At 71.9% G+C, this 56,314-nt stretch carries 46 protein-coding genes (1 of these 46 cut by a window edge); 23 read left to right on the plus strand and 23 right to left on the minus strand.

The features are described 5' to 3' along the window. Positions 1-445 precede the first annotated feature (445 nt). From ACIHCM_RS01530 to ACIHCM_RS01540, 3 genes are all read left to right on the plus strand, one after another. Positions 446-1,069: a winged helix-turn-helix domain-containing protein gene (locus ACIHCM_RS01530; protein WP_399887613.1), complete on the plus strand. Its 624-nt coding sequence runs from the start codon at positions 446-448 to the stop codon at positions 1,067-1,069. 79 nt (positions 1,070-1,148) lie between these two features. Then, positions 1,149-2,177, plus strand: a complete 1,029-nt coding sequence (locus tag ACIHCM_RS01535) for an NAD-dependent epimerase/dehydratase family protein (protein ID WP_399887615.1) — start codon at positions 1,149-1,151, stop codon at positions 2,175-2,177. Between the two features lie 203 nt (positions 2,178-2,380). Next, entirely contained in the window at positions 2,381-3,952 is a 1,572-nt protein-coding gene (locus ACIHCM_RS01540; protein WP_399887617.1) for a DUF1996 domain-containing protein, read from the plus strand. 83 nt (positions 3,953-4,035) lie between these two features. Here the strand turns inward: ACIHCM_RS01540 and ACIHCM_RS01545 are convergent, their stop codons facing one another. Beyond that, entirely contained in the window at positions 4,036-4,500 is a 465-nt protein-coding gene (locus tag ACIHCM_RS01545) for a hypothetical protein (RefSeq protein ID WP_399887619.1), read from the minus strand. A 174-nt stretch (positions 4,501-4,674) separates the two neighbouring features. On the opposite strand from ACIHCM_RS01545, the gene ACIHCM_RS01550 reads away from it, so the two are divergent. From ACIHCM_RS01550 to ACIHCM_RS01565, 4 genes are all read left to right on the plus strand, one after another. Then, positions 4,675-6,594, plus strand: coding sequence for a hypothetical protein (locus ACIHCM_RS01550; RefSeq protein ID WP_399887621.1), 1,920 nt, complete (start codon positions 4,675-4,677; stop codon positions 6,592-6,594). Positions 6,595-6,663: 69 nt separating this feature from the next. After that, the gene (locus ACIHCM_RS01555) at positions 6,664-7,578 is read left to right on the plus strand and encodes a metal-dependent hydrolase (RefSeq protein WP_399887623.1); all 915 of its coding nucleotides are present in this window, start codon (positions 6,664-6,666) and stop codon (positions 7,576-7,578) included. Then, positions 7,578-8,618: a PDR/VanB family oxidoreductase gene (locus ACIHCM_RS01560; RefSeq protein WP_399887625.1), complete on the plus strand. Its 1,041-nt coding sequence runs from the start codon at positions 7,578-7,580 to the stop codon at positions 8,616-8,618. Before ACIHCM_RS01555 ends, ACIHCM_RS01560 begins: the two co-directional genes overlap by 1 nt. Before the next feature lie 66 nt (positions 8,619-8,684). Then, positions 8,685-9,374: a TetR/AcrR family transcriptional regulator gene (locus ACIHCM_RS01565; protein WP_399887627.1), complete on the plus strand. Its 690-nt coding sequence runs from the start codon at positions 8,685-8,687 to the stop codon at positions 9,372-9,374. A 19-nt stretch (positions 9,375-9,393) separates the two neighbouring features. Here ACIHCM_RS01565 and ACIHCM_RS01570 read toward each other — a convergent pair whose 3' ends face one another. The 11 genes from ACIHCM_RS01570 to ACIHCM_RS01620 all read right to left on the minus strand — a co-directional run bounded on the left by ACIHCM_RS01570 (position 9,394) and on the right by ACIHCM_RS01620 (position 25,372). Beyond that, the gene (locus tag ACIHCM_RS01570; RefSeq protein ID WP_399887629.1) at positions 9,394-9,750 is read right to left on the minus strand and encodes a 5-carboxymethyl-2-hydroxymuconate Delta-isomerase; all 357 of its coding nucleotides are present in this window, start codon (positions 9,748-9,750) and stop codon (positions 9,394-9,396) included. Between the two features lie 58 nt (positions 9,751-9,808). After that, positions 9,809-15,208, minus strand: a complete 5,400-nt coding sequence (gene pulA / locus ACIHCM_RS01575; RefSeq protein ID WP_399887631.1) for a pullulanase-type alpha-1,6-glucosidase — start codon at positions 15,206-15,208, stop codon at positions 9,809-9,811. Between the two features lie 305 nt (positions 15,209-15,513). Next, positions 15,514-16,086, minus strand: coding sequence for a GNAT family N-acetyltransferase (locus tag ACIHCM_RS01580; RefSeq protein ID WP_399887633.1), 573 nt, complete (start codon positions 16,084-16,086; stop codon positions 15,514-15,516). A gap of 33 nt (positions 16,087-16,119) precedes the next feature. Beyond that, a complete protein-coding gene (locus ACIHCM_RS01585) occupies positions 16,120-17,280 on the minus strand; it encodes an oxygenase MpaB family protein (protein WP_399888682.1) in 1,161 nt (386 codons plus the stop codon). Positions 17,281-17,303: 23 nt separating this feature from the next. Then, on the minus strand, positions 17,304-18,359 hold the full coding sequence (locus ACIHCM_RS01590; protein ID WP_399887635.1) for a polyprenyl synthetase family protein: 1,056 nt from the start codon (positions 18,357-18,359) through the stop codon (positions 17,304-17,306). Further along, positions 18,349-18,627: a polyprenyl synthetase gene (locus ACIHCM_RS01595; protein ID WP_399887637.1), complete on the minus strand. Its 279-nt coding sequence runs from the start codon at positions 18,625-18,627 to the stop codon at positions 18,349-18,351. Before ACIHCM_RS01595 ends, ACIHCM_RS01590 begins: the two co-directional genes overlap by 11 nt. 130 nt (positions 18,628-18,757) lie before the next feature. Beyond that, a complete protein-coding gene (locus ACIHCM_RS01600; protein ID WP_399887639.1) occupies positions 18,758-20,143 on the minus strand; it encodes an alpha-amylase family protein in 1,386 nt (461 codons plus the stop codon). A 135-nt stretch (positions 20,144-20,278) separates the two neighbouring features. Then, a complete protein-coding gene (locus ACIHCM_RS01605; protein ID WP_399887641.1) occupies positions 20,279-21,958 on the minus strand; it encodes a glycoside hydrolase family 13 protein in 1,680 nt (559 codons plus the stop codon). A 163-nt stretch (positions 21,959-22,121) separates the two neighbouring features. Then, complete coding sequence (locus tag ACIHCM_RS01610; protein WP_399887643.1) at positions 22,122-23,030, minus strand: sugar ABC transporter permease; 909 nt, start codon at positions 23,028-23,030, stop codon at positions 22,122-22,124. A gap of 13 nt (positions 23,031-23,043) precedes the next feature. After that, entirely contained in the window at positions 23,044-23,994 is a 951-nt protein-coding gene (locus ACIHCM_RS01615; protein WP_399887645.1) for a carbohydrate ABC transporter permease, read from the minus strand. A gap of 109 nt (positions 23,995-24,103) precedes the next feature. Beyond that, complete coding sequence (locus ACIHCM_RS01620; RefSeq protein ID WP_399887647.1) at positions 24,104-25,372, minus strand: extracellular solute-binding protein; 1,269 nt, start codon at positions 25,370-25,372, stop codon at positions 24,104-24,106. A gap of 380 nt (positions 25,373-25,752) precedes the next feature. On the opposite strand from ACIHCM_RS01620, the gene ACIHCM_RS01625 reads away from it, so the two are divergent. Further along, positions 25,753-26,787, plus strand: coding sequence for a LacI family DNA-binding transcriptional regulator (locus tag ACIHCM_RS01625; RefSeq protein ID WP_399887649.1), 1,035 nt, complete (start codon positions 25,753-25,755; stop codon positions 26,785-26,787). 131 nt (positions 26,788-26,918) lie between these two features. Beyond that, positions 26,919-27,770 (plus strand): phosphatase PAP2 family protein, encoded by an 852-nt coding sequence (locus ACIHCM_RS01630; RefSeq protein WP_399887652.1) that lies wholly within the window; start codon positions 26,919-26,921, stop codon positions 27,768-27,770. Between the two features lie 49 nt (positions 27,771-27,819). On the opposite strand, the gene ACIHCM_RS01635 is transcribed toward ACIHCM_RS01630, so the two are convergent. Beyond that, positions 27,820-30,813 carry a bifunctional [glutamine synthetase] adenylyltransferase/[glutamine synthetase]-adenylyl-L-tyrosine phosphorylase gene (locus tag ACIHCM_RS01635; protein ID WP_399887654.1) on the minus strand — a complete coding sequence of 998 codons (2,994 nt, stop codon included), beginning with the start codon at positions 30,811-30,813 and terminating at the stop codon, positions 27,820-27,822. A gap of 131 nt (positions 30,814-30,944) precedes the next feature. On the opposite strand from ACIHCM_RS01635, the gene ACIHCM_RS01640 reads away from it, so the two are divergent. After that, on the plus strand, positions 30,945-31,469 hold the full coding sequence (locus ACIHCM_RS01640) for a pyridoxamine 5'-phosphate oxidase family protein (RefSeq protein ID WP_399887656.1): 525 nt from the start codon (positions 30,945-30,947) through the stop codon (positions 31,467-31,469). After that, a complete protein-coding gene (locus ACIHCM_RS01645; RefSeq protein WP_399887658.1) occupies positions 31,469-31,918 on the plus strand; it encodes a VOC family protein in 450 nt (149 codons plus the stop codon). The genes ACIHCM_RS01640 and ACIHCM_RS01645 overlap by 1 nt, the downstream gene beginning before the upstream one ends. 76 nt (positions 31,919-31,994) lie before the next feature. Here the strand turns inward: ACIHCM_RS01645 and panB are convergent, their stop codons facing one another. Then, the gene (panB, locus tag ACIHCM_RS01650; protein ID WP_399887660.1) at positions 31,995-32,870 is read right to left on the minus strand and encodes a 3-methyl-2-oxobutanoate hydroxymethyltransferase; all 876 of its coding nucleotides are present in this window, start codon (positions 32,868-32,870) and stop codon (positions 31,995-31,997) included. Between the two features lie 205 nt (positions 32,871-33,075). On the opposite strand from panB, the gene ACIHCM_RS01655 reads away from it, so the two are divergent. The 4 genes from ACIHCM_RS01655 to ACIHCM_RS01670 all read left to right on the plus strand — a co-directional run bounded on the left by ACIHCM_RS01655 (position 33,076) and on the right by ACIHCM_RS01670 (position 38,209). Next, entirely contained in the window at positions 33,076-34,677 is a 1,602-nt protein-coding gene (locus ACIHCM_RS01655) for an MFS transporter (protein ID WP_399887662.1), read from the plus strand. Positions 34,678-34,991: 314 nt separating this feature from the next. After that, positions 34,992-35,624 carry a TetR/AcrR family transcriptional regulator gene (locus ACIHCM_RS01660; protein ID WP_399887664.1) on the plus strand — a complete coding sequence of 211 codons (633 nt, stop codon included), beginning with the start codon at positions 34,992-34,994 and terminating at the stop codon, positions 35,622-35,624. A 184-nt stretch (positions 35,625-35,808) separates the two neighbouring features. Further along, on the plus strand, positions 35,809-36,861 hold the full coding sequence (locus ACIHCM_RS01665; protein WP_399887666.1) for an endonuclease/exonuclease/phosphatase family protein: 1,053 nt from the start codon (positions 35,809-35,811) through the stop codon (positions 36,859-36,861). A 133-nt stretch (positions 36,862-36,994) separates the two neighbouring features. Then, positions 36,995-38,209 carry an MFS transporter gene (locus ACIHCM_RS01670; RefSeq protein WP_399887668.1) on the plus strand — a complete coding sequence of 405 codons (1,215 nt, stop codon included), beginning with the start codon at positions 36,995-36,997 and terminating at the stop codon, positions 38,207-38,209. Positions 38,210-38,383: 174 nt separating this feature from the next. On the opposite strand, the gene ACIHCM_RS01675 is transcribed toward ACIHCM_RS01670, so the two are convergent. From ACIHCM_RS01675 to ACIHCM_RS01685, 3 genes are all read right to left on the minus strand, one after another. Further along, a complete protein-coding gene (locus ACIHCM_RS01675; RefSeq protein ID WP_399887670.1) occupies positions 38,384-40,132 on the minus strand; it encodes an NAD+ synthase in 1,749 nt (582 codons plus the stop codon). 108 nt (positions 40,133-40,240) lie between these two features. Further along, positions 40,241-40,867 (minus strand): DUF305 domain-containing protein, encoded by a 627-nt coding sequence (locus ACIHCM_RS01680; protein WP_399887672.1) that lies wholly within the window; start codon positions 40,865-40,867, stop codon positions 40,241-40,243. Positions 40,868-40,889: 22 nt separating this feature from the next. Then, entirely contained in the window at positions 40,890-41,555 is a 666-nt protein-coding gene (locus ACIHCM_RS01685; RefSeq protein ID WP_399887674.1) for a DUF3105 domain-containing protein, read from the minus strand. Positions 41,556-41,849: 294 nt separating this feature from the next. Here ACIHCM_RS01685 and ACIHCM_RS01690 point away from each other — a divergent pair, with 294 nt between their 5' ends. The 3 genes from ACIHCM_RS01690 to ACIHCM_RS01700 all read left to right on the plus strand — a co-directional run bounded on the left by ACIHCM_RS01690 (position 41,850) and on the right by ACIHCM_RS01700 (position 45,192). Next, positions 41,850-43,211 carry a glutamine synthetase family protein gene (locus ACIHCM_RS01690; protein ID WP_399887676.1) on the plus strand — a complete coding sequence of 454 codons (1,362 nt, stop codon included), beginning with the start codon at positions 41,850-41,852 and terminating at the stop codon, positions 43,209-43,211. 119 nt (positions 43,212-43,330) lie between these two features. Next, positions 43,331-44,350 carry an ATP-binding cassette domain-containing protein gene (locus tag ACIHCM_RS01695; protein WP_399887678.1) on the plus strand — a complete coding sequence of 340 codons (1,020 nt, stop codon included), beginning with the start codon at positions 43,331-43,333 and terminating at the stop codon, positions 44,348-44,350. Next, on the plus strand, positions 44,347-45,192 hold the full coding sequence (locus tag ACIHCM_RS01700) for an ABC transporter permease (RefSeq protein ID WP_399887680.1): 846 nt from the start codon (positions 44,347-44,349) through the stop codon (positions 45,190-45,192). Before ACIHCM_RS01695 ends, ACIHCM_RS01700 begins: the two co-directional genes overlap by 4 nt. A 6-nt stretch (positions 45,193-45,198) precedes the next feature. Here the strand turns inward: ACIHCM_RS01700 and ACIHCM_RS01705 are convergent, their stop codons facing one another. Then, a complete protein-coding gene (locus ACIHCM_RS01705) occupies positions 45,199-48,606 on the minus strand; it encodes an AfsR/SARP family transcriptional regulator (RefSeq protein WP_399888685.1) in 3,408 nt (1,135 codons plus the stop codon). Positions 48,607-48,771: 165 nt separating this feature from the next. On the opposite strand from ACIHCM_RS01705, the gene ACIHCM_RS01710 reads away from it, so the two are divergent. Next, positions 48,772-49,572, plus strand: a complete 801-nt coding sequence (locus ACIHCM_RS01710) for a site-2 protease family protein (protein ID WP_399887682.1) — start codon at positions 48,772-48,774, stop codon at positions 49,570-49,572. Here ACIHCM_RS01710 and ACIHCM_RS01715 read toward each other — a convergent pair. The 3 genes from ACIHCM_RS01715 to ACIHCM_RS01725 all read right to left on the minus strand — a co-directional run bounded on the left by ACIHCM_RS01715 (position 49,562) and on the right by ACIHCM_RS01725 (position 51,659). Further along, positions 49,562-49,750 carry a hypothetical protein gene (locus tag ACIHCM_RS01715; RefSeq protein ID WP_399888688.1) on the minus strand — a complete coding sequence of 63 codons (189 nt, stop codon included), beginning with the start codon at positions 49,748-49,750 and terminating at the stop codon, positions 49,562-49,564. The genes ACIHCM_RS01710 and ACIHCM_RS01715 overlap by 11 nt on opposite strands. 74 nt (positions 49,751-49,824) lie before the next feature. Next, positions 49,825-50,547, minus strand: coding sequence for an NADPH-dependent F420 reductase (npdG, locus tag ACIHCM_RS01720; protein ID WP_399887684.1), 723 nt, complete (start codon positions 50,545-50,547; stop codon positions 49,825-49,827). A 38-nt stretch (positions 50,548-50,585) separates the two neighbouring features. After that, a complete protein-coding gene (locus ACIHCM_RS01725; RefSeq protein ID WP_399887686.1) occupies positions 50,586-51,659 on the minus strand; it encodes an exo-alpha-sialidase in 1,074 nt (357 codons plus the stop codon). Between the two features lie 225 nt (positions 51,660-51,884). On the opposite strand from ACIHCM_RS01725, the gene ACIHCM_RS01730 reads away from it, so the two are divergent. Continuing rightward, positions 51,885-52,487 carry a hypothetical protein gene (locus ACIHCM_RS01730; RefSeq protein ID WP_399887688.1) on the plus strand — a complete coding sequence of 201 codons (603 nt, stop codon included), beginning with the start codon at positions 51,885-51,887 and terminating at the stop codon, positions 52,485-52,487. A gap of 282 nt (positions 52,488-52,769) precedes the next feature. Beyond that, positions 52,770-54,077 carry an MFS transporter gene (locus ACIHCM_RS01735; protein ID WP_399887690.1) on the plus strand — a complete coding sequence of 436 codons (1,308 nt, stop codon included), beginning with the start codon at positions 52,770-52,772 and terminating at the stop codon, positions 54,075-54,077. Here ACIHCM_RS01735 and ACIHCM_RS01740 read toward each other — a convergent pair whose 3' ends face one another. Then, entirely contained in the window at positions 54,078-54,311 is a 234-nt protein-coding gene (locus ACIHCM_RS01740) for a hypothetical protein (RefSeq protein ID WP_399887692.1), read from the minus strand. It abuts the gene before it with no gap. Positions 54,312-54,370: 59 nt separating this feature from the next. Here ACIHCM_RS01740 and map point away from each other — a divergent pair, with 59 nt between their 5' ends. Then, positions 54,371-55,228: a type I methionyl aminopeptidase gene (map, locus tag ACIHCM_RS01745; RefSeq protein WP_399887694.1), complete on the plus strand. Its 858-nt coding sequence runs from the start codon at positions 54,371-54,373 to the stop codon at positions 55,226-55,228. A 152-nt stretch (positions 55,229-55,380) separates the two neighbouring features. Then, positions 55,381-56,028 carry a heme oxygenase (biliverdin-producing) gene (locus tag ACIHCM_RS01750; RefSeq protein ID WP_399887696.1) on the plus strand — a complete coding sequence of 216 codons (648 nt, stop codon included), beginning with the start codon at positions 55,381-55,383 and terminating at the stop codon, positions 56,026-56,028. Between the two features lie 100 nt (positions 56,029-56,128). Here the strand turns inward: ACIHCM_RS01750 and ACIHCM_RS01755 are convergent, their stop codons facing one another. Further along, positions 56,129-56,314 carry the 3' portion of a hypothetical protein gene (locus ACIHCM_RS01755; protein WP_399887698.1) on the minus strand. It continues 18 nt past the right edge of the window, so 186 of the gene's 204 nt are visible here — the last part of the coding sequence; its start codon lies beyond the right edge, outside the window; its stop codon occupies positions 56,129-56,131.

The following is a 56,314-nucleotide window of genomic DNA, read 5'->3' on the forward strand; positions in this document are numbered from 1 at the left end:
GTTCTCAGCCCCCCCGGCCGGCTGCCTGGCGGCGGGGCCGCCCCCCCCCCCCCGCGCGCCCCCCCGCCCCCCCCCCGGGGGCGGGGGGGCCCCCCCCCCCCGCGCCCCCCCCCCCCCCCCTCTGCGTTGTCGGTGGTGCCGTCGGGAGGGATGAGGGCGTTGCGGCATCGGGTTTCGGCCAAGGAGGGGTCCGAGAGGTGAGAGGAGGGCCGGGTTCCCGGCGGGGTTCTGCTTCAATGGGGCCATGGTCGGCTTCCAGAAGTTCTCCGCGACGGGTCGCCATGACCTCGAGCCCTTCTGGCCCTCCCGTCAGCACGACGACTTCGACCGTGTGTGTTGCCGCGCGACGACCGCGCCGGCCCGCTGACGCCGCACACACCGGCCTCCGGCCAGCGCGACACGAGTACCTCCCGACGGACCTCTCGCGCGAAAGAGCTGACCTCTCATGGCGAACCCTGGTTCCCTGTCCCGTTCCGCCTCCCGCCCTCTCTCCCCCGCACCCGCCCCCGGCGGCTCCCGGCACCGGCTGCGGGCCGTCGACCCGGAAGAGGTGAGGGGGGTGCCGAGCCTCCTCCCGCCGGGCGCCACCTGGCTGCCGGCTCCGCAGGAGGCCCTGCCCTCCCTCCCGGGCCGGCCGCCGATGGTCGGGTACCTGGTGCTCGTCCCGGCCGACCAGCAGCCGCCCTTCCTGCCGGTGGCGGCGACCGGCGCCCCGGCGACGGCGGACGACCTCGCCGCCACCGGCACGGGCCCCACCGGCACGGACGCCACCGCCGACCCCCTCATCCGTGTCGACCCCCAGCGCCGCACCGCAGAGGTCGCCGGGCGTGAACTCGACCTCACCTACCTGGAGTTCGAGCTGCTCGCCCACCTGGTCGCGCACCCGCACCGGGTGCACACCCGCGACCAGCTGGTGACCACGGTGTGGGGCTACGGGCACGTGGGCGACGGCCGCACGGTCGACGTCCACATCGCCCGCCTCCGCCGCAAGCTGGGCGCGGAACACCGGCAGGCGATCCTCACGGTCCGCCGGGTGGGCTACAAGTACGCGCCACCGGCCGGGGACTGACGCCGGGCCACCACCGTCCGCGTCTGCCCTCGGCAGATCCCGCTTCCCCCGTGCCCCTGCGCCGGGCAGAGTCACTCCCATGAGACTGCTGATGCTGGGTGGCACGGAGTTCGCGGGCCGGGCGGTCGTCGAGGCCGCCCTCGGGCGGGGCTGGGACGTCACCGTCTTCCACCGGGGGGCGCACGCGGCCCCTCCCGGCGTCCGCGAGGTGCTGGGCGACCGCACCGCGCCGGACGGACCCGACGGCCCCGGCGGGCTCGGCGCACTGGCGGCCGGTGACTGGGACGCCGTCGTCGACACGTGGTCGGCGGCGCCCCGCGCGGTGCGGGACACGGCGCGGCTGTTGCGGGGCCGCGCCGGACGGTATGTGTACGTGTCGAGCTGCTCGGTGTACGCCTGGGCCCCACCCGCCGGTTACACCGAGGACGCGCCGCTGGTCGAGGGCGCCGAGCCGGGCGCGGACCACACCGAGTACGCCCGCGACAAACGGGGCGGCGAGCTGGCCGTCGTCGAGTCCTTCGGGTCGGAGCGCTCGCTGCTGGTGCGCGCCGGGCTGCTGCTCGGGCCGTACGAGAACGTCGGCCGCCTGCCGTGGTGGCTGACCCGGATCGCCCGTGGCGGCCCGGTACTGGCGCCGGGCCCGCGCGAGCTGCCGGTGCAGTTCGTCGACGTCCGCGATCTGGCGGAGTGGATCCTGGACGCGGTGGAGCGGGAGCGTTGCGGACCGTTCAATCTGACCGGTCCTCGCGGGCACACCACCATGGGCGAATTGCTGGAGGCGTGCGTGCGGGTCACCGGCGCCACGGCCGAGCTGCGCTGGACCGAGCCCGAGGCGGTGCTGGGGGCGGGGATCGAGCCGTGGAGCCGGCTGCCGGTGTGGGTGCCGCCGGGCAGCGAGCTGCACGACGCCCTGCACGGCGCTGACGTCTCCCGCGCGCTGGCCGCGGGGCTGCGCTGCCGGCCGGCCGGCGAGACGGTGGCCGCCACCTGGCGCTGGCTGCGGGAGATCGGCGGGACGGCGCCGCAGCGGCCCGACCGGCCACCGGTGGGCCTGGATCCGGAGGTGGAGGCGAAGGTGCTCGCGGGCGGCGGAGTCCACGGCCGGTGAAAACGGACGCTCTCGTTCACTCGCCGTCGGCGATCAGCAACTCCCGGTACCCCAGGGGCTGTTGGTTTTACAGAGTCCTCACGGACTTCTCAACGATTTCCGGGACGGCTGAACACCCGAGGGACGCGCTCCGTATCTGAGGGAGCCGCTTCACTCCTGTCGGGCGCCTCGATGCTGCCCCGCAAGGAAGTCAGAGGAGTTCCATGGGACGCAACACACGAAAACGCCGTACGCCGCTGGCCACCAAGGCCATTGCCGCATCGGCGGCCCTAGCGCTCGGTGGGGGCGGGCTTGTCTGGGCCAACTTCTATGCCTCGGCGCACGAGGACAACGACTGGTCGAACCGGACGAAGTCGACATCGGCCCAGGTGGCCACGATCGACTGTCCCGACGTCGGCCAGGAGATCTCCGAGGTGCCGGACCAGGCCCGTGGGGAGGTGGACGGCGAACTGGCGACGCTCGACCAGCAGATCACCGAGGCCTACCAGCGGCTCGCGACCACGCGGGACGCCCAGGCGAGGGACGGCAGTTACGTCCAGAACGCCATCCTCGGCCCGCTCAAGGACCGCCGGAAGGTGATCATCGACCGTATCCAGCTGGAGATCAACCGGGCCGGCGGCAGCGCCTCCGAGCAGCTCGACAACCTGTCCCCCTGCACCGGCAAGCCCGTCGAGCAGCCGCAGACCAACGACGGCGGGAACGGCCAGAACGGTGACGGCCAGAACGGTGACGGGCAGGACCAGGGCGACGGCCAGAACGGTGACGGCCAGGACAACGGTGACGGCCAGAACGGCGACGGGCAGGACCAGGGCGACGGCCAGAACGTGGGCGACAACGGCAACGGGGCCGCGGGCCCGGTGGCCGCGGACTTCGTCGACATCACGACCGTCCAGCCCAACGTGCCCCCGGCGAACGGCAACGGCCTGAAGGCGAACGGGAACTCCGGTTCCCGGGGCAGCTTCACCACGTCCTGCGGTGTCAACGAGAACGACCTGTTCAACAGCGACAACCTGATCGTCGCCCCCGGCGTCGACAACGGCGCGCACCACACGCACGACTACGTCGGCAACCAGGACAACGACGCCTTCTCCAGCGACGAGGACCTGGCCAACGCGGAGACCTCCTGCCAGAACCAGGGTGACAAGTCCACGTACTACTGGCCGGTGCTCCGGCTCCAGGACGGCACCCAGGAGTTCGACGCGGGCGACCTGGGCGGCGGCGCCGAGGGCAACGTCGGGCAGATCCTCAAGGCGCAGCAGGCCGAGATCAAGTTCGTCGGCAACAAGGCGGGCAAGGTCGTCGCGATGCCGAAGTTCCTGCGGGTCATCACCGGCGACGCCAAGGCGTTCACCAACGGCGACGCGAACGCCAACGCCTCGCTGAGCTGCACCGGCTTCGAGGACCGGCAGCTGACCGACAAGTACCCGATCTGCCCCGAGGGCAGCCAGCTGGTACGGACGGCCAACTTCCAGAGCTGCTGGGACGGCCAGAACATCGACAGCGCCAACCACCGCGACCACGTCGACTTCGTCCAGGCGGACGGCACCTGCGCCAACGGTTTCGTGGCGATCCCCCAGCTGCAGATCCGGCTGGTGTACGACGTGCCGGCCCCGGTCATCGAGAACGGGCAGCTCCAGAGCCCGTTCGCGGTGGACGGCTTCCCGGAGCAGCTCCACAAGCCGATCACGGACCACAACGACTTCATCAACGTCATGGACGAGAGCCTGATGAACAAGGTCGTGAAGTGCATCAACCGGGGCAAGAACTGCCAGTGACCCACGGGCGGGCCGACTGACCCACGGGAAAGCCGGCGGCGGGGAGACCCGCCGCCGGCTTTCGGTTTTCCCGAACCGGCGAGTCAGCTGTCGTGGTGACCGGAGTGCGAGGAGCCGCCGGGGTGCGAGGTGCCCTGTTCCCCCTGCTTCCCGCCGTGACCGGAGTGGTCGGTCCCGACCTCCACATCCCCGCCGAGCCGGCCGCGCAGCTCCGTCAGCACGTTCTCGTGCCCGACGGCGACCCACTTGCGGCCGACGAGGTAGTAGCCGCCGTAGTCCTTGGCCGTGTTGATCCACTCCCGCTGACCGCGGTCGGTGGCGAAGGTGGCGAGGATGTACTTCTCCTTGCCCTGCTCGCAGATGGCCTGCCGGATCTCGTCCTCGTCGGTCTGCATGTCGGGCTCGCACTTCACCTCGGCGGCGAGGTGCTCCAGGCTGCCGGTCGCCGTCTCCGGCACGGCCGCCTGGTCGCCGTCGGAGCCGCAGCCCGCCAGCGCCAGCACCGCCACGGCACCGCTCAGGGCGAGCATCGGTCGGGTCAGCCTCATCTGTTCCTCCGGTCGGTCATGGAGCGGACGCACCTGCGCCTCAGTTCGATACGGCTCCGGCGGACGCCGTGCTCAATGCCGCCCGCTGCGCCTGTTCGCCGGCCCTTCGTCAACCCCCGGAGGCCACTCACCCGTGTGCGGTGACCAACCGCCCATTCGCTCGTTCTGCTGAACGTGCAGTCACAGGATGTCGCCCCGCGCCCCACGTCTTCCGCTTCCGCCCCGGTCGTCGACGTCGAGCAGGCCGAGGCCGCGCTCGTCGAGCACTATCCGCGGCTGGTCCGCCTCGCCTACCTGGTCCTGCCGCCCGCCCTGGGCCGCAACCGCCGGGTGCTGACGGCGCACGCCCTCACCCAGCGCGCGCTGCCCCGCGGCCGCGCCGCGGCGTCCGTCATCCCGGCCCAGTCCACCGGCCGCGACGGCGATCCCGGCTACGCCTTCGTCCGCCTCCAGGTGCTGCGTACGGCACTGGAGGCGGGCCTGCCGCTGCGGCGCAAGGCCTGGCCGAAGCGCTCCCAGCTGCCGCCGCTGCTCCCCCAGGTGTGGGGCCTGCGGCTGTTCCCGCGCTCCGGCGGCGCCGACGAACTCGCTCTGGACCAGCAGCTGTCCGCGCTCTCCGCGCCCGCCCGCGCCGCCTTCGTCCTGCGGGGACTGGAGCGGCTGCCCGACAGCGACGTCCACCATGTCCTGCGCACCGCCGGCGTCGCCGACCCGGACGCCGCGCTCCACGAGGCCGACGGCGTCCCCGCGCGGTACCCGCTGCTCGACTCCCCCGAGTTCGACCCCTGTTCGTTGCAGGCCAGGCCCACCGATCTGATGCGCCGCCGCCAGCACCTGAAGGCCGCGCTCGCCGCCGCCGCGGCCGCCGCCGTGTGCGGGGCGCTGATCGCCCTCCCCGGCGACGGCTGGGGTCCCGACGGCGCCGCGGCACCGCCCTACGCGCAGAACCCGGCGGCCCAGGCCGCCCTCGACCCGGGCAGGCTGGTGAAGGTCTCCCCCGTCGCCTGGCAGTCCGCCACGCGCACCGACTTCTCGGTCTGGCCCGCACGCGGCGACCTCACCACCGATCGCGCGCTGCTGCGCCGCGCCCTCGCCGTCTGGGCACGCCCGGGCGAGGCGGTCCAGGTCTCGGCGACCCCCGGCACCCCGTCCGGCGGCCCGGCCGGCCCGCCGCAGCTGCTGTACGCCGGACAGGTCGACAACGCGCGCGTGGTGATCTTCTACGACGGTCTGCGCATCGCCCGCTACGCCGAGCCGAAGGACGGCACGGCGGGCGCAGCCCTCGACTTCGCCCGTGCCGACGGCGCGAGCCGGATCGAGTCGAACGCGGTGGTGCTGAACCGGACCGACGGCAACGTCCGCTACCTGACGGCGCCGTGGGTGAAGAAGGCGGCCGAGCGGGACCTGCTGAAGCCCGGCTCCGGCGCCATGGATCTCGCCCTGACGGACGGCATCACCGCACCGCTGGCCAGCCCCGCCACCCAGACCGGCGCCTGCACGTCCTGGAACGTCCTGCAGATCACCGACGACGCCGGTACGCGGCTGATGACGGACCTCGGCGAGCTGGTCCCGGCCCGTCTCACCACGGGACGGCCGGGCGCGGCGCACGACGCGGCGGGGTCGGAGGCGCTGCGCACCTGGGCGCCGTTCGGCTGCTCGCTGGGTGACCTGCGCGGGCACGGCGTGCGGTCGGTGAACGCCTGGCAGTACGCGGAGCAGCCGTTGCCCGACGCGAGCGGCACGGCGGCGTGGGTGTGCACGCGCGGGGAGACCTGGCGGGGCGGCGGCGAGCGGGTGCAGGCGCAGTTCCACACGCCGGGCGGGAAGTACGGGGCGGTCGCGGCGAAGGCCGAGAACGTGGCGGCGTGCGGGGCTCGCGATCCTCAGGTGCTGGCCGGGGTCCTGTGGAAGTCCGCCGCGGGGTCCTGGTACCTGCTGGCGGCGGGCAGCCGGGACACCGCGTCGATCAGTGCCACGGGCGGTGTGCGCCAGACCGCCCAGGGCAATCTCCTGGCCGCGAAGGCGAAGCAGGGCGCGCAGGCCGGGCTGAGGGCGACCCTCACGGACGGGCGGACGATCGACGGCCTGCGGTAGCTGACACCGGCGTCAACAAGTCGCCGCACATGGGTTCCGCGACGACTTACCCGTCAGTACATTGACGCCATGTCTCATAAGCAGGCCCGGGCGCCCCGCCCCGTGGAGTCCGAGCGGATCCCGCTCAAGGCGCGGAACGTGTCCTTCTCCTGGGAGGACACGCCGCTGCACTGGGTGCCGGGTGATCCCTTCACCACGCACACCATCAACGTGCTGCATCTGCTGCTGCCCGCCGGTGAGCGGTGGTTCGTGCACGTGTACAAGCAGGTGCTGCCGTACATAGGCGACGACCGGCTGCGCGAGGACGTGATCGGCTTCATCGGGCAGGAGGCGATGCACTCCCAGGCCCACGACGAGGTGCTGCCGCATCTGAAGGAGCAGGGACTCGACCCGACGCCGTACACCGCGCAGGTGGACTGGCTGTTCGAGAAGCTGCTCGGCGACCGGACGCTGCCGCCGGGCCGTGCGCGCCGGTGGTGGCTGATGGAGCGGGTCGCGCTGATCGCGGCGATAGAGCACTACACCGCCTTCCTCGGCGACTGGGTGCTGAACGCCGAAGAGCTGGACCGGCGCGGCGCCGACCCGACCATGCTGGACCTGCTGCGCTGGCACGGCGCCGAGGAGGTGGAGCACCGGTCCGTCGCCTTCGACCTCTTCCTGCACGTCGACGGCGGCTACGGACGCCGCGTCCGCACCTGGGCGACCGCCTTCTCGGCGCTGGTGTTCCTGTGGCAGCGCGGGGCGCGTTTCTTCATGGAGAACGACCCGACGCTGCTCGACGGCAGGGCCACGGTCAAGGACTTCTACGTGCGCGGCAGGCGGGGTGTGCTGCCGGCGACCGGTGACATGGTGCGGTCGATACCGCGCTATCTCAGCCGCGCGTACCACCCGTCGCAGGAGGGCTCCACCGAGCAGGCGGTCGCCTATCTCGCCTCCTCACCCGCCGCTCGCGCCGCCCTCGCCGGCGGGAAGGGGGAAGCGTGATGGCGAAGCTGCGTACCGCGGTGGTCGTCGCGGGAGCCGCGCTGCTGGCCCGGCGGGCGATGCGGCGCCGGATCCGGGTCTCGCCGCTGTGGCCGATGCCCGCCCTGGACGAGCCGGTCTCCGGCCGGCCACGCTCGCGGGCGCTCCGGCTCCGGGTCACCTCGCGGGAGACGGTCGCCGAGGGGGTCGTGCAACTGCGCCTCGAAGGGCACGACCTGCCCCGCTGGGAGCCCGGGGCGCATCTGGACCTGGTGCTGCCCTCGGGGCTGGTGCGGCAGTACTCGCTGTGCGGGGACCCGGACGACACGTCGTCGTACACCGTCGCCACCCGGCTGGTGCCGGACGGGCGGGGCGGCTCGTGGGAGGTGCACGAGCGGGTGCGGGAGGGCATGGAGGTCGAGGTGCGGGGACCCCGGAACCGTTTCCCGCTCGTCGCGGCCGGCTCCTACGTGTTCGTCGCCGGGGGCATCGGGATCACGCCGATCCTGCCGATGCTGCGGGCGCTGCCGGAGGGGGTGGAGTGGCGGCTGCTGTACGGCGGACGGACGCGGGCGTCGATGCCTTTCCTGGAGGAGGTCGAGAAGCTCGGCCGGGAGCGGGTGACCGTGGTGGCCGAGGACGAGGCCGGACTGCCGGATCTGGACGCGCTGTTCGCGGGGGCCCGGGAGGACGCCGTCGTGTACTGCTGTGGGCCCGAGGGCCTGATGGCGGCGGTCGGGGAACGTGTCCCCGGAGTCCGTCTGGAACGGTTCGCACCGAGGAGGCCGGCCGGTGGAGACGGCGCCTTCGAGGTCGAACTCCGGCGCAGCGGGCGGACGCTGACCGTCCCGGCCGGCAGCAGCGCGCTCTCCGCGGTGCGCGCCGAGCTGCCGAACACGGCGTACTCCTGCGAGCAGGGCTTCTGCGGGACCTGCCGGCAGCGGGTGCTGGAGGGCGAGGTCGACCACCGGGACGAGTTGCTGACCGACGAGGAGCGGGGCGACTCGATGCTGATCTGTGTCTCGCGGGCGCGAAGTGAAAGACTTGTGCTGGATATGTGAATGGCTCCACAGCACCCGGATCGGTCCTGTCCGTTCGAGGCTGGATCCGATCGGTAAGGTGTTCGTATGTCTACCGGGGTTCGCCGCAGAATGGGTGTCGAGGAGCGGCGGCAGCAGTTGATCGGCGTGGCCCTCGAACTGTTCAGCCGCCGCTCTCCCGACGAGGTCTCCATCGACGAGATAGCCGCCGCCGCGGGCATCTCACGCCCGCTCGTCTATCACTACTTCCCGGGCAAACTCAGCCTGTACGAAGCCGCGTTGCAGCGGGCGGCGGACGATCTGGCGGGCCGGTTCGTCGAACCGCACGAGGGTCCCCTCGGGGCCCGGCTGCGGCGGGTGATGCACCGCTTCTTCGACTTCGTGGACGACCACGGCCCCGGTTTCTCGGCGTTGATGCGGGGCGGTCCGGCGGTCGGCTCGTCGCGGACCAACGCGCTCATCGACGCGGTACGGCAGGCCGCGTACGACCAGATCATGTCGCATCTCGGCATCGCGGACCCGCCCGCGCGGCTGGAACTGGTCGTTCGCTCCTGGATCTCGCTGGCCGAGTCCACGGCGCTGATCTGGCTGGACGGCCGGCGCATCCCGCGCGACGAGCTGGAGGCCCAGCTCGTCAACGACTTCGCCGCGCTGGCGGCGGTGAGCGCGACGTACGACGAGGAGACGGCCACGCTGATCCGCCGGGTGCTGAAGGACGAACCGATGGACGGCCCCTTCACCGACCTGGCGGCCCGCCTGATCGCGCTGGCGTCCTAGGGCCCAGGTCCGCTCCTGCTCAGCCGTCGAGCTTGCGGTACGACGGGTCGAGGTCGCGCACCTCGGCGGAGGCGTGCAGGGCGAGGCCCCCGGCCGGCTTCACGTGCTTGCGCAGGAGTTCGAGTACGGCCTCCGTCAGCCGGGCCTTGGTGTCCTCGCCGCGGCCGGCCAGCAGTCCGAGCGTGACGTGCACGACCGCGTGCCCCTCGGTCTCGTCCCCGACCGCGGTGTCCTCGGCGCGGCGGAACTGCGTCTTGCAGGCCGGCGGCTTCGCGGCCGCGATCTCCACGACCGCGGTGTGCAGCGCCCGCGCGAACGCGGGCCGGTCGAAGTCGTCCGCCAGCGTCGCGGAGTAGTCGACGGTGATCTGCGGCATGGGTGCTCCTGTGCTCCTGCTGTGCGGGGGACAGGAGCACCCTAACCGCAGCTCCCGGTCAGCCCGCCCGGGTGAACACGGCGACCGTCCGCCCCGGTACGGCGAACGTGCCGCTGCCGGCCTCGTACGACGCCCCCGTGACCACCGCGTCGGCGCCCCTCGCCTGCACCGGGTGCAGCCGGTAGCCGCCCCCGGCGAGCGCGGCGACCCGCTGCTCCTGGCGCTCCGGCGTCGCGTTGAACACGACGACCAGGTCACCGAGGCGCATGGTGATCACGCCGGGCGTCTCGCCGGTGCCGGACAGCGGGAAGGAGAGCTGCTCCTGGACCTGCCCGGCCGTGCCGAGGGAGAAGGCCTTCTCGGTCGTACGGATCTTCAGCAGATCCCGGTAGGCCGCCGACGCCCCCTCGATCTGGGCGCACCCGACGCCGACCGAGCCCAGCAGCGGCTTGGCGTACGGCCACTTCGGGCGGTTGTCGGCGGCCGGCGGCAGCCCGCGTCCGAAGCCGTTGCCGTCGGCGCAGTTCCAGTGGACGGCGTTGAACCAGTCACCGCTGTCGTAGGAGTTGCGGTCCAGCGACTTGGAGCGCAGCAGATCGGTGCCGGCCTGGGACAGCGACGGTCCCTGCGAGAGGGTGGCCGTGGCCATCGCGAGCACCTGCATGCGGGCCCGGTCGGCCGCGCTCGTGCCGGCCGGCAGCTTGAAGGCGAGGGCGTCGAACAGGGTCTCGTTGTCGTGGGCGTCCGCGTAGGCGAGGGCGTCGCCGGGGACGGCCGCGTATCCGGCCGGCTGACCGTTGTAGTCGACCTCGGAGCCCTTGACCTGCTTGCCGCTGGTGTCGGTGAAGCGGTAGCCGGCGAGGTTTCCGGAGAGTCCCACCTTGATGAGGTCCTGGTAGTGCAGCAGGCGGGCCTTCTGCTCGGCCGGGGTGCCGTTTGCCGCCGAAGAGTTGGGCTCGGTCCACAGGCCCGACGCGAAGCCCTGGACGCCGGGGTCCTCGTCGAAGGGACCGCCGCCGCGCACGGCGTCACGGGCCCGGTCGGAGAACGTGGCGATCCCGGTGCCGGCCATGTTCTTCTGTGTGGCCTGCTCGAAGCGGGCGTCGTCGGCGATCTCGCCGAAGTTCCAGCCCTCGCCGTAGAGAATGATCTCCTTGCCGTTCACGCCGTCCCGCTCGAGGGTGAGCGCGTCGAGGGCCTTGCGGACGGCGAGGATGTTGGCCTTCGGGTGGTGGCCCATGAGGTCGAAGCGGAAGCCGTCCACCTTGTACTGCGTGGCCCAGGTGACGATCGAGTCGACGACGAGCTTGCCCATCATGGCGTTCTCGGGCGCGGTGTTGGCGCAGCAGGTGCTGTTCGCCACCGAGCCGTCCGCGAGCAGCCGCTGGTAGTAGCCGGGCACGATCCGGTCGAGGACCGACGTGCGGGCCTGGCCACTGGCCGCGGTGTGGTTGTAGACGACGTCCATGACGACCCGCAGACCGTCCTCGTTGAGCGCCTTGACCATCCGGCGGAACTCCACCGTGCGGGCCGTGCCGTCCGGGTCGGTGGCGTAGGAACCCTCCGGGACGGTGTAGTGGTACGGGTCGTAGCCCCAGTTGTAGGCGTCACGGGCGGCGATCGCCGCGACGCACTCCTGCTGGCGCTCCGAGTCCGCCGGGAAGGAGGCGAGGTCGCAGTCGGCCTGCGCCTGGTCCTCGCGGCGTTCGGGGATGGTGGCGATGTCGAAGGCCGGCAGCAGATGCACGTACGAGGTGCCCGACTCGGCGAGCTTGCGCAGATGCCTGCTGCCGTCGCTCGCCTTGTCGGTGAAGGCGAGATAGGTGCCGGGATGCCGGGCGGTGCGGTCCTCGACGGAGAAGTCCCGGATGTGCAGCTCCTGGATCTGCGCGTCCCTCAGCGGCACGGCCCGGGGCTTGCGCAGTGACGTCCAGCCGGCGGGGGCGAGGGCGCGGTCGCCGAGGTCGGCGAGCAGGCTGCGCTCGGAGTCGGCGGTGAGGGCCGGCGAGTAGGGATCGGTGACCTTGTTGGTGACGACTTCGCGGACGCCGGGGGCCCAGACCTTCACGACGTACCGGTAGGGCTTGTCCTTCCAGGACGCGGGGCCGGTGACCGACCAGACGCCGGTGGTGTGGTCGCGCCGCATCGCCCTGAGGGAGCCGTCCAGTTCCAGGGAGACGCTCTGGGCCGTGGGCGCCCAGACGGACAGCGTCGGCCGGCCCTTGTGGAACGCCGGGCCGAGCTTCGCCTTCGTCGCGTCGTACAGGTCGTCGAGCACGCCGGCGATCTGGACGCCGGTGGCGGCGAGCACGGCGCCGTTCGCGGCGCGCTGGGAGGCGACGAGCTGGCCGCGCAGGGCCTCACGGACCCGGTCACGGTCCCGCGGGTCGACGGACCAGGCCGTGTAGTCCTTCAGGTGGGGGAACCTGGCCTTCTGGGCTTCGGTCAGGGCGCTCCTGGTCAGGCGCAGCCACTTGGCGTCGCCGGTGAGCGTGCCGTTCCCGGCCTTGATCGCGCCGTCACGCGAGTACAGCAGCTGGGTGGACGCGGCCGCGTCGGAACCGTTCCAGGCCACCGTGTTCCGGTCGAGCCAGATCGCCTTGGAGGTCGTCAGGTCGAGCGCTGCCGCGCTGCCCGCCGGCTGCGGGAGCAGGTACTTCTCCTGGCCGTTCAAGAGCCACACCTCGTGGCCGTTCGCCTTGAGGTCGAGGCTCTGGTCGGTGGCCAGATCCTTCTCGTCGCCCTTGTGGATGATGTAGCTGAGGCTGGTGGCACCCTCGGTGAGCGGTACCTCGAAGACCGCGCCATAGGAGTCAGTCTTCACCGGCATCAGGGGCTTCGACCAGTCGGTGGGCTGCGCGGCGCCCGTCCAGACGTGCATCCCCCAGCCGTCGTAGCTGCCGTCGGCGCGGTGGTAGTGGAGCACCGCCTTGGACTTGTCCTGCGCCGGGTACTCCGGGCGTTCCGTGCGGACGGTCTCCTTGCCCTGCTCGATCCAGACCTCGCCGGTCCTGCTCAGGTCGATCGTGCGGTCGGCGGCGACATCCTTGTTGCCGTCCTTGTCGATGACGAGGAAACCGACGTTCGACGCGCCGGGCTTGAGCTTGACGTAGGCGAAGGCGCCGTAGGCGTCGCGGCCGGTGAAGGGGTGGCTGTCGGGCCAGGTGGTCGACTCGCCGTCGGCGAGGTCGCCCCAGGCGTACAGGCCCCAGTCGGCGTAGTTCCCGTCCGGGCGGTTGTAGTGGACGATCGCGTAGTCGCGGGAGGTGGCGGTGGGGGGCTGCTCGACGGGCGGGGTGCCGGTGGTGGAGGCCGCCAGGGCGCTCGCGGTGCGGCCGCCGGAGTCGACGACGACCGCCTTGTAGCGCAGGGCGGTGCCGGGCTCCACGTCCTTGCCGACGGTGTGCGTGACCTTGTAGGGGGCGTGGTCGGCGGAGCCGAGGGTGCGCCACTTGCCGGTGCCGGTCCGGGCGGCGAAGACCACGCGGTTGCGGGCGCCGCCGTCGACATCGGCGGTGATTTCGACCGTGCCGGTGGCGCCGGGGGCCGGGGCGTCGAGGGTGATCGTCGGCTCGGTGGCGGGCGCGGCGGGTGCACCGGCCGCCTTCAGGACGATCGCCGAACCGGCCGGGACGGTGACGGTGAGTTTCCCGTCGGCGGCTGTCCGCGCCGCGGTCCTGGTGCCGTGGAGGGCGCGGAACGTGGTGGCCGGGGTGTCGGTCGGGAAGGTGGCCGTCTTCGCCTCGTCGGCGTTGTTGAAGGCGACGACGTACTCCGTGCCGCGCTTCGCGTCCGTGCGGGAGACGGCGTAGACGCCGGGGCCGTCGGCCGCGTACCGCTCGGTCTGGACTCCGTCGGCGAGGGCGGGATGGGCCTTGCGCAGCTTGGCGAGAGCACTGATCTGGCGGTAGAGCGGTGCTCCGGCGTCGTAGGCGTCGACGGCGTGCGTGCGGTCGGTGCCGAGCTGGTCGTCGTCGAGGTAGTCGGCGGCGGTGGAGGCGAACATCGTCTGGCGGGCGTCCTTGTCGCCGCCCGCGCCGGTGAAGCCCTGCTCGTCGCCGTAGTAGATCACCGGGTTGCCACGGCTGAGGAACATCAGCTCGTTGGCGAGCCCGGCCTTCCTGACCAGCTCGGCGTCGCTCGCACCGGGGTTGTCCTGCTTCAGGAAGGTCCCGATGCGGCCCATGTCGTGGTTGCCGAGGAAGGTGACCTGCTCGTACGCGTTGGCCGTGCCGGTCGTGTACTTGTAGTCGTCGCCGAAGACCGAGGCGAGCCGCTCGGCGCTGCCGCCCTGGGAGGCGTAGGCGCGGGCGGCGTCCTGGAAGGGGAAGTCGAGCGTGGCGTCGAGACGGCCCTGGGTGACGTACGGGGACGTGACGGACGTGTCCGCCGAGTACACCTCGCCGAACATGAAGAAGTCGTCCCGGCCCCGCTTCGCCGCGTAGGAGTCGAGGGCGGTGGCCCACTGGGTCCAGAACTCCATGTTGACGTGCTTGACGGTGTCGATCCGGAAACCGTCGATGCCGAAGTCCCTGACCCACCGCTGGTAGATCTTCTCCATGCCCTCGACGACCTCGGGACGCTCGGTCCACAGGTCGTCCAGACCCACGAAGTCCCCGTACGTGGCGGACTCGCCGGCCCAGGTGGAGTCGCCGCGGTTGTGGTACATCGCCGGGTCGTTGAGCCAGGAGGGGACCTTGAGGTTCCGCTTGGCTTCGGGCACGACGGGCGTGCGCGGGAAGGAGCCCTTGCCGACCTCGGGGAAGTCCCGCCTGCCGTCCGCGTGGTCGGCGTCGTCGAAGGGCTCGCCGTCCTCGGTCAGGTACGGGAAGGCGCCCTTGGAGAGGTAGTCGTAGGACTTCTCCTCGTAGTCGACGACGTCGGCGGTGTGGTTGGTGATGACGTCGAAGAAGACCTTCATGCCCTTGGCGTGAGCCTTGTCGATGAGGGTCTCCAGGTCCTCGTTGCTGCCGAAGTGCGGGTCGACCTGGGTGAAGTCGGTGATCCAGTAACCGTGGTAGCCGGCCGAGGCGTCGGCGCCCTCGCCCTGCACCGGCTGGTTCTTGAAGATCGGGGCGAGCCAGATGGCGGTGGTGCCGAGGCCCTTGATGTAGTCGAGCTTCCGGGTCAGGCCCTTCAGATCGCCGCCCTGGTAGAAGCCCTTGTCGGTCGGGTCGTAACCGGTCGCGAGACGCGAACCGGTCAGTCCGCCCCGGTCGTTGCCCTTGTCGCCGTTGGCGAAGCGGTCCGGCAGCACGAAGTAGAACTGCTCACGGGTCAGGTCGTGCCGTGCGGGCTCAGCGGCGAGCTGCGCGTCCGACGGCGGCGGGGGCGGGGCGGCCGCCCGGGCAGCGAGGGGCTGCACCAGCGCTGCGGCGAGCGCGGCCACGGTGACGGCCGCGACCCGTCCGGCATGGGCGGTACGGCGCCTGCGGGGCGCCGGCCAACTCGGTATCACGAGCGTGAACTCCTTGCGATTGCGGCTCTGTTGAGTCCTCGGGTCCGACCCCTGCGCCGCGGCACGGCTCCTTCGCCGGGCGCCCGGCGCGACCGTATCGCCGACGAAAGGTTTACAGCAAGAGTGTTGAAACGCTTAGCAAGAAGTTTCAGCGCGGAGTGGGACGACGCCGGGCCTGGACGACTCGGCCTCCGGCGACGCCGCCCGCGAAGACGCCGTCTGCGACCGGGCGGCGAAGTGACGTGTGGTTGACGGCTGTTGGGGCCGCCACGCGACCCGGCCCTCCTCGGCCCCAGCCGGCCCGGTCAGCGCAGGTCGAGCCGCATCAGGATGCGAGGATGCCCGGCCAGGACCGACGTGGTGTCGGCGGCGTGGACGAAGCCGGCGCGTTCGAAGTTCTTGCGGAGGCCGGCGTAGGCCATCGTCAGGTCGACCTTGGCGTCGCCGTTGTCGAGGGCGTACGCCTCGATCGCCGGGGCGCCGTGGGCGCGGGCGAAGTCGACCGCGCCGGCGATCAGGGCGTGCGTGATGCCCTGCTTGCGGTGGCCGGGGCGGACCCGGACGCACCACAGCGACCAGACCGGCAGGTCGTCGACGTGCGGGATCTTGCGGTTGCGGGCGAAGGACGTGTCCGCGCGGGGCGCCACCGCGGCCCAGCCGGCCGGCTCGTCGCCGTCGTAGGCCAGGACGCCGGGCGGGGGGTCGGCGCGGCACAGCCGCGCGACGTGGTCGCCGCGGGCCGGGCCGCGCAGCTCCTTGTTGAGCTTGGACGGGATCCGGTAGCTCAGGCACCAGCAGACGTCGGCCGCGGGTGACCTCGGGCCGAGCACGGCGGCGACGTCCTCGAAGACCGAGGCCGGGCGAACTTCGATGGCCATGGCACCACCATGTCACGCCGCCGCGTGCCTCCGTCAGGGAAGCGTCGCCGCGGGCGGAGTCCAGCGGTGGCCGCGGGGCACCGCGGTGGAGACGCCGTAGTCCTTCTTGAGCTGCTCGGGGATGGCGTAGTGCATGACGCGTCCGCGGGTCAGGGAGGAGAGCTCGAAGATCGTGGTGAGATGGCCGAGGCGGTCCAGGGCCCAGGCGCCCAGTGGTGAGCGGTCCTCGATGGTTTCGAGGACGCCGAGCAGGTGCGGAAGGGTCCGGACGACGGTGTCCCACGGGGTGCGCGGCACCTGGAGCCAGTCGGCGCAGGTGTCGCCGACCAGGTGGCGGATGAGGGCGGAGACGATCGGGTCGAAGAGGGTGCCGGGCACGACCTCCTCGTAGAGGTCGATCAGCTGCCGGGTGAGGTGCGCGCCTTCCTCGGACGGGCCCATGTGCCGGACCATGTAGAGATCGAGGAACCGGCGGGCCTCGTCCAGGGTCCTGGGTACGGCGTCCTGGTCGACGCCGAGCATCGCGCCGACCACACGCCAGGCGTAGTAGTAGGCCTCCGCGCCTTCGGCCGACATGTGGATGCCGAGCCGGTGCAGGCTGTCCAGCACGAGCAGGGAGAAGAACATCTGCCCGCCGATCATGTCCTCCTGGCAGATCGGCGTGCCGAGCGCGGCGGTGTCCCAGGCGTTCTCGCGTCCCAGGTGGTGGCGGATGGCGGCGTGCAGGAGGCGGACCTTCTGGGCGGCGGGGATGAAGCGGCTGCCGGCCTCGAAGGCGCCTGGCTGCATCAGGTGAACGGTGAACTGACCGGTCTCCGCCATCCGTTTCGAGGGGTACTTCAGTCCGTGCGTGGCGGACAGCAGCCGCGCCACATGCGGGACGACGTAGCAGGCGGGCATGGAGGCGAAGGACAGGGCCGTGGAGATGTGGACGTTGTTGTCGATGAAGAACAGCCGGGCCTTCTCCATCTCCGCCCAGTCGACCCAGTCCGGCGGAGCGCTCGTGGCCCGCAGGTACTCCCGGGCGACGTCGGGCAGTCCGTCCGGCAGCGGGGCGCCGGCGGTGGAGACGTAGCGCATCAGCGTGTTGAACTTGCCGACCTCGCCTCGCTCGAACAGCGTGGCGACGGTGGCGTCGGCCAGTTCGTCACCGGCCCGTCGCAGGGCGTCCATGGATGCCTCGGTGCAGGTCACGGTCATGGCAGGGCTCCTCGTGGTCAGGACGGCCGGGTCGCGGCCGAGTGCGCCAGCGCGGTCAGGGCGGCAAAGGCGTGCGCGGGCACGGCCAGTTCGTGGAGGGCGCCGAGCGCCTCCTCCACCCGCGCGGTGATCATGTCCTCGACGCGGTCGGGGGTCTTCAGCCGGCGCATCACCTCGCGCACCGCCTCCAGGCCGTCCCTGTCCAGGTCGCGCCGGCCCAGCAGGGCGCGGAGCCGCTCCCGGTCGTCCGCGCCGGCCACGCGCCAGGTCTCGGCCAGCAGGGCCGTGGGCCGGTGGCCGCGTACGTCGTCGGTGTTGGCCTTGCCCGTCCGTGCCGGGTCCCCGAACAGGCCGAGCAGGTCGTCCCGCAACTGGAACGCCTCACCCAGCGGCAGCCCGTAGCCGGCGTAGCCCTCGCGCAGCCGCTCACCCGCGCCTGCCAGGGCGCCGCCGATCAGCAGGGGCTGCTCGACGGTGTACTTGGCGGTCTTGTACCGGATCACCTTCAGGGACTCGGCGGTGTCCGGCTCGGCTCCGGTCCGCAGGATCTCCAGGCATTCGCCCGCGATCAGCTCCCGGGCCAGCACCGACCAGAGCGGGCGGGCCCGGGCGAGATACGCGGCGGGCAGACCGCTGGTGGTGAAGAGCTGCCCGGCCAGCCCCATCAGCAGGTCCCCCACCAGCATCGCCAGCGACCTCGCGGCGGCGGCGCCGCGGGGGCGACGGCGTACGGCACCGCGCAGCGCGACGTGCGCGGTGGGCCGGCCGTGCCGCAGCGGACTGTCGTCGATGAGGTCGTCGTGCACGACCGCGGCGGCGTGCACCAGCTCCATGGAGGCCGCCGCCCGAACCAGTGCGTCGCTGTCGGGTTGTCCCGCCGCGCGCCAGCCCCAGTAGCAGAAGGCCGCCCGCAACCGCTTGCCGTCCGCGACCGCCGCCTCCAGCTGGTCGGCCACGGGGCCCAGCGCCGGATCGATCGCCGCGAACTGCTCGGCCTCCCGGGCGACGAAGTGACGCAGGACCCCGTCGACCCGGGACCGGAAAGCGGCCGGCTCCCACCGGTCAGATGTCATCAGCGGTCCGTCGCGCCTCGGCGTGCCGGGCCAGGATCTCCAGATGGGCCGGGGGGACGGCCGTGTACCGGTCCAGGACCAGGCGCCCCCGCGCCAACAGGTCGTGCTCGGCGTCGGCCGCCAGTGCGGCGGTGTCCGAGCGGCGTAACAGCCCCCGGGCCGTCCCCAGGGCCGAGCTCATGGCGCTCACCGCCAGATCGGCCAGTCCAGCCACGAGCAGTACCGCCCGCTCCTCCGGTCCCCCGCCGCGTCCCGCTTCCCGCGTCATGCCACTCCCCACCCAGCAGGTACGGGCGGCGCCGGTCGTACGCCGCCCGTACCAGCATCAGGACACGCCGCTCATGGGAGTGGAGGAACTCCCGACCGGGTGAAGAGCCGTACGCCCGTACGGATCGCGCTCAGCAGCTCGGCCTGCCCGTGTGAACCGCCAGCGCGGTGTTGCCGCCCAGGGTCGCCGTCAGCCGGCCGGAGCCGTCCACCGTCACCGTGGTGTTGTTCTGGACGTTGCAGTACGTCCCCGCCGGCAGCGACGTCTGGTACGTGCGGGTCAGGGAACCGGGCTCGTGGTTGATCGCCACGAAGCCCTTGTTGCCCCGGCCGAAGGCGATCGCGTCGCCGCCGTTGTCCCACCAGTTGGTCACCGACTGGCCCCGCGTGGCGTTGCGGAAGGCGACCATGCGCTGGATCTCCGGCCAGGCGTGCTGGCACTTCCAGCCGTTCTGCCAGCAGGCGTCGACCCGTCCGCCGTTCGGCGGCCCGGCGTCGTGGTCGGTGAACTCGTAGCCGGAGTTGATGTCGGGCGCCCCGTAGGGCCAGGCCAGCATGAAGACGTTGGCCAGGGTGTAGTTGGCGTTGTCCTTGTAGCTCAGCGTGGAGCCGTTGCGCTCGGTGTCGTGGTTGTCGACGAAGACACCGGAGACACCGCTGCTCATGTACCCCCAGCCCTCGCCGAAGTTCTTGAGGTAGGCGAGGTTCTCGTTGTTGAAGACGCGCTTGAGGTCGTAGGCGTAGCGGAACTCCTGGACGTCGCCGTTGCCGGTGTACTCCGCCGGCTGGACGGCCTCTCCGCTGCCGAAGATGACCTCCTGCTTCCAGTAGGCCGACGGGTTGCTCAGGCGGGACTTGATGTTCGCCAGGTCGGCCGCCGGCATGTGCTTGGCCGCGTCGACGCGGAAGCCGTCGACGCCGAGGGAGAGCAGGTCGTTCATGTACTTGGCGATGGCCCCGCGGACGTACTCCTCTCCCGTGTCCAGGTCGGCGAGGCCCACCAGTTCGCAGTGCTGGACGTTCCAGCGGTCCTGGTAGTTGGTGATCTGGGCCGTGCAGTTGTCGAAGTCGAACGAGGAGTACAGGCCGGGGTAGTCGTACTTCGTGTACGACGAGCCGCCGGTGCCGGTGCCGCTGCCCGCCGCCATGTGGTTGACGACCGTGTCGACGACCACCTTCACCCCCGCCGCGTGGCAGGTGTTCACCATGTTCCGGAAGGCCGTACGGTCGCCCAGGCGCCCGGCGATCTTGTAGCTGACCGGCTGGTACGAGGTCCACCACTGGGCGCCCTGTATGTGCTCGGCAGGCGGGGAGACCTGCACGTAGCCGTAGCCTGCGGGGCCGAGGGTGCTGGTGCACTCGCGGGCGACCGAGGCGAAGTTCCACTCGAACAGGACGGCGGTGACGTCCTTGGTGCCGGGCGGCGAGGCCTGCGCCTCAGTCGGGTGCATGACAAGGGCGGATGCGGTGGTGGCGGCTGCGAGGGCGGCCACCCAGGGAAGAGTTCTGCGTGCCATGTGGGGTTCCTTCACCGTTGAAGGCTCTTGCTGAAAACTTTCAGCCATCTTGCGGTGACGGGAATGTTAAAGGCCCGCCGCCCGAAAGGGCAGCGGGCCGTACGAAGTTGAATGCAAAATCTTGCGGGAGGGCTTTCAGGAAGCCGTCCACCACACGGTGGTGTCGGCCGGCACCTTCACCTCGCCGTCCGCCTCGCTCACCTCACCGCTGGTGAGCAGCAGCCGGCCGTACGCCGGGGTGGCCACCGACTCCCCGCCCGTGTTCGCGACGCAGACGAACTCCCCGCGCCGGAAGGCGAGTACACCCTCGGGCGCCTTGAGCCACTCGACCGCCTCCCCCGCACCCAGGTCGGCCTGCTGCCGCCGGACGGCCAGCGCCGCCCGGTACAGCTCCAGCGTCGAACCGGCCACCCCGTCCTGCGCCGCCACGCTCAGCTCGCCCCACTCCCGGGGCTGCGGGAGCCAGCTGCCCCCGCTGCCGAAGCCGTACGAGGATCCGGTGCGCGTCCACGGGATCGGCACCCGGCAGCCGTCACGGAAGCCGTCCTGCCCCGCGCCACGGAAGTACGCCGGGTCCTGGCGCACCTCGTCCGGCAGGTCCACCACGTCCGGCAGGCCCAGTTCCTCGCCCTGGTAGATGTACGCCGAGCCGGGCAGCGCCAGCATCAGCAGCGTGGCCGCCCGCGCCCGCTTCAGGCCCAGCTCACGGTCGCCGGCCTCGCGGATCTGGGTGCCGAGGCCCGGGGGGTTGGCGAAGCGGGTGGCGTGCCGGGTGACGTCGTGGTTCGACAGCACCCAGGTGGCGGGGGCGCCGACCGGGCGCATCGCCTCCAGGGTGCGGTCGATGACCGTGCGCAGCTCCTTGGCGTCCCAGGACGTGCTGAGGTACTGGAAGTTGAAGGCCTGGTGCAGCTCGTCGGGGCGGACGTAGTTGGCGGTGCGCTCGACGGTCGGGGTCCACGCCTCGGCGACGAAGATGCGCTCGCCGGCGTACTCGTCGAGGACCAGCCGCCACTGCCGGTAGACCTCGTGCACACCGTCCTGGTCGAAGAACGGCATGACATCGTTGCCCAGCAGCTTCAGCTGCTCGTGGGATCCCAGGTCGGGCAGGCCCTCGGCCTTCACCAGGCCGTGGGCGACGTCGATGCGGAAGCCGTCCACGCCCATGTCCAGCCAGAAGCGCAGAATGGAGCGGAACTCGTCGCCGACGGCCGGGTGCTCCCAGTTGAAGTCGGGCTGTTCGGGCGCGAAGAGGTGCAGGTACCACTCGCCGGGCGTGCCGTCCGGCTCGGTCACCCGCGTCCAGGCCGGGCCGCCGAAGATCGACTCCCAGTCGTTGGGCGGCAGTTCGCCCTTCCTCCCCTTGCCGGGGCGGAAGTGGTAGCGCTCACGCAGCGGGGAGCCGGGGCCCTCCGCGACGGCGCGCCGGAACCACTCGTGCTGGTCGGAGGAGTGGTTGGGCACCAGGTCGACGATGATCCGCAGGCCCAGCTCGTGCGCGTCGCGGATCAGCGCGTCGGCGTCCAGGAGGCTGCCGAACATGGGGTCGACGGCGCGGTAGTCGGCGACGTCGTATCCGGCGTCGGCCTGCGGGGAGGCGTAGAAGGGACTCAGCCACACGGCGTCCACGCCGAGGTCGCGCAGATAGGGGAGGCGGGAGCGTACGCCTTCCAGGTCACCCATGCCGTCGCCGTTGCTGTCGGCGAAGCTGCGCGGATAGACCTGGTAGATCACCGCGTCCCGCCACCAGTCGCGGCGCTTGGCGACGGTGGCGACGGCGGAGTTCGGTGCCGGGTCGGCAGTGTGCTGGCTCATGGCGTCCTTGATGTGTAACCGACTTGAGGTCGTTCAGGCGTGGGTACGGCGGCGGGCGGGGCGGGCCGGGGTGACGCGGCGGCCGCGGTGCCGGCGGGGTCGGAGAGGCACCGCGGCCGCCACCCGCACCGAACCGGGCGCGGGGGTCTCGGGGCGACGGGCGTCAGCCCTTGGTGCCACCCGCGGTGAGTCCGGTCACCAGGTTCTTCTGCACGAGGTAGAAGAACGCGGACACCGGTATCGCGATGAGCACCGCGGTGGCGGCCATCAGGTTCCGCTGCGCGTCGTGTTCGCTCACGAAGCTCTGCAGACCGACGGCGAACGTGTACTTCTCGTCGTCCAGCAGGAACGTGGTGGCGAAGGCGACCTCGCCGAACGCGGTGATGAAGCTGTAGAACGCCGCCACCGCCAGGCCCGGCCGGGCGAGCGGCAGGATCAGCCGCAGGAAGGTGCCGAACGGCGACAGCCCGTCGACGCGTCCCGCCTCGTCGATCTCGAAGGGGATGGTGTCGAAGTACCCCTTGAGCAGCCAGGCGCAGTACGGCACGGCGGTGGAGCAGTAGACGAGTATCAGACCGAGGTAGGTGTCGATGAGCTGGAGCTCCGACAGGATCTGGTACATCGGCACGATCAGCACGGCGATCGGGAACATCTGGGTCACCAGCAGCACCCACATGAACTTCCGGTAGCCCGGGAAGCGCATCCGGGACACCGCGTAGCCCGTGGTGGCGGCGATGATCACGCCGATGACCGTGGTGCCGAGGGAGACGACCAGCGAACTCTTCAGCCAGTCGAAGAAGTTCGTCTCGGTCAGGACGTGCGCGTAGTTGTCGAACGTCATCTTCCCCCAGATGCGCCCGGGGTGCAGATAGTCGTCCTTGTCCGGGCCGAGGGACAGGAAGACCAGCCAGGCGATCGGGAAGAGCGCGATCAGGCTTGCGACGGTCAGGATGCCGTGCGAGGCGAGGGTCCCGGCGAGGCCGCGCCCGCCGCGCCGGCGCGTGGCGCGCCGCGGGGCGGAGGCGGGGGCCTGGTCCGCGGTGGCGGACTTCTGGACGGTCGTGGTGCTCATGGGAACTCCTGCCTCAGATCGCGAGCTGCTGGTCATTGCGGTTCAGCCAGCGGCGGTAGACGGAGGTGAAGACGATCAGGATGGCCAGCAGCAGGATGCCGTAGGCGGCGGACTGAGCGAAGTCGCGCGGCTGCTGCCCGAAGCCGAGGTAGTACGCCCAGGTGACGAGAATCTGGGCATCCGGCGCAGTGGTGCCGAACAGCAGGAAGATCACCGCGAACTGGTTGAAGGTCCAGATCACACCGAGCAGGACGACGGTGGAGCTGACCGACCTGAGGCCCGGCAGGGTGACGTACCGGAAGCGCTGCCAGGCGTTCGCGCCGTCCATCTCGGCCGCCTCGTACAGCGTGCGGTCGATCGACTGGAGCCCGCCGAGCAGCGAGACCATCATGAACGGCACACCGCACCAGGTGTTGACCATGATCGCGGCGAACCGCTGCCAGAAGGTGTCCTCCAGCCACAGCGGGGTCGGCAGGTGCAGGAATTCCAGCGCCGAGTTGATGACGCCGCCGTCGGCGAGCATGAAACGCCAGCCGAAGACGGTGACGAACGTGGGTACGGCCCACGGCAGGACCAGGATCAGCCGGTAGAAGGTGCGCCCGCGCACCTTCTGGTTGAGCAGCAGGGCGAGACCCAGTCCGATGGAGAAGTGCAGGCCGACACAGGCGGCCGTCCACACGATCGTCCAGATGAAGTGCGACCAGAAGCGGTCGTACGCGGTTTCTCCCCACAGGATGTCGGCGTAGTTGTCGAGACCGATGAACTTGTAGGTGGCCGCGATCTCGTTGACGCCGATCGTGCGCGCCGTGTTGAGGCTGTTGGCGTCCGTGAGCGTCAGATAGAAACCGTACGCGAGCGGATACAGCACCAGGACGCCGAGCACGACGACCACGGGGGTGATCATCGCGTAGGCGTACCAGTACCGCTGGTAGCTGCGCCTCAGGCGCTGGACGGCGACTGTCATGGTTCGACAACCTTCGTGTGGGTCTGCGGATCGAGGGGGCATGACGCACAGGCCGGTGGCCGCCGGGTCCGTCCCCCCAGGGACGGCGGACCCGGCGGCCACCCGGCGGTCACTTGCTGAAGTCCGGCACCAGCTTGGCGATGGAGGTCTCGGCGCTGCTCAGCCCCTCGTCCAGGGACTTCTTGCCGCCGGCGACGGCGAGCAGCTCGTCGTCGAGCGGCCCCCACAGCGAGCTGTACTCCGGCAGCGCGGGGCGCGGCTGGGCGGCGGCGAGGACGCCCTGGTAGCCGGCGATGCCCGGGTCGGCCTTGACCTCGGCGGTGTAGGCGTCGTCACGGGTGGGCAGCGTGTTGTTCTTCAGGGCGATGGTCTCCTGGGCCTTCGCCGAGGTCATGAAGTTGACGAACTTCAGCGCGGCCTTCTGGTGGGCCTCGTCGGAGCCGGCGTACACGGAGAGGTTGTGGCCGCCGGTCGGGGCGCCCGCCTTGCCGGTGGAGCCGGCCGGGACGGAGGCGATGCCCAGGTTCTCCTTGTCCTTGAACGCGGAGCCCTTGTAGAAGTTGGTGATCTCCCAGGGGCCCTGGATGATCGCGGCGACCTTGCCGTTGACGAACGCGTCCTGGATGTGGGCGTAGGCGTCCGCGGTGGTGTCGGCCTTGTGCAGGCCCTTGCCCTCGAACAGGCTCTGCCAGGTCGCGTAGGCCTTCTTGGCCTCGGGCGACTTGACCGTGATCTTCTTGGCCTCGGCGTCGACGGTGTCGGTGCCCTCGCCGTGCAGGAAGGACTGGGCGTAGTAGGCCTGGGTGGAGCCCCAGTAGCCGTCCACTCCGGTCTTGGTCTTGATGGTGGCCGCGGCCTTCTTCAGGTCGTCCCAGGTCTTGGGGGCCTCGACGCCGGCCTTGGCGAAGAGCTCCTTGTTGTAGACCAGCGCGAGCGTGTCGGTGGTGAAGGGCACGCCGTAGGTCTTGCCCTCGTACTTCGCCTGCTCGATCAGGCTGGACTGGAACTTGTCCTGGTCGGCGAGTGCCTCGGTGCCGTCCAGCGGCAGGAAGTAGCCCTTCTTGGCGAAGGCGGGCGTCCAGCCGACCTCGGAGCGCAGGATGTCCGGGGCGCCCTTGGAGCCGGCCGCCGTGTCGAACTTGTTCTGCGCCTGGTCGAAGGGGACGTTGACGTACTTGACCTTGATGTCCTTGTTGGCGGCCTCGAACTCCTTGACCAAGGCCTTGTACGTCGGCGCCTCGTTGGTGGCGTTGGAGGTGTCCCACCAGGTGAGGGTGACCGGGCCGCCGGCCGAGTCGCCGCTGTCGTCTCCGCCGCAGGCCGTCGCCGCGAGGGCGAGGGACGCCACCAGCGCGGTGGCCGCTATGCCACGCCGCATGAGTTCTCCTTGAGGGTGAAAGCCCGTGTTGCAGGGGATGGTCCCGTCTACCGCCCCTGTCGACTTACCGACTGCGCCGTTGCCGCCGCCGGGCGACCGTGAACGTAACAGCGATGTAAGCGTTGCGAAAGACCTTGCAGAAAAAAAGTGCAAGGCATCACGGAAGTTATCCGCGCGTGACCTCCCGTCGACCGCTGTGAGACCGTTGTTCTGCGGGGTTGAGCGGGCACGGACCGTGTTGTGCAAGACTCTGCAAGCTCTTGCCATACACGTCACGAAGGGACGCCATGCCGCAGCAACCCGCAGCGCGCCGGTCAACCGCCCGTACCCGGCGTCCGATTGGTGTGCAAGGCGACATACGGCCGGTACAGTCCAGTGCCGTGACCACACGGCTTGCCGACATCGCTGCTCAGGCGGGGGTGAGCGAAGCGACCGTCAGCCGCGTCCTCAACGGGAAGCCCGGCGTCGCCTCCACCACCCGCCAGTCCGTGCTGGCCGCGCTCGACGTGCTCGGCTACGAGCGCCCGGTGCGGCTGCGCCAGCGCAGCGCGGGCCTGGTCGGCCTGATCACGCCGGAGCTGGAGAATCCGATATTCCCGGCCCTGGCCCAGGTCATCGGCCAGGCGCTGACCCGGCAGGGCTACACCCCGGTGCTGGCCACCCAGACCCCAGGCGGCTCCACCGAGGACGAACTGACCGAGATGCTGGTCGACCGCGGTGTGGCCGGCATCATCTACGTCTCCGGACTGCACGCCGACACCACCGCCGACATGCAGCGCTACGAGCAGCTGCGCGCCCAGGGCGTGCCCTTCGTGCTGGTGGACGGCTTCTCCCCGAAGGTGCAGGCGCCCTTCATCTCGCCCGACGACCGGGCGGCGACGACGCTGGCGGTCACTCATCTCGCCTCCCTCGGCCACACCCGGATCGGACTGGCCCTGGGACCGAAACGGTTCGTCCCGGTACAGCGCAAGATCGAGGGATTCGTCCGGGCGATGCAGGACCAGCTGGGCCTGAGCCCGGAGACCGTCGAGGTGGAGCTGGTGCAGCACTCGCTGTACACCCTGGAGGGCGGCCAGGCCGCCGCCAGCGCCCTCATCGCCCGGGACTGCACGGCGGTGGTGTGCGCCAGCGACATGATGGCCCTCGGCGCCATACGTGCGGCCCGGCAACAGGGCCTGCGGGTCCCGACGGACATCTCGGTCGTGGGCTTCGACGACTCCCCGCTGATCGCCTTCACCGACCCGCCCCTCACCACCATCCGCAAGCCGGTCCCGGCGATGGGCCAGGCGGCGGTGCGTACACTGCTCGAGGAGATCGGCGGGACGCCCGCGCCGCACAGCGAGTTCGTGTTCATGCCCGAGCTGGTGGTGCGCGGTTCCACCGCTTCCGCCCCCGGTGACCGCAATCGTCCCTGAGGCGGACAACCGCCGCCCCGCCCTGATACGCGGGGACGAGGCGGGCGCCTCCCCGGGCCGTAGAACGTGCGTGCTGAACCCCACCTGGGGATGATCGGACCGCGTTCGCTTTTCTGGCAGACTCTGTGCCCATGGGTGAAACGACCGTGACGACACCGGAAGGCCGGGCAGAGGCCGTTCCGTACCCCGTCGCGGACGACATGGGGGCGGGTTTCCTGCGCCGGCTGCGGACTCCGCGCCGGCCTCGGCTGTGGTTCGAGATCCTGTTGATCGCGGTGAGTTACTGGACCTACTCCCTGATCCGCAACGCGGTTCCGGAGCAGAAGGCCGAGGCGCTGCGCAACGCGGACTGGATCTGGAGGGCCGAGCAGGTCCTGGGCATCGCCGTCGAGCAGTCCGTCAACCATGCCGTGAACTCGGTGACTTGGCTCATCGTCGGCATGAACTACTACTACGCGACACTGCACTTCGTGGTCACGCTCGGTGTCCTCGTGTGGCTCTACCGTGGTCATCCCGGACGCTACGCGGCGACCCGCATGGTGCTGTTCGCGACGACGGGCGTGGCGCTCGTCGGTTACTACCTGTATCCGCTCGCCCCGCCCCGGCTGATGAACGGCGGGCACTTCGTCGACACGGTCATGGTGCATCAGACGTGGGGTTCGATGGCCTCCGGCGACCTGAAGAGCATGTCCAACCAGTACGCCGCGATGCCCTCCATGCACATCGGCTGGTCCCTGTGGTGCGGGCTGACGATCTTCGCGCTGGCGACGGTGCCCTGGGTCCGGGTGCTGGGCCTGCTCTACCCGACGCTCACGCTCGTGGTCATCGTGGCCACCGCCAACCACTTCTGGCTGGACGCCCTGGGCGGCATGCTCTGCCTCGCCTTCGGCTACGGCGTGGCACGCACGTGGTACGGAGCGCTGCCGCACGCCCTGCCCCGGGTGGTCCCGCAGCGCAGGCCGCTGGTGCCGAAGCAGGCCTAGGGTTCCCGGGCCCCGTGGGTACGGGGTCCGCCCGCCCGCCGGGCCTTGCCTATCCCTCGTAGAACAGCGAGTCCACCACTGTCCGGGCCCGCCGGGCCGTGCGCCGGTACGCGTCGAGCATGTCGCCCACGTGGCCCGGCCCGTATCCCAGGTAACGCCCGACCGCCGCGAGCTCCCGCGTATGCGAGGGGAAGGTGTCCCCGGCCCGCCCGCGCACCAGCATCACGGCGTTGCGGACGCGGGTGGCGAGCACCCACGCCTCGTCCAGGGTCCCGGCGTCCTCCGGGGAGATCAGCCCGGCCTCCCGCGCCGCCGCCAGGGCCTCGCGGGTCCGGGTGGTGCGCAGCCCCGGCAGCTCGTACCCGTGCCGCAGTTGCAGCAACTGCACGGTCCACTCCACGTCGGACAGCCCGCCCGGCCCGATCTTGGTGTGCAGCTTGGGGTCGGCGCCCCGGGGCAGCCGCTCCGACTCCATACGGGCCTTCAGCCGCCGGATCTCCCGGACGGCCTCGTCCCCGAGCCCGTGCTCCGGGTAGCGCAGCGGGTCGATCAGCTCGACGAAGCGGCGGCCCAGGTCCTCGTCGCCGGCGACCGGTTCGGCGCGCAGCAGGGCCTGCGACTCCCAGACCAGGGACCAGCGGCGGTAGTACGCCTCGTACGACTTCAGGGTGCGCACCAGCGGTCCCGTCTTGCCCTCGGGCCGCAGGTCGGCGTCGATCAGCAGCGGCGGATCGGCGCTCGGCAGTTGCAGCAGCCGGCGCATCTCGGAGACGACCCGGTTCGCGGCGTCGGACGCCTCCCGCTCGTCGGCGCCCTCCTGCGGCTCGTGCACGAACAGCACGTCCGCGTCGGAGCCGTAGCCCAGCTCGTGCCCGCCGAACCGGCCCATTCCGATCACGGTGAACCGGGTCGGCAGGGTGTCCCCCCAGCCGTCCCGCACCACCGCCCGCAGCGTCCCCGCCAGGGTCGCCGCCGTCAGGTCGGACACCGCACCGCCGACGAGGTTGACGAGCTCGCCCTGGTCCGCCTCGGCGGGCTGGGCCTCGGTGCCGTAGGAGCCGACGATGTCCGCGGCAGCCGTACGGAACAGCTCTCGGCGGCGCACGCCACGGGCCGCGGCGACCGCCTGCTCGCCGCCGTCGGCCCGGCCGACCGCCGCGAGGATCTCCTGCTCCAGCTGGGCCCGCGGGCGGGGCTCCAGTCCCCCGCCGTCCCCGTCGCCCAGCAGCGCCACCGCCTCGGGGGCGCGCATCAGCAGGTCGGGGGCGAGCCGCCCGGCGGACAGCACGCGGGCGAGGTTCTCCGCCGCCGCGCCCTCGTCGCGCAGCAGGCGCAGATACCACGGCGTCTTGCCCAACGCGTCGGACACATTGCGGAAGTTGAGCAGTCCGGCGTCCGGGTCGGCGGAGTCCGCGAACCAGCCGAGCAGCACCGGCAGCAGGGTCCGCTGGATCGCCGCCTTGCGGCTGACGCCGGACGCCAGCGCCTCCAGATGCCGCAGCGCCGCCGCGGGGTCGGCGTACCCGAGTGCGACGAACCGCTCGCGTGCCGCCTCGGGACTCAACCGCGCCTCGCCGGGGGCGAGTTGGGCGACCGCGTCGAGCAGTGGCCGGTAGAAGAGCTTCTCGTGCAGACGGCGTACGACGGTGGCATGCCGTTTCCACTCGCGGTTCAGCTCGGCGACCGGATCGGCGCGCAGACCCAGGGAGCGGCCGAGGCGCCGCTGGTCGGCCTCGGCCTCGGGGACGAGGTGGGTGCGGCGCAGCCGGGAGAGCTGGATGCGGTGTTCCATGGAGCGCAGGAAGCGGTAGGCGTCCTCCAGCTGCGTGGCGTCGGCGCGGCCCACGTAGCCACCCGAGGCCAGCGCCCGCAGGGCCTTCAGGGTGGAACCGCTGTGCAGCGAGGCGTCCGCCCGTCCGTGCACCAACTGCAGCAGCTGCACGGCGAACTCGACGTCGCGCAGACCGCCCGGCCCGAGCTTCAGCTCGCGCTCGACCTCGGCGACGGGGATGTTCTCGACCACCCGGCGCCGCATCTTCTGCACATCGGCGACGAAGTTCTCGCGTTCGGCGGCATGCCACACCAGGGGGCCCACGGCGGCGACGTACTCCGCGCCGAGCTCGAGGTCGCCGGCGACCGGCCTGGCCTTGAGCAGGGCCTGGAACTCCCAGGTCTTGGCCCAGCGCTGGTAGTAGGCGAGGTGGCTGCTGAGCGTGCGCACCAGTGGACCGTTCCTGCCCTCCGGGCGGAGGTTGGCGTCCACCGGCCAGATGGAGCCCTCGACGGTGGTCTCGGAGCAGATCCGCATCATGTGCGAGGCCAGCCGGGTGGCGGCCTGCAGGGCCTTGCCCTCGTCGGCGCCCTCGGCGGCCTCCCCCACGAAGATCACGTCCACGTCGGAGACGTAATTGAGCTCGTGCCCACCGCACTTGCCCATCGCGATCACCGCGAGCCGGCTCACCGCGGCGTCCGCGGGCGCGGCTGCCGACGCCAGCGCGAGGGCGCGGCGCAGGGTGGCGGTGGCCAGGTCGGCGAGCTCGGCCGCGGTCTCCTCGACGTCGATCGTGCCGCACACGTCACGGGCGGCGATGGACAGCAGACAGCGCCGGTAGGCGACGCGCAGCGCGACCGGGTCGGCCGCTCCGGCGAGCCCCCGCTCGAACTCCGCGACCCCCCGGTGCAGATCCCGCGGCTCGTACGTGACCAGCGCCTGCCAGTCGCCCGAGTGCCGCGCCAGGTGGTCGGCGAGGGCGTCGGAGGCGCCGAGCACCCCGAGGAGCCGGTCGCGCAGCGGCTTGGATGCCGTGAGGGTGTCGAGCAGTTCGCGGCGCGCGGTGTCGTCGGGCTGCGCCTCCAGCAGCCGTACCAGGCCGTGCAGCGCGAGGTCGGGGTCGGCGGTGGCGCCGAGGGCGTCCAGCAGCACCGGATCGTCACGGACGGCGCCGAGCCCGGCGCTCTCCAGCAGGTGCTCGGCGCCGGACGGGTCGGTGAAGCCGTGCCGCAGCAGCCGCGTGAAGGTACTGCTTCTGCGCCCCGGCGTCATCCTGCGCCCTCCCGTCCGGATCAGCGTGGTACGAGCCGAGCCTAACCGGCCCGCCGGTGCGGGGCGCCGATGAGTTCCGGCGTCGCGCGGGGTCTGCACCTTCGGAGGCAGACCGTGGCAGGAGGCAGCTCATGACCGGCAAGCGACCCCAGACCCTGCTGGACGCGCGCTACAGCGACGAGACGGCCACCGCGACGCCCTGGCCCGAGGCCGAGGCGCTGCTCGAGGCGGCCGAGCTGTTCTGGATCTCGACGGTACGACCGGACGGGCGGCCGCATGTGACGCCGCTGCCCGCGGTCTGGTCGGCCGGTGCGCTGCACTTCTGCACCGGCCCGCAGGAGCGCAAGGCCCGCAACCTCGCGGGGAACGCGCACGTGGTCCTGACCACCGGCACCAACACCTGGGACAAGGGCTACGACCTGGTGGTGGAGGGCGAGGCGGCCCGTGTGACCGACGACGGCCGGCTGCGCGAGCTGGCGGCGGCCTGGGAGGCGAAGTACGGCGAGTTCTGGCGCTTCGCGGTGCGGGACGGCTGCTTCCACCACGGGCCCGGTCACGCTTATGTCTTTTCGGTGGCGCCGCGCACCGTTTTCGGCTTCGGTAAGGGGGAGCCGTTCAGCCAGACGCGTTGGCGTTTCGACCTGGAGGAGCATTGATGGACTTCACTCTCGAAGTGATTCCGCTGCCGGTGAGCGACATCGACCGGGCCCGCGACTTCTACCGGGACAAGGTCGGCTTCCACGTCGACATCGACCAGGAGGTCATGCCGGGCATGCGGATCGTCCAGCTCACTCCCCCGGGATCCGGCTGCTCGATCGCCCTGGGCGACAGCATCTGGGACATGGCCCAGGGCGAGACGAAACCCGAGCCCGGTTCCTACCAGGGCCTGCAGCTCTGCGTCGCCGACATCAAGGCGGCCCGCGCGGAACTGGTCGAGCGGGGCCTGGAGATCTCCGAGCCCGTCCAGTACGCCCCCGACGACGGCGCCACCTTCATGTACTTCAAGGACCCCGACGGCAACGGCTGGTCCATCCAGGAGTACCGCCGGCGCGCCACGGAGCCCTTGCACCAGGTGCTGCGGGACCTGGCGGGCCCTCAGCGGTAACGCACCGGCCCGGCACGGGCGACGGCAGCCCGCCGACGGGGGATGATCGGCGGGCTGCCCGTGGTGCGGCGTTGGCTCAGTGGACGGAGTGCTCCTCCTGGGGGAACGTCCCGCCGACGACGTCCTCGGCGAACGCCTTCGCCGCGCCCTCCATGACCTGGCGCAGGTCGGCGTACTGCTTCACGAACTTCGGCACCCGCCCGGCGGTCAGCCCGAGCATGTCGGTCCACACCAGCACCTGCGCGTCGGTCTGCGCGCCCGCGCCGATCCCGACCGTCGGAATGTGCAGCGTGCGTGTCACCTCGGCCGCGAGCTCCGCCGGTACCAGCTCCAGCACCACCGCGAACGCCCCGGCGTCCTGCACGGCCTTGGCGTCCCGCAGCAACTGCTGCGCCGCCTCCTCGCCGCGCCCCTGCACCCGGTAGCCCATGGCGTTGACGGACTGGGGAGTGAGCCCGATGTGGGCCATGACCGGGATGCCGGACTCGACCAGCAGCCGGATCTGCTCGTGCGACCGCTCACCGCCCTCCAGCTTCACGGCCTGCACACCGGCCTCCTTCACCAGCCGGGTCGCCGAGCGCAGCGCCTGCACCGGCCCCTCCTGGTAGGACCCGAACGGCAGGTCGCCGACGATCAGGGAGCGGCTGGTGCCCCGTACGACCGCCGCGGACAGCATGGTCATCTCGTCGAGCGTGACGGGCACGGTGGTCTCGTACCCGAGGTGGCAGTTGCCCGCCGAGTCGCCGACGAGGATCACCGGGATGCCGGCCTCGTCGAAGACGGACGCGGTCATCGCGTCGTACGCGGTGAGCATGGGCCACTTCTCGCCGCGCTCCTTGGCGGACGTGATGTCACGAACCGTGATACGGCGGGTGCCCTTGCCCCCGTACAGCGCCCTGCTGCCGTCGGAGGACTTCTGCGGCGCGGTCTGGGCAGCCGAAAGCTGCGTCATTGCAACGGCTCCTTACGTCATCTCGAGGCGCCCTGACGGCGTCCCCGGACCGCTTCCATGGTGGCACCTCGTGCCAGGCACGGCTAGGGGGCCTCGTCACGTGGCGCACCGGGGGCCCGCGGGGCACGTAAGAAGTGGACCAGCGGCAGGTAAAGACTTTCCGATACGGTACCGTCTCGTATCGTATTTCCCTAGGCTCGCGGGCATGACTACTCCGGCCGTCACCGGCACCCGCGTCCCGGAAGCGGTGCACCGGCGCCGCTGGGCCATACTCGGCGTGCTCATGCTGAGCCTGCTGATCGTGGTGCTCGACAACTCGATACTCAACGTCGCCGTCAAGACGATCTCCACCCCCGCGCCGACCGGCCTGGGCGCCACGCAGAGCGAGCTGGAATGGGCGATCAACGCCTACACCCTCGTCTTCGCCGGCCTGCTGTTCAGCGCCGGCCTGCTCGGTGACCGGCTGGGCCGCAAGAAGGTGCTGCTCGGCGGGCTCGTGATGTTCGGCATCGGCTCCGCGCTCGCCGCCTTCTCCAGCTCACCGGGGGAACTCGTCGCCTTCCGCGCGGTGATGGGCCTCGGCGCGGCGTTCGTCATGCCGGCCACGCTCGCCGTCCTCATGAACGTCTTCGAGCGGGACGAGCAGCCCAAGGCGATCGGCATCTGGGCGGGCGGCGTCGGCCTGGCCATGGCCATCGGCCCGATCACCGGCGGGCTGCTGCTCGACCACTTCTGGTGGGGCTCGGTCTTCCTGGTGAACGTGCCGATCGTGGTCCTCGCCGTCGGCCTGATGCTGTGGCTCGTCCCCGACTCCCGCGACCCCAGCCCCGGCCGGATCGACCCCGTCGGCGTGATCCTGTCCGTCGTCGGCCTGGTCCTGCTGGTCTACGGGATCATCAAGGGCGGCCGGCTCGCCGACTTCACCGACCCGGCGGTGCTGGCGGCCATCGGGGCGGGGCTCGCGGTGCTGACGGCGTTCGTGATCTTCGAGAAGCGCAGCGACCACCCCTCCATCGACATGACCTACTTCCGGAACAAGGTGTTCTCGGCCGCGATCTCCGTGATCGCGCTGGTCTTTTTCGCGCTGATGGGCGTGACGTTCTTCGCCGTCTTCTACACCCAGAGCGTGCGCGGCTACTCGCCGCTGGAGACCGGCCTGCTGATGCTGCCCCTGGCCGCCGCCCAGATGATCTTCGCCCCGCGCGCCCGGCTCCTCGTCGACCGCTTCGGCAACAAGGCGACGACGACCGGCGGCATGCTGATCCTCGCGGCGACGCTCGGCGCTTTCGCCACGCTGGACGAGGACACGCCCATCTGGATCCTGGAGGTCGTCTTCTTCCTCATGGGCACCGGCATGGCGCACATCATGACCCCGACCAGTGTCGTCATCATGCAGACCCTGCCCCGCGAGAAGGCCGGCTCCGCCTCCGCCCTCAGCAACACCTTCCGCCAGGTCGGCGGCGCGCTGGGCATCGCGGTGCTCGGCTCGGTCCTGTCCGCCGCCTACCGCACCTCGGTCGAGGGCCATCTGACCGCGCTTCCCGCCTCCGTCCGCCACACGGCGGGCGAGTCGATAGAGGCGACCCTCGCCGCCGCCGCCCGCCTGGGACCGGACGGCGCCTCCCTGACAGCCCCGGCCCACACGGCCTTCCTCGACGCCATGCACGTCACGGCGCTGTGCGGGGCAGGCGTGGCACTGGCGGGCGCGGTGGTGACGGCCGTGTTCCTCCCGGGCAGGACAGCCCTCACCCCGCCGGACAGCCGGGCGCGGGAGGAGGCCCACGCGGGTGCGGACGGCGCGGCCTGAACCCGGCGCCCTGGCGATCCGCGCGCGGACCGGCGCGCCGGGCCACGCAGGGCCGGTCGTGCCCGTCCGGCGGGCCGGGCCCCTCCGCGGCGGAACAGGTCGCGGCGAAGCGGCGGGGCCGCGTCCCCACAGGCGGGTGGCGAGCCGGGTGCGGCGTCCGCGGCATGATCCGCCGGACCGGCTCCGGGGGCGCGCGGCACCAGCCGCGACGCCGGGCCGCGCAACGCCCCGGCACCAGCCGCGACGCCGCGCGGCGGCCGCCGGCGTCGTACACCCGCGACAATCAGCGCAACGCACGGAAAGGACGCAGCCCAGTGAACTCCCTCACCGCAAGCCACCCCCCGCCCGCGGTTCCCGTCAGGGGCCGTCCGCGCAGCGAGGCGGTGGAACGCGCCATCATCGACGGCACGATGAAGCTCCTGGAGGACGGCGTCCCCCTGGCCGAGCTCTCCATCGAGCGCATCGCCCGTACCGCCGGCGTGGGCAAGGCCACCATCTACCGGCGCTGGCGCGGCAAGGAGGAGCTCTTCGTCGACGTCGTACGCTCCGCCGAACCACCCGACCCCGAACTCCCCGGCACCTCCCTGCGCGACGACCTCGTGGTCCTCCTCGAAGCCCTGCGCCGGCGCGGCCTGGCCAACCGCACCTCGGCGATCCTCCACAACGCGTACGCGCAGATGAAGACGAGTCCCCGCATCTGGGCCGCGTACCACAACGCCGTCATCGCACCCCGCCGCCGCCTCAGCCTGGAAGTCCTGCGCCGTGGGCAGCAGGGCGGCGAACTCCGCGCCGACCTCGACCTGGAACTCGTCCACGACATCGTCGTCGGGCCCATGCTCGTCCGCTCGTTGCTGCACCCCGACGCCGAACTCCCCGAAGGCCTCGCGGAACAGCTCGTCGACACCCTGCTCGAAGGCCTACGGCCCGTCAGCTCACCCACCGGATAGCCCGAATGTGCGCGTTTCGTCACAGACACCACTCCAGGCCGCCGAAAACGGAACCCCCGGCGCGGACTTGTTCGTCCTAAGCGCCCGTACGGCCGTCATGTGACGGCAGGATCGGCGCCGGACATCCCCTAGGGTCTTATGCGCGGGGGACGACGGTGTGCACGGCAGGTAGCGAGGCGACGGTATGGCGCAGCAGGCGTACGTGACGGAGACGGCGGGCGGTGGCCCGGAACCCGAGCACCCCGGAACTCGGCTCCGGCGCGTGGCGGCCCGTGTGACCGGCGGCTGGCGCGGCGACCCCCACATCTGGCGGCGTGGCCTGGTCGTGGCCGTGCTCGCGGTGCTGCTCGCCGGCGTGATGGTGGTCCACGCGCACATCCCGAACAGTGTGGGCAACCTCGGCAGCCTCACAGAGACGTTCCTGCCCTGGCTCGGCCTGGCCGTCCCGGTGCTGCTCGCGCTGGCCCTGGTCCGCAGGTCGGCCGTCGCGCTGATCGCGGTACTGCTCCCGGCGGTCGTCTGGCTCAACCTCTTCGGCGGGCTGCTCACCGACAAGGCCGGCACCGGCGGCGACCTCACCGTCGCCACGCACAACGTCAACGCCGACAACACCGATCCGTCCGGCACCGCCCGGGACGTCGCCGCGTCCGGCGCGGACGTGGTGGCGCTCGAGGAGCTGACCGCGGCGGCCGTACCGACGTACGAGGCGGCCATGGCACCGACGTACAAGTACCACTCGGTGCAGGGCACGGTGGGGGTCTGGAGCAAGTACCCGCTCAGTGACGTCCGCCCCGTGGACATCAAGCTCGGCTGGACCCGCGCCATGCGCGCGACGGTGTCCGCGCCCGGCGGGCAACTGGCCGTCTACGTCGCCCATCTGCCCTCGGTGCGGGTCAAGCTGGAGGCCGGCTTCACGGCCCGGCAGCGCGACACCAGCGCCGACGCGCTCGGCGAGGCCATCGCCGACGAGCGGGTGAGCCGGGTCGTGCTGCTGGGCGACCTCAACGGCACCATGAACGACCGCGCGCTCAACGCCGTGACCGCCCAGATGCGCTCCACCCAGGGCGCGGCGGGCAGCGGCTTCGGTTTCAGCTGGCCGGCGTCGTTCCCGATGGCCCGGATCGACCAGATCATGGTCAAGGGCGTCGAGCCGATGAGTTCGTGGACCCTGCCGGAGACGGGCAGCGACCATCTGCCGGTCGCGGCGCGGGTGCGGATGGATTCCTCCGGCTCCTGACCGGTGTGGGCGGGCTCACGCTGTGCGCGAGGTCACCGCAACCCGGCCTTAACCTGCCGGAATACTCGGCCTGAGAGGCTTTGTTCCGAGGATGAACATATGATGTCCGGAACTCCGCTCTGAAAGGCCCTTCATGCCCCTGGCCCTGCTCGCCCTCGCCGTGGGCGCCTTCGGCATAGGTACGACCGAGTTCGTGATGATGGGGCTCCTGCCCGACGTCGCGGACGACCTGCACATCTCGATCCCCTCCGCCGGCCATCTGGTCTCCGCCTACGCGCTGGGCGTCGTCGTCGGCGCCCCGCTGCTCGCCGCGGTCACGGCCCGGATGTCCCGGCGCACCGTCCTGATCGGCCTGATGGTCCTGTTCGTGGTGGGCAACGCCCTGTCGGCCCTCGCCCCCGACCACCACTGGCTGCTGGCCGCCCGCTTCCTGAGCGGTCTGCCGCACGGCGCCTTCTTCGGCGTCGGCGCCGTCGTCGCGACCGGCATGGTCGCGCCGGAGCGCAAGGCCCGCTCGGTGTCGCTGATGTTCCTCGGCCTGACGGTCGCCAACATCGCGGGCGTCCCGGTCGCCACCCTCATGGGCCAGCACCTCGGCTGGCGGGCCACCTTCCTCGGCGTCAGCGTGATCGGCCTGGCGGCGATCGCCGCACTGGCCGTGCTGATCCCGCACGACCACACCCACGCCTCCGCCGGCGGGCTGCGCGGCGAGCTGGCCGCGCTGAGGTCGCTGCCGGTGTGGCTGGCCCTCGGCACGACGGTCGCGGGCTTCGGCGCGCTCTTCGCCGCCTACAGCTACATCACGCCGATGCTCACCGACTCCGCCGGGTACGCCGACACCAGCGTGACGCTGCTGCTGGCGCTGTTCGGCGTGGGTGCCACCCTCGGCAACCTGCTGGGCGGCCGGCTGGCCGACCACGCGATGCGGGGCACCCTCTTCGGCGGCCTGGCGGCCCTCTTCGTGGTGCTGGCGCTGTTCCCGGTGCTCATGTCGGCGCCGTGGAGCGCCGCCCTCGGCGTGGCCCTGCTCGGCACGGCGGCCTTCGTCACCGGCTCGCCGCTGCAGCTGATGGTCATGGAGAAGGCGTCGGCGGCCCCGTCCCTGGCGTCCTCCGCCAATCAGGCCGCCTTCAACCTGGCCAACGCCGGCGGCGCCTGGATCGGCGGCCTCGCCCTGGCGGCGGGCTTCGGCGCGACGTCCCCGGCAACCGCGGGCGCGGCGCTCGCGGTGCTGGGCCTCGCGGTGGCGGCGGCGGCGTACGCCGTGGACCGGCGCGCCACCGCCCCGTCCCGCGAACGCCTGGTGGCCTCCCACGTGCCCGAGACCACGGAACGCCTGCACCGCTGACCCCGGCCCGGACGGGGCGGCGGTTCAGGCGTTGCCGGCCGGCCGGCAACGCCTGAAGGGGCGCGGGGAACTGCGCGACCAGCCACCACCGGGCCGCACCCGCGCCACCACCTCAGCCCCCACGGCGATCCGGCGCAGCACACCGACCGCCGACACGACCGCCCCGCCGCGCGCCTACTCGCGCCATCCGTTCGTGATCGGCAGCCGCCGGTCCTTCCCGAAGCCCTTGGGCGAGATCTTCGTCCCCGGCGGGTACTGCCGCCGCTTGTACTCGGCCGTGTCCACCATCCGCAGCGTCTTCGTCACCAGCTCCGGATCGAACCCGGCGGCCACGATCACGTCCGCCCCCTCGTCCCGGTCCACGTACCGCTCCAGGATCGCGTCCAGGACGGGATAGTCCGGCAGGGAGTCCGTGTCGACCTGCCCCGGCCGCAGCTCCGCGCTCGGCGGCTTGCTGATCGAGTTCTCCGGGATCGGCGGCGTCTCACCCCGCTCCTCGGCCGCCCGGTTGCGCCACCGGGCCAGCCGGAAGACCGACGTCTTGTACACGTCCTTGATCGGCCCGTACGCGCCCACCGAGTCGCCGTACAGCGTCGAATACCCCACCGCCAGCTCGGACTTGTTGCCGGGCGCCAGCACGATGTGCCCCTCCTGGTTGGAGACGGCCATCAGGAGCGTGCCGCGCAGCCGGGACTGGAGGTTCTCCTCGGCCAGGCCGGTCAGCCCCAGCGACCCCATGTAGGCGTCGAACATCGGCTCGATCGCGACGGTGCGGAAGTTCAGCCCCGTACGCCGCGCCAGCTCCGCCGCGTCCCCCTTGGAGTGCTCGGAGGAGTACTTCGACGGCATGGACACGCCGTACACGTTCTCCGGGCCCACCGCGTCGCAGGCGATCGCCGCCACCAGGGCGGAGTCGATGCCGCCGGACAGACCGATGAGCACCGACCGGAAGCCGTTCTTGCGCACGTACGCCCGCAGGCCCGTGACCAGCGCCGAATACACCTCCTCGTCGTCGTCCAGACGCTCGGCGTACCCGCCCGTCCGCTCCGGCTCGTACGCCGGCAGCGGCTCCTCGGAGAGCACCAGCCGGTCGATGCGCAGCCCGTCGTCCACCACGCCCGCCGGAGCGTCCGGGAAGGCTGCGGGCAGGTCGAGGTCGAGGACCAGGCAGTCCTCCGCGAACTGCGGCGCCCGGGCCACGACCTCCCCGTCCCCGTCGACCACGATCGAGTCGCCGTCGAACACCAGCTCGTCCTGGCCGCCGATCATGGCGAGGTAGGCGGTGGTGCAGCCGGCCTCCTGGGCCCGCTTGCGGACCAGCTCCAGCCGGGTGTCGTCCTTGTCGCGCTCGTACGGCGAGGCGTTGATCGACAGCAGCAGCCCTGCCTTGGCCGACCGCGCGGCCGGCACCCGGCCGCCGTCCTGCCAGAGGTCCTCGCAGATGGCCAGCGCCACGTCGACGCCGTGCACCCGAACGACCGGCATGGTGTCGCCGGGCACGAAGTAGCGGAACTCGTCGAAGACGCCGTAGTTCGGCAGGTGGTGCTTGGCGAAGGCGAGGGCCACCTCGCCGCCGTACAGCACCGCCGCCGCGTTCTGCGGGGCGCCGGCCGGCTGGCCGTATCTCGGCTGGGCGGTCTCGCTGCGGTCGAGGTATCCGACGACCACGGGCAGCTGCCCGAGACCCTCCTCGGCCAGCCGCGCGGCGAGCGAGCGCAGGGCCGCGCGGGAGGCCTCGACGAAGGAGGAACGCAGAGCCAGGTCCTCGACGGGATATCCGGTCAGCGCCATCTCCGGGAACGCCACGAGATGCGCTCCGCGCTCGGCGCAGTGCCGGGTCCGGGTGAGGATCGTCTCGGAGTTCCCGGCGAGGTCGCCGACGCGCGAGTCGATCTGGTTCAGGGCGAGACGTAGTTGAGGCACGGGGCCAGTGTAATCGTCAGAGCGACACGATGGGGGGGCGCGGGGGTGTGGGCCGCCCCACGCGGCGCCGTACCGCCTCGGGCCCCGGCGGCCCCGGGCGGCCCCGGACTACCGCCTGGCCGCCGCGCCCCGCTCCTTCAGCATGTCGGCCATCAGCCGGATCTCCGACTGCTGCCCCTCGACCATCCCCTGGGCGAGCCGCTTCTCCACGTCCACCGAGCACCTGTCCACACAGCCCTCGGCCATGTGGACACCGCCCTTGTGATGGTCCGTCATGAGCTGGAGGTAGAAGACCTCCGCCTGCCTGCCGTTCAGCCGGCCGAGCCGCTCCATCTCCGCGTCGGTCGCCATTCCCGGCATCAGCGCGCCGTCCTCGCCGGAGGGCATGGCCCCCATGCCCATCCAGTCCATCGGGTCCGGCGACACCTTCGGCAGCTCCCACAGGTCCAGCCAGCCCAGCAGCATGCCGCGCTGGTTGGCCTGCGTCTGCGCGATGTCGTACGCGAGCCGCCGCACCTCCTCGTCCCCGGTGCGGTCCCGCACGATGTACGACATCTCCACGGCCTGCTGGTGGTGCACCGCCATGTCACGCGCGAAGCCGGCGTCCGCGGAGCCGGCCGTCGGCACCCCGGACCCGGAACCGCCGTCCTGGGCGACCGCGTACGTGATCCCGCCGACCGCGACGAGCAGCGCCGCCGCGGCCCCCGCGATCCATCCGGCCTGCGCGTGCCTCACGGTTCCCGCCTCACTGCCGCCGTCACTTCGCGAGCCCGCCCGTGCAGGCGGCGCCCGGCTCGGGGGTCTGCTTGCCCTGGACGTAGGTCTGGAAGAACGTGTCGACGTCGGCGTCGTCCGCTCCGGTCACCGTGCGCTGGTGGCCCCACGCCGACAGCATGATCGGGTCCTTCTGGTCCTCGACCGGGCTCATCAGCGTGTACGGCGTCTTCTTCACCTTCGCCGCCAGGGCGTCCACGTCGGCCTTGTCCGCCTTGCTCGTGTACGTCACCCAGACCGCGCCGTGCTCCAGCGAGTGCACGGCGTTCTCGTCGGGGATCGCCTCGGTGTAGACGTCGCCGTTGCAGTTCATCCACACCTGGTTGTGGTCGCCGCCGACCGGGGGCTTCATCGGGTAGGTCACGCTCTTGGTGACGTGGTTCTGGGTCAGCTTGCCCTGCCACGTCCGCACGCCGTCCGCGCCGGCGACGAACTTGCCCGGGTTCTTCGAGTCGCTCGCGGCGGAGCCGGAGTCGTCGGACTGCGACCGGAGCAGCACCACACCACCGACGACGAGACCGGCGACGACCACCACACTGGCCGCGATGGTGAGGATGCGGTTGCGGCGGTCGCGGGCACGCTCCGCGCGCCGCATCTCCTCTATGCGCGCCGTGCGCGCCGCACTGCTCTTGTTGTTGGCGGAACCCATGGGGCTGGCCCTTCTGGGAAGCGGAGGACGGACGGGTGCGCTGATCGTAGTGGGCGGGGCCGGCGATCTCGTAGGGAGGGCACAGAAATGGCCGGGCGTTACGGATGCCCGGCCGAACAGGCAAGATGGGCTCAGGAGCCGTACACCTGCCTGTCCGAGGCGTTCAGGGCGGGGATCGGCCGGGCGATCAAGGTGCGCAACGCGCACGAAACGCGGTTGTGGTGGGATGCTCAGGTGCCCTGGGCCCGTGCGCGGGAGACGGGCGGCTGACCAGCAAGGATGGGGAATCGGAAGATGGACAAGCAGCAGGAGTTCGTGCTCCGGACCTTGGAGGAGCGCGACATCCGGTTCGTACGCCTGTGGTTCACGGACGTGCTGGGCTTCCTGAAGTCCGTGGCCGTGGCCCCGGCCGAGCTGGAGCAGGCCTTCGACGAGGGCATCGGCTTCGACGGCTCCGCGATCGAGGGCTTCGCCCGGGTATACGAGTCCGACATGATCGCCAAGCCGGACCCGTCCACGTTCCAGGTCCTGCCGTGGCGCGCGGAGACGCCGGGCACGGCCCGCATGTTCTGCGACATCCTGATGCCGGACGGCTCCCCCTCCTTCGCCGACCCCCGCTATGTCCTCAAGCGTGCCCTCGCCCGCGCCTCCGACCAGGGCTTCACGTTCTACACCCACCCCGAGATCGAGTTCTTCCTGCTGAAGAACAAGCCCGTCGACGGCACGGTGCCGGTCCCCGCCGACAACTCCGGCTATTTCGACCACACCCCGACCAACGTCGGCATGGACTTCCGCCGCCAGGCGATCACCATGCTGGAGTCGATGGGCATCTCGGTCGAGTTCTCCCACCACGAGGGCGCACCCGGCCAGCAGGAGATCGACCTGCGGTACGCCGACGCGCTGTCCACCGCGGACAACGTCATGACCTTCCGCCTGGTCATGAAGCAGGTGGCGCTGGAGCAGAACCTCCAGGCGACGTTCATGCCGAAGCCGTTCTCCGAGCACCCCGGCTCGGGGATGCACACGCACCTGTCGCTGTTCGAGGGCGACCGCAACGCGTTCTACGAGTCCGGTGCCGAGTTCCAGCTGTCGAAGGTCGGCCGCTCCTTCATCGCCGGGCTGCTGAAGCACGCGGGCGAGATCTCGGCGGTCACCAACCAGTGGGTGAACTCGTACAAGCGCATCTGGGGCGGCTCGGAGCGGACCGCCGGCGCGGGCGGCGAGGCGCCGTCGTACATCTGCTGGGGGCACAACAACCGCTCCGCGCTGGTCCGCGTCCCGATGTACAAGCCGGGCAAGACGGGCTCGGCACGGGTCGAGGTCCGGTCGCTGGACTCCGGGGCGAATCCTTACCTCTCCTACGCCGTGCTGCTGGCCGCGGGCCTGAAGGGCATCGAGGAGGGGTACGAGCTGCCGCCGGGCGCCGAGGACGACGTCTGGGCGCTGTCGGACGCGGAGCGGCGGGCGATGGGCATCGAGCCGCTGCCGCAGAACCTGGGCGAGGCGCTGTCCCTCATGGAGCGCAGCGACCTCGTGGCCGAGACCCTGGGCGAGCACGTGTTCGACTTCTTCCTGCGCAACAAGCGCGCCGAATGGCACGAGTACCGCTCCGAGGTGACGGCGTTCGAGCTGCGGAAGAACCTGCCGGTGCTGTAGGGAGGGCGCGCCCCGGGCGGCGGCTTCCGGGCCGCGTCCGGGTGCGCGTCGGCCATTCGTCGGCCTGCTGTCGGTCGTCTGTAGGGCGTTTGTCGGTGCGGGCTGGAACCGTCTTCGGCATGACACGAATCGACAAGAAACCCAGCAGCGCGGCCGTCACCGTGCGGGGGCTGGTCAAGCACTACGGCGAGACCAGGGCGCTGGACGGTGTCGACCTCGAGGTGCGTGAGGGCACCGTGAGGGGGGTGCTGGGGCCGAACGGGGCCGGTAAGACGACCCTCGTGCGGATCCTGTCCACGCTGCTGGCGCCGGACGCCGGCCAGGCGACCGTCGCCGGGTACGACGTCGTACGGCAGCCCCGGCAGCTGCGCCGGGTGATCGGGCTCACCGGTCAGTACGCCTCGGTCGACGAGAAGCTCCCCGGCTGGGAGAACCTGTACATGATCGGGCGCCTGCTGGATCTGCCCCGCAAGGAGGCCCGCGTCCGTGCCGACCAGCTGCTGGAGCGGTTCTCGCTGACCGACGCGGCCAAGCGGCCCGCTTCGACGTACTCCGGGGGCATGCGGCGCCGGCTCGACCTGGCCGCCTCGATGATCGGCCGGCCGGCCGTGCTCTTCCTGGACGAGCCCACCACCGGCCTCGACCCGCGCACCCGCAACGAGGTGTGGGACGAGGTGAAGGCCATGGTCGGGGACGGGGTCACCGTTCTGCTGACCACCCAGTACATGGAGGAGGCCGAGCAGCTGGCCTCGGAACTGACCGTCGTCGACCGGGGGAAGGTCATCGCCAACGGCGGGATCGAGGAGCTGAAGGCCAGGGTCGGCGGGCGGACGCTGCGGGTGCGGCCGGCCGATCCGGCGCACCTGCGGCCGCTGGCCCACACCCTGGACGAGCTCGGCATCACCGGACTGGCCACGACCACCGTGGACACCGAGGGCGGCACCGTGCTGGTGCCGATCCTGAGCGACGAGCAGCTGACCGCGGTGGTCGGCGCCGTCACGGCGCGCGGCATCACGCTCGCCGGCATCAGCACCGAACTGCCCAGCCTCGACGAGGTGTTCCTGTCCCTCACCGGCCACCGCGCCAGTGCCCCGCAGGAGCCCGTGCCCGCCGACGACCGCGAGGAGGTCGCCGTATGAGCGCCGCCACAGCCGCCACCGACACCACCGCGACCACCGCCGTCGCCGGCCTCCAGGCCGACGCCCGGATCACGCTGCGCGGGCATCTGCGGCACACCGGGGCGCTGATCCGCCGCAACCTGCTGTGGATCCGGCAGGACCCCGAGTCGATGTTCGACGCGCTGCTGATGCCGGTCGTCTTCACCCTGCTGTTCGTGTACGTCTTCGGCGGCTCGATCGGGCAGGCCCTGGGCGGCGGGCAGGACGGGTACGTGCAGTACGTGATCCCCGGCATGATCGCGATGATGAGCATGACGCTGTCCCAGGGCGTCGGCACCGGATTCAGCCAGGACTTCAACTCCGGCGTCATGGACCGTTTCCGGTCCCTGCCCATCGGGCGTGGGTCGGTGCTGTTCGCGAAGATCTCGGTCGAGCTGGTCCGGATGCTGTTCGCGACGACCGTGCTGATGATCGTCGCCGTTCTGGTCGGCTTCGACATCACCAACTGGCTCGGCGTGTTCGCGGCCGTCGGTCTGTCCACGGCGTTCGCCTCGTCGATCATGTGGGTGTTCCTCACCCTGGGCGTGATCCTGAAGAACGCGCAGTCCGTGCAGGCGATGGGCTTCCTGGTGCTGTTCCCGCTCCAGTTCGGCTCGTCGATCTTCGCGCCGACGGCGTCGATGCCGGGCTGGCTCCAGGCGTTCACCGACTACAACCCGCTGTCCACGCTCGCGGACGCGGCCCGCGGCCTGATGGTGGGCGGCCCGGTCGCGCACGACCTGTGGGTGACCCTGGCCTGGTCGGCGGCGATCACCGCGGTGATGGCGCCGGTCGCGATCCACAAGTTCAAGACCAAGAGCTGACCGGGGTCACACCAGGGCGGCGGCCTCCTTGCCGGTGAGGCCGCCGCCTTCGGCGTACGCCGCCGCGTACTCGGCGGCGGGCAGCGCGGCCCGGACGGCGGCCGTGGCGCACTCCCGTGCCTTGCGCTCCAGCGAGGAGCTCACATGGCCGGCGGGCAGCAGCGCGTCGGCCGCGCCCAGGCAGCGGGCGGCGTCCCGGGCGTCGCGGCCGCCGTCGCAGTGGGCCAGCGCCAGCGCGGCGATGACGAGGTATCCGGAGAACAGCTGCGGGGCCATCGCCTTCGACAGCGGGTCGTCGGCCTGCGCGAGGCCGCGCCGGATCTTCTTCCTGGCCGCCTCGTAGTGGCCCTCGGCGGCGTCCACCCACGCCTCCTGGCCGAGGATGAAGGCGTCGAAGACGATGAAGTGGGCGATGACGAACTCCTCGCGCAGCAAGCGCAGTTGCTCGCGCGCCTCGGCGGTCCTGCCGGTGATGCCGAGCCATCCGGCGAGGACGAGCCGGGCGAAGGGCATCGCCTCGTTGTGCCCGCCCTCGGTGGCCGCGAGCACTTCGCGTAGCAGCCGCTCGCCCCGTTCGGCCCGACCGGCCTCGAGCAGCGCGCCGGCCAGCCGGGCGGTGAGGATGGCGTGCTGGGCGCGGGCACCCAGCAGCTCGGCGTGTTCCATCGCCGCCTCGTAGTCGGCGGCGGCCTCCAGGTGGCGCCCCTTGCGCTCCAGCGACTCGGCCCGCGCGGCCAGCGCCTCGGCGCTGCCCCAGGCGTCGCCGAGACGGTCGTAGATCGCCAGCGACTCGTCCGCGTCCCGGCCGGCGTCGGCCGCCCGGTCGGCCCGGTTGGCGAGGATGTTGGCGCGGATCTGGAGGCTGGCGGCCAGCTCCCAGTCGTAGCCGGGGGTCGCCCGGCAGGTGGCGACGGCGGCGTCCAGCAGCCCGGCCAGCCGGTCCATGCCGCCGGTGAGCATCACGGCGTAGAACGACATCATGCCGGGGCTGCGGCAGGTCTGCGGCAGGCCGGGCTCGTAGGCGTCGGCGATGGCCCGCAGCTTGCGCTGGGCCTCGGGGGTCTGCCAGGCGTCCAGCTCGGTGTCCATGCAGGCGAGATGCGCCAGGTGGACCCCGCGCCGGGCCTCCGCCAGGACCTCGCCGCGCATGGGCGGCGGTTCGGCGGTGCAGCGCTGCCACACGGGGGCGGCCTTGCTCACCGGCTCACGGAAGGGGTCGGGACCGAGGTCCATCACCGCGCGGGACCAGTTGCGGGCCTCGATGCGCAGGTCGCGCATCTGCCAGTACCAGACCAGCGACAGCACCAGGCACAGGGCCTCCTGCTCGTCGCGTTCGGCGACGGCGTGCCGCAGGGCGGTGCGCAGGTTCTCGTACTCGCGCTCCAGCCGTTCGACGGCCGCGAGCTGGCCGGAGCCGCGCAGCAGCGGGTCCGTGGTGCGCGCGAGTTCGCGGTAGTACGTCAGATGGGCCCGGGCGCTCCCGGCGCGGTCCCCGGCTTCGTCGAGCCGTTCGCCCGCGTACTCGGCGACGGTCTCCAGCAGCCGGTAGCGCATCTCGCCGTCGGCGGACGGGGTGGCGACGACGAGCGACTTGTCGACAAGGGAACCGAGGGCGTCCAGGGCGGCGGGTCCGCAGACGGCCTCGGCGGCGGCGAGGTCGCAGCCGCCGGCGAAGACGGAAAGGCGCCGCAGCACGTCCCGTTCGCCCTCGTCCAGCAGGTCCCAGGACCAGTCGACGACGGCGCGCAGGGTCTGCTGGCGGGGCAGCACGGTCCGGCTGCCGGAGGTGAGGAGGCGGAAGCGGTCGTCGAGCCGGTCGGCGATCTGACGGGGCGTCAGCATCCGCAGCCGGGCGGCGGCGAGTTCGATGCCGAGGGGCAGACCGTCCAGGCGCCGGCAGATCTCGGCGCAGGCCTCGGGGTCGTCGTCCACGCGGAACCCGGGCCGGGCGGCGGCGCCGCGATCGGCGAGCAGCCGCAGGGCGTACGGCTCCGGCAGCGGCTCCACGGGCCGCAGCACCTCCCCCGGCACCCCGAGGGGTTCCCGGCTGGTCGCGAGGACGGTGAGGTGCGGGCACCGCGCCAGCAGTTCCTCCGCCAGGCGGGCGGCGGCGTCCACGACGTGCTCGCAGTTGTCGAGGACGAGCAGCATCCGGCGCCGGGCGCAGTGCTCGACGAGGCGGGCGACGGGGTCGTCGTGCCGGTCGGCGACGGCGGCGCGCAGCTCCTCGGCGCCGGCGCCGTGCAGCACGGTCTCCCGGGCGCCGATCGCGGTGAGCACCGCCTCGGGGACGGCGGCGCGGTCGTCGACCGGCGCCAGCTCGGCCAGCCACACACCGTCGGGGGCCGCGTCCCGTACGTTCTCGGCGGCCTCCTGCGACAGCCGGGTCTTGCCCGCCCCGCCGGGCCCGAGCAGCGTGACGAGCCGGGCCGTGGCGAGGTCGCCGCGGATGGCCTCGATGTCGTCGGCCCGTCCGACGAAGGAGGTGAGGCGGGCGCGCAGGTTGCCCGGGGCCGCGGCGCGGTCGCGGGACGACCCGGCGGGTCCGGAGGCCGCGGGGTCGTCCGCCGCCTCCGCGCCGGGCGCGGGGACGGGGGCCGGCGGGTGCGCGCCGGTGGCGGGCGCGGGCGGGGCGGAGGGCACCCGGGGCTCCTGGGCCACGGCGGCCCGGCCGGTGGGCGCGTCCACCGGGCTCAGCAGCTCCGCGTGCAGGGCGCGCAGCTCGGGTCCCGGGTCGGCGCCGAGCCGCTCGGCGAGCAGCCGCCGCACGTCCTCGTAGGCGGCCAGTGCCTGCGCCGTGCGGCCGGCGTCGCGCAGGGCGCGCAGGCGCAGGGCCTGGAGGGGCTCGTCGAGAGGATGACTCCCGCACAGTGCGGTCAGCTCGGGCAGCGCGTGCTCGGCATCGCCGAGGGCGAGGGCGGTGGCGAGCCGGGCCCGGCGGGCGTCCAGCCTGCGGGCTGCGCAGCGGGCCGCCTCGACACCGCGGTCGGGAAGGTCGGCGAGGGCGGGGCCGTGCCACAGGGCGAGGGCGTCGTCGAGGAGGACGGCGGCCTTGGCGGGGTCGCCGTCGGCCAGCGCCCGCGCGCCCTCGTCGGCGAGCCGCTCGAACCGGTGCAGGTCGACGTCGTCGGGTGCGGCGGCCAGCCGGTACCCGCCATCGGCCGAGGCGATCGCCTCCGGCCCCAGCACCCGCCGCAGCCGTCCGACCAGCGCCTGGAGGGCCCCGGCCGCGTCGGTGGGTGGGTCCCCGTCCCACACCTCGTCCACCAGCAGACCCGTGGGCACGGCCCGCCCGGCCCTGAGCGCCAGCACGGTGAGCAGCGCGCGCAAACGCGCCCCGCCGATCGAGAGGACCGAACCGTCGGGGCGAACCGCCTGTGTGGTGCCGAGGATGCGATAGCGCACGGAACCCATTGTCACTGCTCCGGCCACGGCACCGCCTCCAGGTTTACGCGGGCATGACCGCGCGCCCGGCGGCCGGGAGCCGCGGAGGAACCTCCCACCGCCCGCTGCCGTTCCCCCGGCGCCACCGGTACGGTCGACCCCGCACCGCCCCGACACGTCTTCAGGAGCCTTTTCATGACCACCGCCGCCTCCCGTCGCGCCGACCGGCGGATCAGTCCCGTCTTCCTCGGGATACTGGCCGTCACGGCGGTCACCGGGTGGGCCACGTGGACCGGGTTCGCGGCCCAGCCCGGCGTGGCCGTGTTCCTGTTCGTGACCGGCGCGTGGATCGTGTCGCTGTGCCTGCACGAGTACGCGCACGCCCGGACCGCGCTGCACGGCGGGGACATCTCGGTGGGGGCGAAGGGGTACCTCACGCTCAACCCGCTGAAGTACACGCACGCGCTGCTGAGCATCGTGCTGCCCGTGCTGTTCGTGATCATGGGCGGGATCGGGCTGCCGGGTGGCGCGGTGTTCATCGAGCGGGGGCGGATCCAGGGGCGCTGGAAGCACAGTCTGATCTCGGCGGCCGGGCCGCTGACGAACCTGCTCTTCGCGCTCGTGTGCACGGCGCCGTTCTGGCTGGACGCTCTGGAGGGGGTGCCGCGGGACTTCCGGTTCGCGCTGGCGTTCCTCGCGCTGCTCCAGGTGACGGCGGCGATCCTGAACTTCCTGCCGGTGCCGGGCCTGGACGGCTACGGCGTGGTCGAGCCCTGGCTGTCGTACGGCGTCCGCCGGCAGGTGGAGCCGTTCGCGCCCTTCGGGCTGCTGTTCGTCTTCGCGCTGCTGTGGATCCCGGCGCTGAACGGCGCGTTCTTCGACCTCGTCGACACCGTGCTGCGCGGTCTCGGCGTCGACGAGCCGGACACCTACTGCGGGTACGAGCTGTACCGCTTCTGGCTCGGGACGAACGAGTACTGCTCGGTCAGCCCGTGACCGAGTCGCCGCGCCGCCCGGCACGGCCGCGCTTGAGGTAGTACCAGGCCATGTTCGACGACAGGCCCGCCAGCAGCACCCAGATCACGCCCAGCCAGCTGCCCCGTACGAAGGACAGGACGGCGGCGGCGACCGCGAGGACGCAGACGACGAGGGCGTAGAGGGCCAGGCGGGGCATGGTGGTCGGCTCCTGTCGGGGGACACTGCTGGGATGGTGCTGGGTGGTGCTGGCCACCAGTGTCCCCCATCGGCTCAGACGTCGGTGACGCGCAGGCCCGCGTGGGCCTTGTAGCGGCGGTTCACGGAGATCAGGTTCGCGACCAGGGACTCGACCTGGTGGGCGTTGCGCAGCCGTCCGGCGAAGATGCCGCGCATGCCGGGGATCCGGCCGGCCAGCGCCTGCACGATCTCCACGTCCGCCCGCTCCTCGCCGAGGACCATGACGTCGGTGTCGATCTCCGCGATCTCCGGGTCCTGGAGCAGTACGGCCGACAGGTGGTGGAAGGCGGCGGCGACCCGGGAGTCCGGCAGCAGGGCGGCGGCCTGCTCGGCGGCGCTGCCCTCCTCCGGCTTCAGCGCGTAGGCGCCCTTCTTGTCGAAGCCGAGCGGGTTGACGCAGTCGACGACCAGCTTGCCCGCCAGCTCCTCGCGCAGCGCCTGAAGCGTCTTGCCGTGGCCCTCCCACGGCACCGCGACGATCACGACGTCGCTGCGCCGGGCGCACTCGGCGTTGTCGGCGCCCTCGACGCCGTGCCCCAGTTCCCCGGCGGCGGCCTGGGCGCGCTCGGCGGCGCGTGAGCCGATGATCACCTTCTGGCCGGCCCGGGCGAGCCGGTAGGCGAGGCCCTTGCCCTGCGGCCCGGTCCCGCCGAGCACACCGACGACCAGCCCGGAGACGTCGGGCAGGTCCCAGGGGTCCTTGGCGGGGGCCTTCGCGGGCTGCTTGTCAGCAGCAGCACTGTCCGTAGAGGTCATGGGCCAGACTCTACGTCCGCCCCCGCCGGCCCGCGGGGTCAGGTGAGGCGCGTCACCGGCAGCCGGCGGAAGGCGATCCGTTCGTACGCCCCGAAGTCCCCGGTCTCGTGGAGGAGTCCGACCGTGTCGTCGTCGACGCGGACCAGGTCGGAGTAGGCGGCGGGGAGTCCGTCGATCGTGTGGGCGTCACGCCAGGTGGTGCCGTGGTCGGCGGAGGCGCGGACCGTCATCAGGCCGCGGCCGCCGGGGAAGGCGGGGCCGGAGAACAGCAGCACGTCGGGCTCGCCGAGGTGCAGCAGACTTCCCTGGCAGACGGGGCCGGCGAGGCCCGCCTGCGGGCGGAAGGGCTGCCGAAGCGTCCTGCCGCCGTCCCCGGAGTGGGCGTCGGCCCGGTTGCCGGGGGACGGGGAGTCGTTGCGGGTGTTGAAATAGACGCGGCCGTCGGGGAGTTCGGCGGCGGTGGTCTCGTTGGCGTTGATGTAGCCGCTCGTGTCCTGCTCCAGGTAGCCCAGGTACCAGCTCTCGCCGCGGTCGTCGCTGAGCAGGCAGTGGCCGCTGTTGTACTTCGCCTCGTCACCGATGTCGGTGCCGGTGGGCGGGAGGGTGTGGTTGCCGGGGACGACGACCCTGCCGGTGCGCAGCTGGAGGCCGTGGCCGGGGGTGGTGGCGTACCAGCGCCAGCCGGATTGCTTGACCTGCTCGGTGATCTCCCGGGGCGCGGACCAGCTCTGCCCGTCGTCGTCGCTGTGCTGCACCCAGACCCTTCTGCCGTCGGCCTCGCTCACCTCGCCGCGCAGGATGCGGTGTTCGGAGGCGGACGCGGCGGAGCGGACGTGGACGAGGAGGACGCGGCCGGTGTCGAGGACGACCGGGGCGGGGTTCCCCGCGAGGTCGGTGCCGTTGTCGGCGGCGACCTGGAGCGGGCCCCAGGTGCGGCCGCCGTCCGTGGAGCGCTTCAGCACGATGTCGATGTGGCCCCAGTCCTTCGCCGAGTCGGCCCTGCCCTCGCAGAAGGCGAGGAGCGTGCCCTCGTGCGTGCGGACGACGGCCGGGATCCGGTAACTGGCGTATCCCTCATGGCCGGCCCGGAAGGGGACGGTGGCTGCGGACATGGACGGCTCTCCTTCTGCTTGGCCTTGCTCCGGCCCTGCCCGGCCGGTGCGTTCACCGGTGCGGGGCGCCGGTGTGGCTCCCCGGTGTGCCTCGCTCTACTGCTTCCCCGTCCGCGCCGCCGGTGATCTCCGCTGGACGGCGGTAATGCGGTCCTGTGCCCGGCATGGGCGAATTCGCGGTGAACTCGGGGCCACGAGTGGCCGGTTACGGCAGGATTCGGTGGCATGGATGCCGTACGGGTCGCGCTGCTGCGCGAAGTGCTCGCCGGGACCGAGTGGTTGGGGGCCACGCGGCGGTTCGCCGGGGTGCTGCGGGGGTCCGTGGTCTCGCACGGGGGCGGGTTGCTGCTGGTCGGCACGCGGGAGTACGAGCCGTGGCATCTGGCGGCGCACCTCGTGGACGAGGCGGCCTGGTCCGGTACGCCGGAGCTGGCGCCGACGCTGGTACGCCATGACGCGCGCCCCTCGGATCCGGCGCACCTCGCGGTCGGGCTCGGCCGGATCGAGGCGGCCCGGCGGGGCGAGACGCTGCTGGTGGTGTCGCCGGAGGGACCCGGAGAGACGCTGCTGGAGCGGGTGCACGACGCGCGGCGGGCCGGGGCGACGGTGCTGGCGCTGGGCGCCGCCGAAGGGGACCTCGCGACGATGGCGCACGACGTGCTGGGTGTCGGTGAGGAGTCGGAGCTGGACCTGGACACCGTGCAGCACCTGGTGAGCGCGGCGGCGGGCGAGACCGCGCTGCCCGCGGCCAGGGGCCGGCGCCGCCTGCGGGACCGCCTGTCCCGCCTGGCCGACGAACTGACGTCCCCGCCGCCGCCCCGCTGGTGACCCGGCCTTCACGTCGCCGGCCCCGACGCGGTCTTCACCGACCCCGCCCCCTGACCACGCCCACCACCGAACCCCGGACCGCCACCGGCACGCAGACAGAGCCGGGCCCGCCGAACCGGCACCGCGACCGGCTCGCCGTCCCCGGCATGGCTGCGGCGCCTCGCGCCCTGACGACGACGTCCCCACCGCCGGCGTCCCGGGCCCGCCCCGTGGGCCGACGCGGGCGTCCTCCGGGGAAAAGCGGTTGCCTCAGGCCGTCACCCCGTTCGAGCATGGCCTCTCGTGAACGACGAAGCCCCACCCCGGCCCCCCACCGGCCTGCGCGCCCTCCTCCCCGACCTCGCGCCCTGGCGGGCCTCCCCCGACTTCCGCAGGCTGTGGATCGCGGGCCTGATCACCAACTTCGGGAGTTTTCTGACCTTCGTCGCACTGCCGGTGCAGATCAAGGAGCTCACCGGATCGGCCGCCGCCGTGGGCGCGATCGGGGCCGTGGAGCTGGTGCCGCTCATCGTGTTCGGGCTGTACGGCGGGGCGCTCGCCGACGCCTGGGACAAGCGCAAGCTGATCCTGTGGACGGAGGCCGGGCTCGGCCTGCTGAGCGCGGCACTGCTGGCGAACGCGCTGCTGCCGGACCCGGCCATTTTGCCGCTGTACGTGGTCGCCGCCCTGTCCTCCGCGCTGGCCGCGGTCCAGCGGCCCGCGCTGGACGCGCTGACGCCCCGGATCGTGGCCCACGAGCACCTGCCTGCCGCCGCGTCGCTGAACGCGCTGCGCTGGCAGGTCGGCGGGATCGCGGGGCCGGCGCTGGCGGGCGTCGTGGTGGCGTACGCCGGGCTGGGCTGGGCGTACGCGCTGGACCTGGCCACCTTCGCCGTCTCCGTGGCGCTGGCGGTCGGCCTCGCCGCCTCCCCCGCGTCCCACGAGGCGGCGAAGCCGTCCTGGACGGCGATCGCGGAGGGCGCCCGGTACGCGTGGAGCCGCAAGGAGCTGCTGGGCACCTACACCATCGACCTCGCGGCGATGTTCCTGGCGATGCCGCTCGCCGTGCTGCCGTTCCTCGCGGACGAGTTGCACGCGGCGTGGTCGCTGGGGCTGATGTACGCGGCGATTCCGGCGGGTGCCCTGCTGGTGAGCCTGACCAGCGGCTGGACGTCGCGGGTGCACCGGCACGGGCGGATGGTGGTGCTGGCGGCGGCCGGCTGGGGTGCGGCCATGGCTGCGGCGGGCATCACCGGCGACGTGTGGCTGGTGCTGCTGTGCCTGGCACTCGGCGGTGCCTTCGACATGGTCAGCGGCATCTTCCGGGCGGCGATGTGGAACCAGACGATCCCTGACGAACTGCGCGGCCGGCTCGCCGGGATCGAGCTGCTGTCGTACTCGGTGGGTCCGCAGCTCGGCCAGGTCCGCGCGGGCGGCATGGCGGCGTGGGCCGGGGTGCGGACGTCGATCTGGTCGGGCGGGCTGTTGTGCGCGGGCGCGGTGGGGCTGCTGGCGCTGTGCCTGCCGAAGCTGATGACGTACGACGTACGGACGAACGAGCACGCGACGCGGCTGCGCGATCAGCGCGCGGCCGCGTCGACGGCGGCCTGATCAGTCCTCGTCGCGCTCCCCTCGCCCCACGGTGTCGTGCCAGCGCGGGTCGTTCTCCCATTCGAGGTTCCGCTCGCGGGCCGTGTCCATCGCGCGGGTGGCCTCCTCGCGGCTGGAGTACGGGCCGAAGCGGTCCTTGTTGGGGCACTCCGGCCCCTCCTCGACCTTCTTGTGTTCCAGGCAGTAGTACCACTCGCCCGGTTTGCCGACGGTGCGCTTCTTGAACAGGGCCATGACCGGCTCCTTTCGCCAGGGGACATGGTCTCGTATGCCCGCTGGTTAGACTCGCTGGCATGTCTGGCCAGTCGTTGCTCGTACCAGGGGAGCTGTCTCCCACCCGTTCCGTGCCCGGAAACATCCGCCGGCCCGAGTACGTCGGCAGGCCCGCGCCCGCGCCGTACACGGGGCCGGAGGTGCAGACGCCCGAGACCGTCGAGGCGATGCGGATCGCGGGGCGGATCGCCGCGCAGGCGATGGCCGAGGCGGCGAAGGCGATCGCGCCGGGTGTGACGACGGACGAGCTGGACCGGGTCGCCCACGAGTTCCTGTGCGACCACGGCGCCTACCCTTCCACGCTCGGCTACCGGGGCTTTCCGAAGTCCCTGTGCACCTCCGTCAACGAGGTGATCTGCCACGGCATCCCCGACTCGACGGTCCTGCGGGACGGCGACATCGTCAACCTGGACGTGACCGCGTACATCGGCGGGGTGCACGGCGACAACAACGCCACGTATGTGGTCGGCGAGGTGGACGAGGAGAGCCGGCTGCTGGTCGAGCGCACGCGGGAGTCGCTGAACCGGGCGATCAAGGCGGTCCGGCCGGGCCGGCAGATCAACGTCATCGGGCGGGTCATCGAGTCGTACGCCAAGCGCTTCGGCTATGGCGTGGTCCGTGACTTCACGGGGCACGGCATCAGCACGTCGTTCCACTCGGGCCTGATCGTCCCGCACTACGACGCCCCGCACGCGACCACCGTGATGCAGCCGGGCATGACCTTCACCATCGAGCCGATGCTCACGCTCGGGACACACGAGTACGACATGTGGGACGACGGCTGGACGGTCGTCACCAAGGACCGCAGGCGAACGGCGCAGTTCGAGCACACACTGGTCGTGACGGACACCGGCGCGGAGATCCTCACGCTGCCGTAGGTCCCCCATCCGTCGCGGGCCCGCCCTCCTCACGAGGGCGGGCCTTTTCCTGTTCGGCCGGGTGCGGCGGACGCGACGGAGGGGTACACAGTTACCGACAGCTTGTCGGAAAGCCGTTGACTTAGGTAAGCCTAACCACAGAAACTGGCCTCATGGACTCCTTCTCGACCCTCATCCGCACCGCTTCCCACGAGCAGCACGTGGAGGCGGAGACCTCGACGTTCATGAGCGATCTGCTGGGCGGCCGGCTGGGGGTGGACGCGTACGCGCGCTACACCGAGCAACTGTGGTTCGTGTACGAGGCCCTGGAGACCGGCGCGGACCGGCTGGCCCAGAACCCGGTGGCGGGCCCCTTCATCCAGCCGCGGCTGTTCCGGCTGCCCGCCCTGGAGCGGGACCTCGCCCACCTGCGGGGCCCCCACTGGCGGACGACCCTGACCGCGCTGCCCGCCACCCGGACGTACGCGGACCGGGTCGCCTGGTGCGCACGCGAGTGGCCGGCGGGCTATGTGGCCCACCACTACACCCGGTACCTCGGCGACCTCTCCGGCGGTCAGATCATCCGCGACAGGGCCGAGCGGGCCTGGGGCTTCGCGAAGAAGGGCGACGGCGTCCGGTTCTACGTCTTCGAGGGGATCGGCAACCCGGCGGCGTTCAAGCGCGGTTACCGGGAACTGCTGGACGCGATCGACGCGGACGAGCTGGAGCAGCAGCGGATCGTGACGGAGTGCAAGAAGGCGTTCGCGCTGAACACCGCCGTGTTCCGGGCCCTGGGCGAGGAGTTCCCGCTCACCGCGTGAGAGCGGGGCCGCGGCAACGCCGCGGGTCCCCCTCGCGGCGGGCGGGAGGGACCCGTGGCCGGCCGGGCCAGGGGCCCGGCGAGTTCCGATCGGAATCCGGTCAGAAGTCGAAGACTCCGGTGTGGCAGACCGCGCCCGACCACTCGAGCTCGGCGGTCTCGGCTTCGATGGAGCCCTCGTACGGGCTGCACGGGACGGCGTCGTCGGACGCGGACCGGTGGTCGAGGGCGGTGGCCGTCGCGGCGCCGGTGGCGGTCAGGGCGGCGGCCAGGACGGTCGCGGCCAG

It is taken from the genome of Streptomyces sp. NPDC052023, from assembly GCF_044548465.1.
Lineage (GTDB): Bacteria > Actinomycetota > Actinomycetes > Streptomycetales > Streptomycetaceae > Streptomyces.

Bases quoted from the DNA above. Each gene is read 5' to 3' on its own strand.
- ACIHCM_RS01530 (WP_399887613.1), top strand. From the start codon at position 446: ATGGCGAACCCTGGTTCCCTGTCCCGTTCCGCCTCCCGCCCTCTCTCC.
- ACIHCM_RS01535 (WP_399887615.1), top strand. From the start codon at position 1,149: ATGAGACTGCTGATGCTGGGTGGCACGGAGTTCGCGGGCCGGGCGGTC.
- ACIHCM_RS01540 (WP_399887617.1), top strand. From the start codon at position 2,381: ATGGGACGCAACACACGAAAACGCCGTACGCCGCTGGCCACCAAGGCC.
- ACIHCM_RS01545 (WP_399887619.1), bottom strand. From the start codon at position 4,500: ATGAGGCTGACCCGACCGATGCTCGCCCTGAGCGGTGCCGTGGCGGTG.
- ACIHCM_RS01555 (WP_399887623.1), top strand. From the start codon at position 6,664: ATGTCTCATAAGCAGGCCCGGGCGCCCCGCCCCGTGGAGTCCGAGCGG.
- ACIHCM_RS01560 (WP_399887625.1), top strand. From the start codon at position 7,578: ATGGCGAAGCTGCGTACCGCGGTGGTCGTCGCGGGAGCCGCGCTGCTG.
- ACIHCM_RS01565 (WP_399887627.1), top strand. From the start codon at position 8,685: ATGTCTACCGGGGTTCGCCGCAGAATGGGTGTCGAGGAGCGGCGGCAG.
- ACIHCM_RS01570 (WP_399887629.1), bottom strand. From the start codon at position 9,750: ATGCCGCAGATCACCGTCGACTACTCCGCGACGCTGGCGGACGACTTC.
- ACIHCM_RS01580 (WP_399887633.1), bottom strand. From the start codon at position 16,086: ATGGCCATCGAAGTTCGCCCGGCCTCGGTCTTCGAGGACGTCGCCGCC.
- ACIHCM_RS01590 (WP_399887635.1), bottom strand. From the start codon at position 18,359: ATGACATCTGACCGGTGGGAGCCGGCCGCTTTCCGGTCCCGGGTCGAC.
- ACIHCM_RS01595 (WP_399887637.1), bottom strand. From the start codon at position 18,627: ATGACGCGGGAAGCGGGACGCGGCGGGGGACCGGAGGAGCGGGCGGTA.
- ACIHCM_RS01600 (WP_399887639.1), bottom strand. From the start codon at position 20,143: ATGGCACGCAGAACTCTTCCCTGGGTGGCCGCCCTCGCAGCCGCCACC.
- ACIHCM_RS01605 (WP_399887641.1), bottom strand. From the start codon at position 21,958: ATGAGCCAGCACACTGCCGACCCGGCACCGAACTCCGCCGTCGCCACC.
- ACIHCM_RS01610 (WP_399887643.1), bottom strand. From the start codon at position 23,030: ATGAGCACCACGACCGTCCAGAAGTCCGCCACCGCGGACCAGGCCCCC.
- ACIHCM_RS01615 (WP_399887645.1), bottom strand. From the start codon at position 23,994: ATGACAGTCGCCGTCCAGCGCCTGAGGCGCAGCTACCAGCGGTACTGG.
- ACIHCM_RS01620 (WP_399887647.1), bottom strand. From the start codon at position 25,372: ATGCGGCGTGGCATAGCGGCCACCGCGCTGGTGGCGTCCCTCGCCCTC.
- ACIHCM_RS01630 (WP_399887652.1), top strand. From the start codon at position 26,919: ATGGGTGAAACGACCGTGACGACACCGGAAGGCCGGGCAGAGGCCGTT.
- ACIHCM_RS01635 (WP_399887654.1), bottom strand. From the start codon at position 30,813: ATGACGCCGGGGCGCAGAAGCAGTACCTTCACGCGGCTGCTGCGGCAC.
- ACIHCM_RS01640 (WP_399887656.1), top strand. From the start codon at position 30,945: ATGACCGGCAAGCGACCCCAGACCCTGCTGGACGCGCGCTACAGCGAC.
- ACIHCM_RS01645 (WP_399887658.1), top strand. From the start codon at position 31,469: ATGGACTTCACTCTCGAAGTGATTCCGCTGCCGGTGAGCGACATCGAC.
- panB (WP_399887660.1), bottom strand. From the start codon at position 32,870: ATGACGCAGCTTTCGGCTGCCCAGACCGCGCCGCAGAAGTCCTCCGAC.
- ACIHCM_RS01655 (WP_399887662.1), top strand. From the start codon at position 33,076: ATGACTACTCCGGCCGTCACCGGCACCCGCGTCCCGGAAGCGGTGCAC.
- ACIHCM_RS01665 (WP_399887666.1), top strand. From the start codon at position 35,809: ATGGCGCAGCAGGCGTACGTGACGGAGACGGCGGGCGGTGGCCCGGAA.
- ACIHCM_RS01670 (WP_399887668.1), top strand. From the start codon at position 36,995: ATGCCCCTGGCCCTGCTCGCCCTCGCCGTGGGCGCCTTCGGCATAGGT.
- ACIHCM_RS01685 (WP_399887674.1), bottom strand. From the start codon at position 41,555: ATGGGTTCCGCCAACAACAAGAGCAGTGCGGCGCGCACGGCGCGCATA.
- ACIHCM_RS01690 (WP_399887676.1), top strand. From the start codon at position 41,850: ATGGACAAGCAGCAGGAGTTCGTGCTCCGGACCTTGGAGGAGCGCGAC.
- ACIHCM_RS01695 (WP_399887678.1), top strand. From the start codon at position 43,331: ATGACACGAATCGACAAGAAACCCAGCAGCGCGGCCGTCACCGTGCGG.
- ACIHCM_RS01700 (WP_399887680.1), top strand. From the start codon at position 44,347: ATGAGCGCCGCCACAGCCGCCACCGACACCACCGCGACCACCGCCGTC.
- ACIHCM_RS01705 (WP_399888685.1), bottom strand. From the start codon at position 48,606: ATGGGTTCCGTGCGCTATCGCATCCTCGGCACCACACAGGCGGTTCGC.
- ACIHCM_RS01710 (WP_399887682.1), top strand. From the start codon at position 48,772: ATGACCACCGCCGCCTCCCGTCGCGCCGACCGGCGGATCAGTCCCGTC.
- ACIHCM_RS01715 (WP_399888688.1), bottom strand. From the start codon at position 49,750: ATGCCCCGCCTGGCCCTCTACGCCCTCGTCGTCTGCGTCCTCGCGGTC.
- npdG (WP_399887684.1), bottom strand. From the start codon at position 50,547: ATGACCTCTACGGACAGTGCTGCTGCTGACAAGCAGCCCGCGAAGGCC.
- ACIHCM_RS01725 (WP_399887686.1), bottom strand. From the start codon at position 51,659: ATGTCCGCAGCCACCGTCCCCTTCCGGGCCGGCCATGAGGGATACGCC.
- ACIHCM_RS01730 (WP_399887688.1), top strand. From the start codon at position 51,885: ATGGATGCCGTACGGGTCGCGCTGCTGCGCGAAGTGCTCGCCGGGACC.
- ACIHCM_RS01740 (WP_399887692.1), bottom strand. From the start codon at position 54,311: ATGGCCCTGTTCAAGAAGCGCACCGTCGGCAAACCGGGCGAGTGGTAC.
- map (WP_399887694.1), top strand. From the start codon at position 54,371: ATGTCTGGCCAGTCGTTGCTCGTACCAGGGGAGCTGTCTCCCACCCGT.
- ACIHCM_RS01750 (WP_399887696.1), top strand. From the start codon at position 55,381: ATGGACTCCTTCTCGACCCTCATCCGCACCGCTTCCCACGAGCAGCAC.